Origin of the sequence: Streptomyces sp. NPDC059909 (assembly GCF_042730885.1) — a bacterium.
Lineage (GTDB): Bacteria > Actinomycetota > Actinomycetes > Streptomycetales > Streptomycetaceae > Streptomyces.
The window spans coordinates 57672-114857 of sequence record NZ_JBHWKX010000003.1 but is presented as its reverse complement, the minus strand read 5'-3'; the positions used below and the strand labels follow the sequence as shown (position 1 = coordinate 114857).

The 57186-nt window shown below is 70.9% G+C and carries 50 protein-coding genes and 1 pseudogene (2 of these 51 running past the window's edge); 13 read left to right on the top strand and 38 right to left on the bottom strand.

Going from position 1 to position 57186, the window contains the following annotated elements; translation table 11 throughout:
* The 5 genes and pseudogenes from ACFV9O_RS04185 to ACFV9O_RS04165 all read right to left on the bottom strand — a co-directional run.
* Window positions 1-211, bottom strand: the beginning of a protein-coding gene (locus tag ACFV9O_RS04185; protein ID WP_385412049.1) for a GNAT family N-acetyltransferase. 335 nt of this gene lie to the left of the window's left edge; 211 of the gene's 546 nt are visible here — the first part of the coding sequence; the start codon lies at window positions 209-211; its stop codon lies off the left edge, out of view.
* Between the two features lie 166 nt (window positions 212-377).
* A pseudogene (locus tag ACFV9O_RS04180) lies at window positions 378-596 on the bottom strand (trypsin-like serine protease); the annotation flags it as partial.
* Between the two features lie 39 nt (window positions 597-635).
* Window positions 636-872 (bottom strand): hypothetical protein, encoded by a 237-nt coding sequence (locus ACFV9O_RS04175; RefSeq protein WP_385412046.1) that lies wholly within the window; start codon window positions 870-872, stop codon window positions 636-638.
* A 123-nt stretch (window positions 873-995) separates the two neighbouring features.
* Complete coding sequence (gene pruA, locus ACFV9O_RS04170) at window positions 996-2627, bottom strand: L-glutamate gamma-semialdehyde dehydrogenase (RefSeq protein ID WP_385412043.1); 1632 nt, start codon at window positions 2625-2627, stop codon at window positions 996-998.
* Window positions 2628-2683: 56 nt separating this feature from the next.
* Window positions 2684-3610, bottom strand: a complete 927-nt coding sequence (locus ACFV9O_RS04165; RefSeq protein ID WP_385412041.1) for a proline dehydrogenase family protein — start codon at window positions 3608-3610, stop codon at window positions 2684-2686.
* 201 nt (window positions 3611-3811) lie between these two features.
* On the opposite strand from ACFV9O_RS04165, the gene ACFV9O_RS04160 reads away from it, so the two are divergent.
* Window positions 3812-5047, top strand: coding sequence for a PucR family transcriptional regulator (locus ACFV9O_RS04160; RefSeq protein ID WP_385412038.1), 1236 nt, complete (start codon window positions 3812-3814; stop codon window positions 5045-5047).
* Here the strand turns inward: ACFV9O_RS04160 and ACFV9O_RS04155 are convergent.
* The 8 genes from ACFV9O_RS04155 to ACFV9O_RS04120 form a co-directional block, all read right to left on the bottom strand.
* The gene (locus tag ACFV9O_RS04155; RefSeq protein ID WP_385412036.1) at window positions 5044-5559 is read right to left on the bottom strand and encodes an RDD family protein; all 516 of its coding nucleotides are present in this window, start codon (window positions 5557-5559) and stop codon (window positions 5044-5046) included. The two genes, ACFV9O_RS04160 and ACFV9O_RS04155, sit on opposite strands and share 4 nt — an antisense overlap.
* A 362-nt stretch (window positions 5560-5921) precedes the next feature.
* Window positions 5922-6500, bottom strand: a complete 579-nt coding sequence (locus ACFV9O_RS04150; protein WP_385412033.1) for a TetR/AcrR family transcriptional regulator — start codon at window positions 6498-6500, stop codon at window positions 5922-5924.
* 95 nt (window positions 6501-6595) lie between these two features.
* Window positions 6596-8197 (bottom strand): phosphoglycerate dehydrogenase, encoded by a 1602-nt coding sequence (gene serA / locus ACFV9O_RS04145; RefSeq protein WP_385412031.1) that lies wholly within the window; start codon window positions 8195-8197, stop codon window positions 6596-6598.
* A 233-nt stretch (window positions 8198-8430) separates the two neighbouring features.
* Complete coding sequence (ilvC, locus tag ACFV9O_RS04140) at window positions 8431-9432, bottom strand: ketol-acid reductoisomerase (protein ID WP_385412028.1); 1002 nt, start codon at window positions 9430-9432, stop codon at window positions 8431-8433.
* 94 nt (window positions 9433-9526) lie between these two features.
* Window positions 9527-10051, bottom strand: a complete 525-nt coding sequence (gene ilvN / locus ACFV9O_RS04135; RefSeq protein ID WP_385412025.1) for an acetolactate synthase small subunit — start codon at window positions 10049-10051, stop codon at window positions 9527-9529.
* 25 nt (window positions 10052-10076) lie between these two features.
* Entirely contained in the window at window positions 10077-11963 is a 1887-nt protein-coding gene (locus ACFV9O_RS04130; RefSeq protein WP_385412022.1) for an acetolactate synthase large subunit, read from the bottom strand.
* 238 nt (window positions 11964-12201) lie between these two features.
* Window positions 12202-15069 (bottom strand): putative bifunctional diguanylate cyclase/phosphodiesterase, encoded by a 2868-nt coding sequence (locus tag ACFV9O_RS04125; RefSeq protein ID WP_385412019.1) that lies wholly within the window; start codon window positions 15067-15069, stop codon window positions 12202-12204.
* Window positions 15070-15512: 443 nt separating this feature from the next.
* A complete protein-coding gene (locus ACFV9O_RS04120; RefSeq protein ID WP_385412017.1) occupies window positions 15513-16466 on the bottom strand; it encodes a 2-hydroxyacid dehydrogenase in 954 nt (317 codons plus the stop codon).
* A gap of 75 nt (window positions 16467-16541) precedes the next feature.
* Here ACFV9O_RS04120 and ACFV9O_RS04115 point away from each other — a divergent pair, with 75 nt between their 5' ends.
* From ACFV9O_RS04115 to ACFV9O_RS04105, 3 genes are all read left to right on the top strand, one after another.
* Window positions 16542-17588: an aldo/keto reductase gene (locus tag ACFV9O_RS04115; RefSeq protein ID WP_385412014.1), complete on the top strand. Its 1047-nt coding sequence runs from the start codon at window positions 16542-16544 to the stop codon at window positions 17586-17588.
* Between the two features lie 147 nt (window positions 17589-17735).
* A complete protein-coding gene (locus ACFV9O_RS04110; RefSeq protein WP_385412011.1) occupies window positions 17736-18896 on the top strand; it encodes a PQQ-dependent sugar dehydrogenase in 1161 nt (386 codons plus the stop codon).
* Window positions 18897-18910: 14 nt separating this feature from the next.
* Window positions 18911-19087: a DUF6191 domain-containing protein gene (locus tag ACFV9O_RS04105; RefSeq protein ID WP_385412008.1), complete on the top strand. Its 177-nt coding sequence runs from the start codon at window positions 18911-18913 to the stop codon at window positions 19085-19087.
* A 483-nt stretch (window positions 19088-19570) separates the two neighbouring features.
* On the opposite strand, the gene ACFV9O_RS04100 is transcribed toward ACFV9O_RS04105, so the two are convergent.
* From ACFV9O_RS04100 to ACFV9O_RS04080, 5 genes are all read right to left on the bottom strand, one after another.
* Entirely contained in the window at window positions 19571-22600 is a 3030-nt protein-coding gene (locus ACFV9O_RS04100) for an AAA family ATPase (RefSeq protein ID WP_385412477.1), read from the bottom strand.
* Window positions 22601-22697: 97 nt separating this feature from the next.
* Window positions 22698-22856: a hypothetical protein gene (locus ACFV9O_RS04095; RefSeq protein ID WP_385412007.1), complete on the bottom strand. Its 159-nt coding sequence runs from the start codon at window positions 22854-22856 to the stop codon at window positions 22698-22700.
* A 179-nt stretch (window positions 22857-23035) separates the two neighbouring features.
* Window positions 23036-23602, bottom strand: coding sequence for a GNAT family N-acetyltransferase (locus ACFV9O_RS04090; RefSeq protein ID WP_385412004.1), 567 nt, complete (start codon window positions 23600-23602; stop codon window positions 23036-23038).
* Between the two features lie 87 nt (window positions 23603-23689).
* Entirely contained in the window at window positions 23690-26008 is a 2319-nt protein-coding gene (locus tag ACFV9O_RS04085; RefSeq protein WP_385412002.1) for an MMPL family transporter, read from the bottom strand.
* A 186-nt stretch (window positions 26009-26194) separates the two neighbouring features.
* Window positions 26195-28291: a phosphocholine-specific phospholipase C gene (locus ACFV9O_RS04080; protein WP_385411999.1), complete on the bottom strand. Its 2097-nt coding sequence runs from the start codon at window positions 28289-28291 to the stop codon at window positions 26195-26197.
* A 193-nt stretch (window positions 28292-28484) separates the two neighbouring features.
* Between ACFV9O_RS04080 and ACFV9O_RS04075 the strand changes: the two genes are divergently transcribed.
* Window positions 28485-29393 (top strand): hypothetical protein, encoded by a 909-nt coding sequence (locus ACFV9O_RS04075; RefSeq protein ID WP_385411997.1) that lies wholly within the window; start codon window positions 28485-28487, stop codon window positions 29391-29393.
* 246 nt (window positions 29394-29639) lie between these two features.
* On the opposite strand, the gene gatB is transcribed toward ACFV9O_RS04075, so the two are convergent.
* The 4 genes from gatB to gatC are packed head-to-tail and all read right to left on the bottom strand — an operon-like array spanning window position 29640 to window position 33209.
* Window positions 29640-31154, bottom strand: a complete 1515-nt coding sequence (gatB, locus tag ACFV9O_RS04070) for an Asp-tRNA(Asn)/Glu-tRNA(Gln) amidotransferase subunit GatB (protein WP_385411995.1) — start codon at window positions 31152-31154, stop codon at window positions 29640-29642.
* A gap of 16 nt (window positions 31155-31170) precedes the next feature.
* A complete protein-coding gene (locus tag ACFV9O_RS04065; RefSeq protein WP_385411992.1) occupies window positions 31171-31410 on the bottom strand; it encodes a hypothetical protein in 240 nt (79 codons plus the stop codon).
* A complete protein-coding gene (gatA, locus tag ACFV9O_RS04060) occupies window positions 31407-32906 on the bottom strand; it encodes an Asp-tRNA(Asn)/Glu-tRNA(Gln) amidotransferase subunit GatA (protein ID WP_385411989.1) in 1500 nt (499 codons plus the stop codon). The genes ACFV9O_RS04065 and gatA overlap by 4 nt, the downstream gene beginning before the upstream one ends.
* A gap of 6 nt (window positions 32907-32912) precedes the next feature.
* On the bottom strand, window positions 32913-33209 hold the full coding sequence (gene gatC, locus ACFV9O_RS04055; RefSeq protein WP_385411987.1) for an Asp-tRNA(Asn)/Glu-tRNA(Gln) amidotransferase subunit GatC: 297 nt from the start codon (window positions 33207-33209) through the stop codon (window positions 32913-32915).
* Window positions 33210-33504: 295 nt separating this feature from the next.
* Here gatC and ACFV9O_RS04050 point away from each other — a divergent pair, with 295 nt between their 5' ends.
* From ACFV9O_RS04050 to ACFV9O_RS04040, 3 genes are all read left to right on the top strand, one after another.
* Complete coding sequence (locus ACFV9O_RS04050; protein ID WP_385411984.1) at window positions 33505-34377, top strand: hypothetical protein; 873 nt, start codon at window positions 33505-33507, stop codon at window positions 34375-34377.
* On the top strand, window positions 34359-34745 hold the full coding sequence (locus tag ACFV9O_RS04045) for a hypothetical protein (protein ID WP_385411981.1): 387 nt from the start codon (window positions 34359-34361) through the stop codon (window positions 34743-34745). Before ACFV9O_RS04050 ends, ACFV9O_RS04045 begins: the two co-directional genes overlap by 19 nt.
* A 423-nt stretch (window positions 34746-35168) precedes the next feature.
* Complete coding sequence (locus ACFV9O_RS04040) at window positions 35169-36359, top strand: DUF3103 family protein (RefSeq protein WP_385411979.1); 1191 nt, start codon at window positions 35169-35171, stop codon at window positions 36357-36359.
* Between the two features lie 236 nt (window positions 36360-36595).
* On the opposite strand, the gene ACFV9O_RS04035 is transcribed toward ACFV9O_RS04040, so the two are convergent.
* The 5 genes from ACFV9O_RS04035 to ACFV9O_RS04015 all read right to left on the bottom strand — a co-directional run bounded on the left by ACFV9O_RS04035 (window position 36596) and on the right by ACFV9O_RS04015 (window position 43393).
* Window positions 36596-38716: a putative bifunctional diguanylate cyclase/phosphodiesterase gene (locus tag ACFV9O_RS04035; RefSeq protein WP_385411977.1), complete on the bottom strand. Its 2121-nt coding sequence runs from the start codon at window positions 38714-38716 to the stop codon at window positions 36596-36598.
* A gap of 240 nt (window positions 38717-38956) precedes the next feature.
* The gene (gene ligA / locus ACFV9O_RS04030) at window positions 38957-41140 is read right to left on the bottom strand and encodes an NAD-dependent DNA ligase LigA (protein ID WP_385411976.1); all 2184 of its coding nucleotides are present in this window, start codon (window positions 41138-41140) and stop codon (window positions 38957-38959) included.
* A gap of 12 nt (window positions 41141-41152) precedes the next feature.
* Complete coding sequence (locus ACFV9O_RS04025; RefSeq protein ID WP_385411973.1) at window positions 41153-42151, bottom strand: methionine synthase; 999 nt, start codon at window positions 42149-42151, stop codon at window positions 41153-41155.
* Entirely contained in the window at window positions 42148-42837 is a 690-nt protein-coding gene (locus tag ACFV9O_RS04020; RefSeq protein ID WP_385411971.1) for an SDR family oxidoreductase, read from the bottom strand. The genes ACFV9O_RS04025 and ACFV9O_RS04020 overlap by 4 nt, the downstream gene beginning before the upstream one ends.
* A gap of 16 nt (window positions 42838-42853) precedes the next feature.
* The gene (locus ACFV9O_RS04015) at window positions 42854-43393 is read right to left on the bottom strand and encodes a TIGR00730 family Rossman fold protein (protein ID WP_385412474.1); all 540 of its coding nucleotides are present in this window, start codon (window positions 43391-43393) and stop codon (window positions 42854-42856) included.
* 123 nt (window positions 43394-43516) lie between these two features.
* Here ACFV9O_RS04015 and ACFV9O_RS04010 point away from each other — a divergent pair, with 123 nt between their 5' ends.
* The 3 genes from ACFV9O_RS04010 (at window position 43517) to ACFV9O_RS04000 (ending at window position 45793) form a co-directional block, all read left to right on the top strand.
* A complete protein-coding gene (locus tag ACFV9O_RS04010) occupies window positions 43517-44323 on the top strand; it encodes an alpha/beta fold hydrolase (RefSeq protein ID WP_385412471.1) in 807 nt (268 codons plus the stop codon).
* Window positions 44320-44823, top strand: a complete 504-nt coding sequence (locus ACFV9O_RS04005) for a hypothetical protein (protein ID WP_385411968.1) — start codon at window positions 44320-44322, stop codon at window positions 44821-44823. Before ACFV9O_RS04010 ends, ACFV9O_RS04005 begins: the two co-directional genes overlap by 4 nt.
* 103 nt (window positions 44824-44926) lie before the next feature.
* On the top strand, window positions 44927-45793 hold the full coding sequence (locus ACFV9O_RS04000) for a DUF2637 domain-containing protein (RefSeq protein ID WP_385411965.1): 867 nt from the start codon (window positions 44927-44929) through the stop codon (window positions 45791-45793).
* A gap of 70 nt (window positions 45794-45863) precedes the next feature.
* Here the strand turns inward: ACFV9O_RS04000 and mnmA are convergent, their stop codons facing one another.
* Complete coding sequence (gene mnmA, locus ACFV9O_RS03995) at window positions 45864-47003, bottom strand: tRNA 2-thiouridine(34) synthase MnmA (RefSeq protein ID WP_385411962.1); 1140 nt, start codon at window positions 47001-47003, stop codon at window positions 45864-45866.
* 84 nt (window positions 47004-47087) lie between these two features.
* On the opposite strand from mnmA, the gene ACFV9O_RS03990 reads away from it, so the two are divergent.
* The gene (locus tag ACFV9O_RS03990) at window positions 47088-47774 is read left to right on the top strand and encodes an N-acetylmuramoyl-L-alanine amidase (protein WP_385411959.1); all 687 of its coding nucleotides are present in this window, start codon (window positions 47088-47090) and stop codon (window positions 47772-47774) included.
* Window positions 47775-47833: 59 nt separating this feature from the next.
* Here ACFV9O_RS03990 and ACFV9O_RS03985 read toward each other — a convergent pair whose 3' ends face one another.
* From ACFV9O_RS03985 to ACFV9O_RS03975, 3 genes are all read right to left on the bottom strand, one after another.
* A complete protein-coding gene (locus tag ACFV9O_RS03985; RefSeq protein ID WP_385411956.1) occupies window positions 47834-48997 on the bottom strand; it encodes a cysteine desulfurase family protein in 1164 nt (387 codons plus the stop codon).
* Window positions 48998-49222: 225 nt separating this feature from the next.
* A complete protein-coding gene (locus tag ACFV9O_RS03980) occupies window positions 49223-49498 on the bottom strand; it encodes a DUF4190 domain-containing protein (RefSeq protein ID WP_385411953.1) in 276 nt (91 codons plus the stop codon).
* Between the two features lie 16 nt (window positions 49499-49514).
* A complete protein-coding gene (locus ACFV9O_RS03975; protein ID WP_385412516.1) occupies window positions 49515-49721 on the bottom strand; it encodes a hypothetical protein in 207 nt (68 codons plus the stop codon).
* Window positions 49722-49775: 54 nt separating this feature from the next.
* Here ACFV9O_RS03975 and ACFV9O_RS03970 point away from each other — a divergent pair, with 54 nt between their 5' ends.
* Window positions 49776-50468, top strand: a complete 693-nt coding sequence (locus tag ACFV9O_RS03970) for a TetR family transcriptional regulator (protein WP_385411952.1) — start codon at window positions 49776-49778, stop codon at window positions 50466-50468.
* 84 nt (window positions 50469-50552) lie between these two features.
* Here the strand turns inward: ACFV9O_RS03970 and ACFV9O_RS03965 are convergent, their stop codons facing one another.
* From ACFV9O_RS03965 to ACFV9O_RS03935, 7 genes are all read right to left on the bottom strand, one after another.
* The gene (locus tag ACFV9O_RS03965) at window positions 50553-51047 is read right to left on the bottom strand and encodes a hypothetical protein (RefSeq protein ID WP_385411949.1); all 495 of its coding nucleotides are present in this window, start codon (window positions 51045-51047) and stop codon (window positions 50553-50555) included.
* A gap of 191 nt (window positions 51048-51238) precedes the next feature.
* Window positions 51239-52102 carry a thioesterase family protein gene (locus ACFV9O_RS03960; protein WP_385411948.1) on the bottom strand — a complete coding sequence of 288 codons (864 nt, stop codon included), beginning with the start codon at window positions 52100-52102 and terminating at the stop codon, window positions 51239-51241.
* 66 nt (window positions 52103-52168) lie between these two features.
* The gene (locus ACFV9O_RS03955; RefSeq protein WP_385411945.1) at window positions 52169-52828 is read right to left on the bottom strand and encodes a trimeric intracellular cation channel family protein; all 660 of its coding nucleotides are present in this window, start codon (window positions 52826-52828) and stop codon (window positions 52169-52171) included.
* 148 nt (window positions 52829-52976) lie between these two features.
* Window positions 52977-54152 carry an ABC transporter ATP-binding protein gene (locus ACFV9O_RS03950; RefSeq protein WP_385411942.1) on the bottom strand — a complete coding sequence of 392 codons (1176 nt, stop codon included), beginning with the start codon at window positions 54150-54152 and terminating at the stop codon, window positions 52977-52979.
* Window positions 54153-54166: 14 nt separating this feature from the next.
* Window positions 54167-55276 carry an ABC transporter ATP-binding protein gene (locus tag ACFV9O_RS03945; RefSeq protein WP_385411939.1) on the bottom strand — a complete coding sequence of 370 codons (1110 nt, stop codon included), beginning with the start codon at window positions 55274-55276 and terminating at the stop codon, window positions 54167-54169.
* Complete coding sequence (locus ACFV9O_RS03940; RefSeq protein WP_385411935.1) at window positions 55273-56271, bottom strand: ABC transporter permease; 999 nt, start codon at window positions 56269-56271, stop codon at window positions 55273-55275. The genes ACFV9O_RS03945 and ACFV9O_RS03940 overlap by 4 nt, the downstream gene beginning before the upstream one ends.
* A gap of 116 nt (window positions 56272-56387) precedes the next feature.
* Window positions 56388-57186, bottom strand: the end of a protein-coding gene (locus tag ACFV9O_RS03935) for an ABC transporter substrate-binding protein (protein ID WP_385411932.1). Its footprint extends 968 nt past the window's final position; only the last 799 of its 1767 coding nucleotides appear in the window; its start codon lies off the right edge, out of view — the gene reads right to left on this strand; its stop codon occupies window positions 56388-56390.

Genomic DNA, 57186 nt, shown 5'->3' with positions numbered 1-57186 from the left:
GGCCGGCGTGCAGCACGCGTCGCATGATCACGCTGCCGTGGGCGGCGATTCCGTCCCGGTCGCGGACGAAGGCGTGGATGCCGCCGAGCCCGTGTGTCCAGTCCTCGTCGGTGAAGTCGCCTTCGAAGGCGGCGTCGAGCATGGCCCGCATCTCGTCGAGCGCGGCCTTCGGCAGCTGGTACGTGTGCGCGGTGCTCAGGGACTCGGTCATGGGCGCCACTCTCGCGCATGACGGAACCGGCCCGCGAGGATTGACCTTCGATATCCGGTCGACCGGTTGAACGGCCGGGGCGGAGGCGTTCCGCCCCGGCCTCAGTGATCGACACTCGACGGCTTCCTGACCCCGAGGGCGGGCATGGACGCCGCCGGTCCTCGCGTCAGTACACGTTGACGCCGTACACCGCGAGCGCCTCGCGCACCGGCTGGTGGATCGCGGAGCCGTTCGTCCCCGTGCAGCCGGAGCTGCCGGAATGGACGCCGAGGGCGACCGAGCCGGCGAAGTGGGCGCCGCCGCTGTCACCTCCGGCGGAGCAGGCGGTCGTACGGACCATGCCGTGGACCGGACCGTCGCTGTAGTTGACGGTGACATTGACGGCGGCCGGCCGTTCCGGCCGGGGCACCTCACGCCCACGCCCTCAGGACGTGGCTTTCTCCAGCTCACGGGCGACCCGTCCCACCCAGTCCGTGAACTCGTCCCGATGGTGCGACGCACCCCCGCACAACGCCGCGACCTGCGGATCCGTGATTCTGTTCGGACCGGTCATGGTCAGCAGACGGTGCATCTCCCTCATCACGGAGGCCAGCCGCTGGGCATCGAGATGTTCGATCGCGTCGACCCCGTGGCCGGCGCCGAGAGTCGTGGAACCTGGCATGTCGTTCCTCCTGACCGCCTCGCCGAACCCCCTCCCAGCAGCGTAAGCCCGCCGAATGTGAGCCGCCCCCGGCCGGTCTGGGGGGACCGGCGGGGGGCGGAGTTCACGGGGTGCCGCTAAGGCTCAGCCCATGTGCGGGTAGCCGTAGTCGGTCGGCGGGACCAGGGTCTCCTTGATCGCGCGGGTCAGCGTCCAGCGCATCAGGTTCTGCGGCGCGCCCGCCTTGTCGTTCGTGCCGGACGCGCGGCCGCCGCCGAAGGGCTGCTGGCCGACGACGGCGCCGGTCGACTTGTCGTTGATGTAGAAGTTGCCCGCGGCGTACCGCAGCTTCTCCATCGTGTACGCGGTCGCGGCACGGTCACCGGAGATGACCGAGCCGGTCAGCGCGTACGCCGACACCGACTCCATCTGCTCCAGCATGGCCTCGTACTGGTCGTCCTCGTACACGTGCACCGCGAGGATCGGGCCGAAGTACTCGGTCGTGAATACCTCGTTCTCCGGGTCGTCGCACTCGATGACCGTCGGGCGGACGAAGTAGCCGACCGAGTCGTCGTACGTACCGCCGGCGACGATCGTGCAGCTCGTGTCCTCCTTCGCACGGTCGATCGCGGCCTTGTTCTTGGCGAAGGCACGCTCGTCGATGACGGCGCCGATGAAATTCGTCAGATCGGTGACGTCACCCATCTTGATGCCGTCGACCTCGGCCGCGAACTCCTCCTTGAAGCCCGAGTTCCAGATGGAGGCCGGGACGTACGCGCGGGAGGACGCGGAGCACTTCTGGCCCTGGAACTCGAAGGAGCCGCGCGTCAGGGCGGTCTTCAGGACGGCGCGGTCGGCGCTCGGGTGGGCGACCACGAAGTCCTTGCCGCCCGTCTCTCCGACGATGCGCGGGTAGGAGCGGTACTTCTCGATGTTGTTGCCGACCGTCTTCCACAGGTGCTGGAAGGTCTTGGTCGAGCCGGTGAAGTGGATACCGGCCAGGTCGGGGTGGTTCAGCGCGACCTCGGAGACGGCAATGCCGTCACCCGTGACCAGGTTGATGACGCCCTTGGGCAGCCCGGCCTCCTCCAGCAGCTCCATGAGCAGCACGGCGGCGTGGGTCTGGGTCGGGGACGGCTTCCAGACCACCACGTTGCCCATCAGCGCCGGGGCGGTGGGCAGGTTGCCCGCGATGGCCGTGAAGTTGAACGGCGTGATCGCGTAGACGAAGCCCTCCAGCGGGCGGTGGTCGAGGCGGTTCCACACACCCGGGGAGTTGGCCGGCGGCTGCTCGGCCAGGATCTGACGGGCGTAGGCGACGTTGAAGCGCCAGAAGTCGACGAGCTCGCACGGGGTGTCGATCTCGGCCTGCTGCGCGGTCTTCGACTGGCCCAGCATGGTGGAGGCGGCCAGCGTCTCGCGCCAGGGGCCGGCCAGCAGCTCGGCGGCGCGCAGGATGATCGCGGCGCGGTCGTCGAACGACATCGCGCGCCACGCCGGGGCGGCCGCGAGGGCGGCGTCGATCGCGTCCTGCGCGTCCTGCTGGGTGGCGCCGCGGAAGGTGCCGATGACGGCCTGGTGGTTGTGCGGCTGGACGACCTTGAACTCCTCGCCGCCGCCCAAGCGCTTCTCGCCGCCGATGGTCATCGGGAGGTCGATGGGGTTCTCGGCCAGCTCCTTGAGCTTGGTCTCCAGACGCGCGCGCTCGGCGGTTCCGGGGGCGTAGCCGTGCACGGGCTCGTTGACGGGGGTGGGGACCTGGGTCACAGCGTCCATGAGTTCCGTAACTCCTTTTGAGAGGGGTGGGAGGGCTCAGTCCTGGGGCCCTGGGGTCAGTTCTTGGTGATCATCGACCGGACGAAGAAGAGCAGGTTGGCCGGCTTCTCGGCGAGGCGGCGCATGAAGTAGCCGTACCAGTCGGTGCCGTACGCCGTGTAGACGCGCATCCGGTGGCCCTCGGCCGCCAGCCGGAGGTGCTCGTCGCTGCGGATGCCGTACAGCATCTGGAACTCGTACTCGTCCATTTTGCGCCCGGCGCGGCGCGCGAGCTCCTGTGTGACGGCGATGAGTCGCGGGTCGTGGGACCCGATCATCGGGTAGCCCTCGCCCTCCATCAGGATCTTGAGGATGCGGACGTACGCCTTGTCGATCTCGGCCTTGTCCTGGTATGCGACGGAGGCGGGCTCCTTGTACGCGCCCTTGACGATGCGGACGCGGCTGCCGTTCGCGGCGAGGCGGCGGGCGTCGTCCTCGGTGCGGAACAGGTACGCCTGGATCACGCAGCCGGTCCGGGGGAAGTCCTTACGGAGCTCCTCGTGGATGGCGAACATCGAGTCGAGGGTGGTGTGGTCCTCGGCGTCCAGGGTCACCGTGGTGCCGATCGCGGCGGCGGCCTCGACGACGGGGCGGACGTTCGCGAGCGCCAGCTCGTGGCCGCCCTCCAGGGACTGGCCGAACATCGACAGCTTGACCGACATCTCGGCCTTCGTGCCCAGGCCGAGGTCCTCGAGGCGGTCGATCAGCTCGAGATAGGCGTCCCGTGCGGCGGCAGCCTGCTCGCGGGTGGTGATGTCCTCGCCCACGACGTCCAGGGTGACCTCGAGGCCCTTGGCGGTCAGGTCCGCGACGATCGGGATGACCTGGTCGACGGTCTCACCGGGAATGAAACGGTTGACCACCGGCTTGGTCACGGGGGCGGCCGACACAAGACGGCGCATCTTGTCGCTGCGCGACGCGGCGAGGATCACGGGACCCAGCACGGGGCACCTCCTACGGGGAGACGAACGGGACCGGACCGGGTCGAAGCGGAACAGATCGCTACAGATCAGGTACGGCACGGAGAACCACCGTGAAACCTAAATATCGCTCCGATGCTCGGCCATCGACAGCTGTCACGCATCCGGGCCCAGCTCTTCAGACATCTGTCTGAAGAGGCGCCCGACCGGTGCGAGAATGTCCGGGTGAAGGGCGATTACCAGGAACTGGTGGACGAGATCTCGGGGCTGCTCGGCGCCCCGGCGACCCTCGAGAACCGGGACTTCGAACTGATCTCCTTCGGCGCGCACGACAGCGACGACGACAGCGCCATGGATCCGGTCCGTACACGCTCGATCCTGACCAGGAAGTCCACTCCGGCGGTGCGCGCCTGGTTCGAGGGCTTCGGCATCGCCCGGGCGACCGGTCCCGTGCGGATTCCGGCCGCCCCGGAGGCCGGGGTCTTCCGCGACCGGATCTGCCTGCCGGTCCGCCATCGCGGGATCGTCCTCGGCTATGTCTGGCTCCTCGACGCGGAGCCGGGCCCCACGCACACCCAGCTGGCCGCGGCCATGGAGGTGGCCGAGCGGATCGGCGGGTTCCTCGCGGACGAGGAGCGGGCCGGCACCGACCTGTCGCGGGAGTTCCGCGCCGTGCTCACGGCCGAGCGCGGCTGGCAGTACGACATGGCGGTGGCCGCTCTGCAGTCGGCCCTGGGCCCGACCTCGGAGGGTCTGCACGCGGTGGTGTGCGTCGCTCCGTGGCCGTCGGGGGACGCGCCTTCGGTGCGTACGGTCCCGGGGGCGTCGGCGCTGTGCACGGTCCAGTGGGTGGCCGCGGCTCCTGCCCCGACCGCGGCCGCCGCGGCCTTGACTCCGGGCCCGAACGGGGCCGGAGCGGCCCAGCTGGTTCGCGACAGCGGCCGTCATGCGCTGGCCGCGCTGGTGCGGCTGCGGGCCGCCGGTGCGCTCGCGCCCGCCGTCACCGCCGCGAACCGGCTGAGCGGCACCGCCGGCAGCGACGCCGTCGCGGGCATCGCCCTCCCCCGCCGGGGCATCGGCGACCTCCACACCTCCTGGCGCGAGGCCGCGTCCGCAGCCCGCGCTGCCCTCGCCCAGCCACGCCTCGGCACGGTGGCCGACTGGGCCTCGATCGGCCCGTACCGGCTGCTGACCGCGCTCCCGCAGGCCCCCTCCCCCGACCCCGCGATCGGCCCCCTGCTCGCCCCGGCACACGCCGAACTGGCCCGTACGGCCGAGGTGTTCCTGGACTGCGCGGGCCAGGCGGGCCGCGCGGCCTCGACCCTCGGCATCCATCGGCAGACGCTCTACTACCGCCTCTCGCGCGTCGAGCAGCTGACGGGGCTCGACCTGGACGAGGGCGAGGACCGCCTGCTGCTCCACATGGCCCTCAAGGCGGCGCGGCTCCAGCCGGGCCCCTAAGCCCTGCGGACCACCGCGCTGCGGACCGCCTTGTCCTGGATGCCACCGCCGTTCGGGCTCAGGGTGATCATCGAGACGTTGGCGGCGCAGAGTACGGGAACGCCGGTGACCACGAGGTTGGTGAGGTGGCGGATCACCGCCGCGCCGTACCCGAGGCGTCCTCCGTCACCGAGGCGCACCACCTCCAGGCCCAGCACGCGCTTGCCCACGGTGCCTCCCCAGCGCGAGACGCTCAGCGGGGAGTAGAGGAGGACGAACGCGAGCACCCACAGCCCCGCGGCTGTGCGCCAGATCGTGCGCGCGTCGCCGTCGGGGACGTCGAGGTCGATGAGTATCCGGTCGAGCCCGAGGAGGGGCACGAGGACCACCAGGACGGCGATGGGCAGATCGACGGCCACAGCGGCGCAGCGGCGCATGAGGCTCCCCGGGGAGCCGGGACCGGTCGCCGAGACGTGCCCCACCGAGGGGAGAGGGCCGAGGTCATGGCCGGAGGACAGTGGGCCGAGCGTCATCGTGGCACTTGCTTTCGATCGTGATCGCGCGTGAATTCCGGTGCCTCCGCAGGAAGCCCCCGGACACCAACCGCAGATTGAAGCCTCTTCGGATTCTCTCCGGCATCACTTTGTTGACCCGATTCACAGCAGTACGCCTCGTGACCATGGAACTCATCGCCCCCCGCGATAACCAGCCTCAGCGGCGAAGGCGCACCACAGAAATCCCGCCGTTTCCGGTCCGGTCTGGCCCGCTGGTCAACTGCCGCGCCCTGGCCGTCAATCGGTCCGGGCCGCAGCACCCCTCGCGCTGCCCGCCCAGGCCGATGAGCCCGCACGGTGCGGCGGGCGTGGGCGCGCCGTACGGCCGGCGGCGCCGAGCGTCAGCCCTTCTCCCCCATGATCACCTTGAGGCCCTCGGTGAGGTCCTTCGCGGAGGGCGCCGTCTCCGGGTCGACCAGCCACTGGATCATCACGCCCGCCACCAGCGCCTGGACGAGCAGCCCCGCCGCGCGGGCCTTCTCGGGATCGGCCTCCGGGTCGATCCCGAGGAAGGCCTCCGCCATGCCGAGCCGGCCCTCCCGCTGCGGCTCCTTGATCGCCTCACGCAGCACCTCGTCGTCATCGAGCCGGGTGACGACCTCCAGCTGGAGCTTCCAGACCTTGCGGCTCTCCTCGAAGGCCGCGATGACCTTCTCCCAGACGCCCTCGAAGCGGTCGTACGGGTCGGCCGGCGCACTGCCCGCACCCTCGGTCCTCGCGGGCCCGACCGCCTCGCCCCACTCCTCGGTCAGCGCCAGGAACGCCTGGTGGAGCAGGGCGTCCTTGGAGCCGTAGTGGTAGCCGATGGAGGCGAGATTGGTGCCGGACGCGGCAACGATGTCGCGCGCGGTGGTCCGGCCGTAGCCCTTCTCCAGCAGGCAGCGCTTGGCGCCTTCGAGCAGATCTTCGCGGTGTCCCATGAAAGCAGCGTACCCGGTCGTTAGACGCTTGTGTAAGACGCGCGTCTAACGACCGGGTACGGAGATCAAAGGCCCGGCAGGACCGGGCGGCCGGTTCAGTCGATCAGGTTCACCGAACGGGCCGACGTCGCGCCGATCTCCTCGGCGATCTCGTTCAGCACGGACTGCGGCACGGTGTCGTCGACGGTCAGCACGACCAGCGCCTCGCCGCCCTCCTCCTGCCGCGAGACCTGCATACCCGCGATGTTCAGCCCGGCCTCGCCGAGGATCCGGCCGACCGTGCCGACGACACCCGGACGGTCCTCGTAGCGCGCCACCACCATGTGGTCGGCCAGCGCCAGATCGATGTCGTAGTCACCGACGGCGACGATCTTCTGGAGGTGCTTGGGGCCGGCCAGCGTGCCGGAGACCGCGACCTCCTCACCGTCCGAGAGCGTGCCGCGCACGGTCACCACATTGCGGTGGTCCGGGGACTCCGAGCTGGTGGTGAGGCGGACCTCGACGCCACGCTCCTGCGCGAACAGCGGGGCGTTCACGTACGACACGGTCTCGTCGACCACGTCCTCGAAAACACCCTTCAGCGCGGACAGTTCGAGCACCTTGACGTCGTGCTGCGTGATCTCGCCGTACACCTCGACGTCGAGACGCACCGCGACCTCGCCCGCCAGCGCGGTGAAGATCCGGCCGAGCTTCTCGGCGAGCGGCAGACCCGGGCGGACGTCCTCGGCGATGACACCGCCCTGGACGTTGACCGCGTCCGGCACCAGCTCACCGGCGAGCGCGAGGCGCACCGACTTGGCGACCGAGATGCCGGCCTTCTCCTGCGCCTCGTCCGTGGACGCACCGAGGTGCGGGGTGCAGACGACCTGGTCGAACTGGAACAGCGGGGAGTCCGTGCACGGCTCCGTCGCGTACACATCGAGGCCCGCGCCCGCGACCCGGCCCTCCTTGAGCGCCGAGTACAGCGCCTCCTCGTCGACGATCCCGCCGCGCGCGGCGTTGACGATGCGGACGGTCGGCTTGACCTTGTGCAGCGCCTCGTCGCCGATCAGACCGAGCGTCTCGGGGGTCTTGGGGAGGTGGACCGTGATGAAGTCCGAGACCTCGAGGAGCTCGTCGAGGGTGAGCAGCTTGACGCCCATCTGCGCGGCGCGCGCGGGCTGTACATACGGGTCGTACGCGACGATCTTCATGCCGAAGGCGGACATCCGCTGGGCGACCAGCACACCGATACGGCCGAGACCGACGACGCCGAGCGTCTTCTCGCTGAGCTCCACGCCCGTGTACTTCGAGCGCTTCCACTCGCCGTTCTTCAGGGCCGTGTTGGCCTGCGGGATGTTGCGCGCGGTGGCGACGATCAGACCGCAGGCGAGCTCGGCGGCGGTCACGATGTTGGACGTCGGGGCGTTGACGACCATCACGCCGGCCTTGGTGGCGGCGGAGACGTCCACGTTGTCCAGACCGACACCGGCACGGGCGACGACCTTGAGCCTGCCGGCGGCGGCGACGGCCTCGGCGTCGACCTTGGTCGCGGAGCGGACGAGGATCGCGTCCACGTCGGCGATGGCAGGAATCAGCTCGGCGCGGTCCGCGCCGTTGCAGTGCCGGATCTCGAAGTCCGGACCGAGCGCGTCCACCGTCGCGGGCGACAGCTCTTCGGCAATGAGTACAACGGGTTTACGGGTCGCAGTGCTCACGTGAGTCCTCACTGGTCCAATGCGGACGGCCGTCCCGACGGCCGCTGGCGGTGGAGGGGCTAGCCGCGTGGAAGACGCACGACGCTGTGGGCCTGACCTGACGCGTATGTGTTGACCACTCTAGTGGTGTGGAAAGGCTGGTTTTCCGCCTCGGCGGAAGGATCACCCGTCCGGGGTTGGACTCGTTGTCCAACGGAAAGCGGCGGGCCCCGGAAGGCCCGCCGCACAGAGGCCTAGGCCTCCTCGTTGTCCACCCAGCTCATGAGCTTGCGAAGCTCCTTGCCGGTGGTCTCCAGCAGGTGGTTCTCGTCCTGCTTCTTGTACTCGTCGTACTTCTTCAGACCGCCGTGGTACTCGTCCATCCAGTTCTTGGCGAACGTGCCGTCCTGGATCTCGGCGAGGACCTTCTTCATCTCGGCCTTGGTCTGGTCCGTGATGATGCGCGGGCCCGTGACGTAGTCGCCCCACTCGGCGGTCTCGGAGACCGACCAGCGCATCTTCCCCAGGCCGCCCTCGTACATGAGGTCCACGATCAGCTTCAGCTCGTGGAGGCACTCGAAGTACGCGATCTCCGGCTGGTAGCCGGCCTCGACCAGGGTCTCGAAGCCCGCCTTGACGAGCGCCGAGGCACCGCCGCAGAGCACGGCCTGCTCGCCGAAGAGGTCGGTCTCGGTCTCCTCGGTGAAGGTCGTCTTGATGACACCGGCACGGGTGCCGCCGATGGCCTTGGCGTAGGAGAGGGCCAGGGCGAAGGCGTTGCCGGTCGCGTCCTGCTCGACAGCGGCGATCGCGGGGACGCCGCGGCCCTCCTCGTACTGGCGGCGGACCAGGTGGCCCGGGCCCTTCGGGGCGACCAGGGCGACGTCCACACCGGCCGAAGGCTTGATGAAGCCGAAGCGGATGTTGAAGCCGTGGGCGAAGAACAGCGCGTCGCCGTCCTTCAGGTTGTCCTTGATGGACTCCTCGTACACCTGGGCCTGGATCGGGTCCGGGATGAGGATCATGATGACGTCGGCCTCGGCGGCGGCCTCCGACGGCGTCACCACGCGCAGGCCCTGCTCCTCGGCCTTGGCCTTGGACTTGGACCCCTCGTGCAGACCGACGCGGACGTCCACACCGGAGTCACGGAGCGACAGCGCGTGGGCGTGGCCCTGGCTGCCGTAACCGATGACCGCGACCTTGCGGCCCTGGATGATGGACAGGTCGGCGTCGTCGTCGTAGAACAGCTCGGCCACTGGGTTTCTCCTTGGGTGTACTGGTGTTGCGTCCCACCGTACGGCGGGGAGGGACGAGGGGGATCGAGGGTCTCGGTATCCGGGCGGCGTGCCGCTACGCGCTGCGGTCGAGGGCCCGGAGGCTGCGGTCCGTGATGGACCGCGCGCCACGCCCTATGGCGATCGTGCCGGACTGGACCAGCTCCTTGATGCCGAACTGCTCCAGCATCTTCAGCATGGCGTCGAGCTTGTCAGTCGATCCGGTGGCCTCGATGGTGACGGCCTCGGGCGAGACGTCGACGGTCTTGGCGCGGAAGAGCTGGACGATCTCGACGATCTGGGAGCGGGTCTCGTTGTCGGCGCGGACCTTCACCAGGACGAGCTCGCGCTGGATCGCGGCGCTGGGCTCCAGCTCGACGATCTTCAGCACGTTGACCAGCTTGTTGAGCTGCTTGGTCACCTGCTCGAGCGGCAGGTCCTCGACATTGACCACGATCGTGATGCGGGAGATGTCGGGGTGCTCGGTGACGCCCACGGCGAGCGAGTCGATGTTGAAGCCGCGGCGGGAGAACAGGGCGGCGATCCTGGCCAGGATGCCCGGGGTGTTCTCCACCAGGACGGAGAGCGTGTGCTTGGACATGGTCGTGGTGTCTCTCTCTGCTCGCTCAGTCGTCTTCGTTGTCGCCGAAGTCGGGGCGGACGCCGCGCGCGGCCATGACCTCGTCGTTGGAGGTGCCGGCGGCGACCATCGGCCACACCATGGCGTCCTCGTGGACGATGAAGTCGATCACGACGGGGCGGTCGTTGATCGCGTTGGCCTCGGCGATGACCTTGTCCAGATCGGCCGGGTCCTCACAGCGCAGGGCGACACAGCCCATGGCCTCGGACAGCTTGACGAAGTCCGGGACGCGGGTGCCCTTGCGGGGCGCCCGGCTCGCGCCGACCTGGGAGCCGGCGGTGTGGTGACCGGTGTCGTCGGCGTGCAGGACGGTGCTCGAGTACCGCTCGTTGTAGAACAGGGTCTGCCACTGGCGGACCATGCCCAGCGCCCCGTTGTTGATGATCGCGACCTTGATCGGGATGTCGTTCAGCGCGCAGGTGACCAGTTCCTGGTTGGTCATCTGGAAGCAGCCGTCGCCGTCGATCGCCCAGACGGTGCGGTCCGGCATGCCGGCCTTGGCGCCCATGGCGGCCGGGACGGCGTAGCCCATGGTCCCGGCGCCGCCGGAGTTCAGCCAGGTGGCGGGCTTCTCGTAGTCGATGAAGTGGGCGGCCCACATCTGGTGCTGGCCGACGCCGGCCGCGTAGATCGTGCCCTCCGGGGCGAGCTGGCCGATGCGCTGGATGACCTGCTGCGGGGCGAGGCTGCCGTCCTCCGGCGTCTCGTAGCCGAGCGGGTAGGTCTCGCGCCAGCGGTTGAGATCGTTCCACCAGGCCGTGTAGTCGCCGGTGTTGCCCTCGTTGTGCTCGGCCTGGACGGCCTGGACCAGGTCGGCGATGACCTCGCGGGCGTCACCGACGATCGGGACGTCCGCGGCGCGGTTCTTGCCGATCTCGGCCGGGTCGATGTCGGCGTGGACGATCTTGGCGTACGGGGCGAAGCTGTCCAGCTTTCCGGTGACGCGGTCGTCGAAGCGGGCGCCGAGGGCGACGATCAGGTCGGCCTTCTGCAGCGCGGTGACGGCGGTGACCGCACCGTGCATGCCCGGCATTCCCACGTGCAGCGGGTGGCTGTCGGGGAAGGCGCCCAGCGCCATCAGGGTGGTGGTGACGGGGACGTTGGTGAGCTCCGCGAGGACCTTCAGCTCGGCGGTGGCGCCGGCCTTGAGGACGCCGCCGCCGACGTACAGGACGGGGCGCTTGGCCTGCGTGATCAGCCTTGCCGCCTCGCGGATCTGCTTGGCGTGCGGCTTGGTGACCGGCCGGTAGCCGGGGAGGTCGGTCTGCGGCGGCCAGCTGAACGTGGTCTGCGCCTGCAGGGCGTCCTTGGCGATGTCGACGAGGACCGGTCCCGGACGGCCGGTGGAGGCGATGTGGAAGGCCTCGGCGATCGTCCTCGGGATGTCCTCGGCCTTGGTGACCAGGAAGTTGTGCTTGGTGATCGGCATCGTGATGCCGCAGATGTCCGCCTCCTGGAAGGCGTCCGTGCCGATGGCCCTGCTGGCCACCTGGCCGGTGATCGCGACCAGCGGGACCGAGTCCATGTGGGCGTCGGCGATCGGCGTGACCAGGTTGGTGGCGCCCGGGCCTGAGGTGGCCATGCACACGCCCACCTTGCCGGTGGCCTGCGCGTAGCCGGTGGCGGCGTGGCCCGCGCCCTGCTCGTGGCGGACCAGGATGTGGCGGACCTTGGTCGAGTCCATCAGCGGGTCGTACGCCGGGAGGATGGCACCGCCGGGGATGCCGAACACGGTCTCGGCCCCGACTTCCTCGAGAGAGCGGATGAGGGACTGCGCGCCCGTGACGTGCTCAACGGTGGCGGAGGTCTGTCCGCCGGTGCGGGCCCGCGGCTGCGGATGGTGGGCCCCGGTGGCCTGCTCGGTCATCGGCATTCTCTTCTCGAAGCTGAGGGTTTTTGCGGGTCTCGAAGCTGGGGTTCGTGCGGGGTTTTGCGGGGATTTAGGAAGATCCAGTGCAACAAAAAACCCCTCGTGCCGTGAGGCAAGCGAGGGGAGCGCGCCGGTGCGGTCTGCAGAGCCCGTGCAGGGCCATGCTTCAGCCGACGCGCTTTCCAAGTACGAGAATTCGGGTGCGCATGGCAATGACCCTCCCCCCGGCGCGCTACCACTGTCAAGTGGGTGGGACAGGCGTCTCATTATTTGAGCGCATCGGGGGACGTCCGACGAGCTCGGGGCCGGTGGGCGCGGAACGGCGTGCGGGCAGGGAGCCCCCGGTGAGGACCGGAAGGGCCGCTCCCCCGGGCACCGGATACTCGCCGCGCACCAGGGCGCGACGCAGCCGGTGCTCGTCCAGGGGTCCCGAGAATGCCATTCCCTGACCATGGCTGCACCCCATTGCGCGCAGGGCCAGCACCTGCTCCGGGACGTCCACGCCGTCGGCCACCGACTGCATGCCGAGATCGCAGGCGATCCTCAGCAGCCCCGCGGTGATCTTGTGCAGCCTGGCGGACTCCACGACGCCCTCGACCAGGCCCCGGTCGAGTTTCAGTACGTCGACGGGGAGCCGGCGCAGTGCGTTGATCGCGGCGTAACCGCTGCCGAAGCCGTCCAGGGCGATCCGCACGCCGAGTCGGCGCAGGGCGACGAGGCGCTGCTCCAGGTCGTCGAAGGAGATGCGGGGGTCGCTGTCGGCGAGCTCGATCACCAGGCCGCCGGAGGGCAGCCCGTGGCGGGTGAGCAGGGCCTCGATCGAGCCGAGGGGCATGGACCGGTCCAGCAGCCCGCGGGCGGAGAGCCGGATCGAGACCGGGACCTCGTGGCCGAGGCGGCTGCGCTCGGCGGCCTGCTCGACGGCCTCCTCCAGCAGCCAGCGGCCGAGATCGGCAGTGCGGTCGCTGTCCTCGGCGACGCGGAGGAACTCGGCGGGCGTGAAGAGGATGCCCTGGGCCGATCGCCAGCGGGCCTGGGCCGCGACGGAGGTGATCCGGCCGGTGGCCAGATTCACGACCGGCTGGTGGAGCAGGGCGAACTCACCGTCGTGGAGGGCGGCGCGCAGCCGCGTGGCGAGCTCGGTGCGGCGCACGACCTCGGCCTGCATCTGCGGCGCGTACAGCTCGACGCGGTCCTTGCCGCCCGCCTTGGCCCGGTACATGGCCAGGTCGGCGTTGCGCAGGAGCTCGCCCGCGCTGATGCCGGGCTCGGCGAAGGCGACGCCGATGGACGCGGCGACCCGCACTTCATTGCCCTCCACCCGATACGGCTGGGACAGCATGAGGCGCAGCCGGTCGGCGATCTCGTGCACCTGGTACTCGCGGCCCGACTGGTCCCGGCTGCCGTCGCCGAGGATGAGGGCGGCGAACTCGTCGCCACCCAGCCGGGCCGCGGTATCACCCGCCCGCACGGACTCCTGGAGGCGGCGGGCGGCCAGGATCAGGAGCTCGTCGCCGGCCTGGTGACCGAGGCGGTCGTTCACCCCCTTGAAGCCGTCCAGGTCGATGAAGAGCACGGCCGTGCCGGCGTCACCGGCGCGGCGGCCGCTGAGGGCCTGGCGGACCCGCTCGGTGAACAGCGCACGGTTGGGCAGGTCGGTGAGCGGGTCGTGCTCGGCGTTGTGCTGCAACTGGGCCTGAAGGCGTACGCGTTCGGTGACGTCCCGGCTGTTGAAGATCAGACCGCCCTGGTGGCGGTTGACCGTGGACTCGACATTCAGCCACTGGCCGGTGCCGGACCTGAAGCGGCACTCGATACGGGTCGTGGGCTCCTCCGATGGAGGAGCGGCCAGAAACCGGCGTACTTCGTGGACGACGCGCCCGAGGTCCTCGGGATGGATGAGCGAGGCCAGCTCGGAGCCGATGAGCTCGTCCGCGTCCCGGCCGTACACCCCCGCGGCGGCGGGGCTGACGTAACGCAGTATGCCGGTGGGTGCCGCGATCATGATGACGTCGCTGGAGCCCTGCACGAGGGAGCGGAAGTGGTTCTCCTTCTGTGCCAGTTCATGGGTGAGGGAGATGTTGTCGAGCAGCATGATGCCCTGCCGGACGACCAGGGCGAGCACGACCGTGCAGCCGGTGAAGACCACCACCCGGTCGACCCTGCGGCCCTCGGTCACGTTGTACAGGATCCCGAGCGTGCAGACCGCGGCCGCCAGATACGGGGTGAGAGCGGCGAGCGAGCCTGCGATGGGGCGGCTGAACGTCGTGTGGCTCGCCGGACGCGGGCCGCGCGGAAGCGCCGTGCTCGCCTCCTGCCGGCGGGCCCCCCAGGGCGCGTACGCGAGGAGGAGCGAGCCGGCGAACCAGCCGGCGTCGAGCAGCTGACCCGAGCGGTAGTGCTCCCGCAGCAGCGGCGAGGTGAACAGCGCGTCGCAGAGGACCGTCAGGGCGAGGGCCGCGATGGCGGTGTTGACCGCCGACCGGTTGGCGGTCGACCGCCGGAAGTGCAGTGCGAGCACCATGCTCACGAGCACGATGTCCAGCAGCGGATAGGCGAGCGAGAGCGCCGCTTCGGCCACGCTCTCCCCCTGGAAGTGCGCGGTGTGGGCGAGCGCCAGGCTCCAGGAGAGGGTCAGCAGCGAGCCGCCGATCAGCCACGAGTCGAGCGCCAGGCAGACCCAGCCGGCCCGGGTGACGGGGCGCTTGGCCAGGACGAGCAGCCCGACGATGGCCGGCGGCGCGAAGCAGAGGAAGAACAGATCGGCGAGGGACGGGCTCGGCACCGCACGCCCGAGGACGACCTCGTACCACCCCCAGACCGCGTTTCCGCACGCGGCCATGGCGGAGGAGACCGAGAACAGTATCCAGGCGGGCCGAAACCGGCTGTGCCGCGAGCGGGCGAAGAGGAAGCACGACACCGAGGCGAGGAGGGCGGCGAAGCTGAGCCCGAAGTCACCCATGATCAGTGCCAGTTGTTCGGAACCCCAGCCGACGGCGGCGCCCACGGCATAGCCCCCGCTGGCGACGGCGAGCAGGACCTGGGGCAGCAGGCCCGCGCCACCCTCGGAGACGGGCGGCCGGGCGAGAAGGGCTCCTGGTGCACTCACCGCGCCGCTCCTGACAGCGCTTTCAGCCTGCCCCGGTCTCGGAGGCACTTCGGTGCGCCCTTGAGGGCGCGCTTCGGCGCGCGCGGGACTGGTCGGCGGCACCCTCGCCGCGTCGGATCGTTGGTCCATTGGCCGTGCATCGCCCGTCGCCCCCCTCGAAGTCTGATCGCTCCGCAGCGCCGTCAGTACGCGGCGCAGCCCCCAACTCGGGACGATACACCAGTCTCGTCACTCAGGGACAGGATTTGTCTACTCTCTGTGACGAGCTGGGGACATCGCCGACACCGGGTGCATCCGCACGACTCCACTGAGTGTCCGACGTGTCGGGTGTGGCGTCCACAGGGCGCCGCACACCGGCGGCGGCTGCGGGGCGCACGGACGACGGCTGGGGGACACCGACGACGGCGGCTGCGGCCGCACGAGGCGGCCGGCGCAGTGGACGGCTACTCGGTCGTGAGGACCACGTTACGCAGAGGCTCACCCGCCGCGAACCGAGTGAGTTGTCCGGCCAGAAGGCGCTTGGCCCGTGGCATGAACGCCGAGGTGGGGCCGCCGACATGAGGGGTGATCAGCAAGCCCGGTGCATGCCAGAGGGGGTGCCCGGCGGGCAGCGGCTCCGGGTCGGTGACGTCGAGCGCGGCAGTGATCCGGCCGCTCTCCAACTCCGTGAGCAGTGCCTTGGTGTCGACGACGGGTCCGCGGGCGACGTTCACCAGAAGGGCGCCGTCCTTCATGCGGTCCAGGAAGCCCGCATCCACCAGATGGTGGGTGGACGTGGTGAGCGGCGTGGAGAGGATCACCACGTCCGCCTCGGGGAGCAGCGACGGGAGTTCGGTGAGTGCGCGCACCTCGCCGCGCTCTGTGGTGCGGGCCGAGCGCGCGACGCGCGCCACCCGCGCGCACTCGAAGGGCACGAGCCGGTCCTCGATGGCAGCGCCGATCGACCCGTACCCGACGATGAGCACCGACTTGTCGGCGAGCGCCGGGTGGAAGCCGGCCCGCCACTCCTCGCGCTGCTGGCCCTCCACGAAGTGGGGAATGCCGCGCAGGGACGCCAGGATCAGGGCGAGGGTCAGCTCAGCGGTGCTCGCCTCGTGTACTCCCTTGGCGTTGCAGAGGCGCACGCCCGCGGGCAGCGAGTGGAGGCCGGGCTGCACGTGGTCGATACCGGCCGAGAGTGTCTGGATGACCCGTACGGACGTCATGGCGGCCATCGGGCGCACCGCGACCTCCATGTCCTTCATGTACGGGACGACGTAGAAGACGCAGTCGGCGGGATCGGCGGGATACTCCGGATCGCCGTCCCAGTAACGGTAGTTGAGCCCCGCGTCGGCGGGATCGGGGAGCCCGTCGATCTCGTCGGCCGGGATCGGAAGCCATACGTCCGTTGCAGTCATGGTCAGGAGGCTATGCGAAGCGCGGCGGAAGCCAGAGGTTACTTTTGGGGGCGGCACAAGGAGGGGTACGGGCAGGTGGAGCGCAGGACAATCGGTGCGGCGGCGCTCGAGGTGGGCGCGATCGGCCTGGGTTGTATGCCGATGAGCTGGGCTTACACCGGCTCTCAGCAACGCGGTGACCGCTCGCTGCGCACGGTGCACGCGGCGCTCGACGCCGGTGTGAATCTGCTCGACACGGCAGACATGTACGGCCCGTTCACCAATGAGCTGCTGCTCGGCCGGGCGCTGAAGGAGCGGCGCTCCGACGCTTTCGTGTCGACGAAGGTGGGTCTGCTCGTCGGCGAGCAGCACATCGTGGCGAACGGGCGGCCGGGGTACGTGCGACGGGCGTGCGACGCGTCGCTGCGGCGGCTCGGGACCGACGTGATCGATCTCTATCAACTCCACCGGGCGGACCCAGAGGTTCCGGTGGAGGAGACGTGGGGCGCCATGGCGGAGCTGGTGTCCGCGGGGAAGGTACGGGCGCTCGGGTTCTGCGCGGTGGGGGTGCGGGCGACGCGGCGGCCGGGTGTGGGACCGGCTGGGTCGGCAGGATCGGCGGCCCCGAGGGGTCGTGCGGGAGGGTTGTACGAAGGAACGATCCGCCAGCTTGAGCGGGTGCAGCAGGTCTTCCCGGTCAGCGCGGTGGAGGCGGAGCTTTCGGTGTGGTCGCCCGAGGCGCTGTCGGAGCTGCTGCCGTGGTGCGAGGCTCGCGGGGTGGGCTTCCTCGCAGCGATGCCGCTGGGCAACGGCTTTCTGACGGGAACGCTCACCCCCGGCGAGGGCTTCGAGCCGGACGATCTGCGGGCGCGGCATCCCCGCTTCACCGCGGAAATGATGGCGGCGAACCAGCCGCTGGTGGCAGGGCTCCGGCGGGTCGCGGAGCGGCACGGTCCCGGGACGACTCCGGCGCAGGTGGCGCTGGCGTGGGTGCTGGGTCGGGGACGGCACGTGGTGCCGGTGCCGGGGGCCAAGCGGGAGTGCTGGGCCGTGGAGAACGCGGCGGCCGCCGATCTTGAGCTGACCGTGCGGGATGTCGCCGAGATCGCGGGACTGCCGCCGGCCAGGGGATCCTGGGACTAGGACTCGTCTTCGCGATCGTGGACGGAGATCGGGAACCTCGGGCGGGGCTGCGGTGTATGAACAGTAGACGTGCGGCCCACGGAGATCGCGCAGACCACTCAGGACCGCTCACCCGGCGAAGGGACAAGATCAGTGCAACGTCCAGCTGTGACGGCCGTACTGGCCGCTGCCACCCTGCTGCTCGCCGCCGGGTGCTCGTCCGGCGACGAAGCGGACCAGGCGGGTGGCGGCCAGGGCGCCCCTTCGAGCCCGGCCTCCTCGTCCGCCACAACCGGCAGTACGGCTCCGAAAGCCCCGCCGGCGAAGGGGTCGGTGAAGGTGGCGGCCACGCTGACCGAGGACCTGAAGTCGCCGTGGGGACTCGCGGCCCTGCCCGACGGCGATCTGCTGGTGTCGTCACGCGACGAGGGCACGATCACGCGCATCGATGTCGACAGCGGCAAGAAGACCGAGATCGGATCGGTGCCGGGCGTCGCACCGGCCGGTGAGGGCGGCCTGATGGGGCTGGCCGTCTCCCCGTCATTCGCCTCTGACCATCTGGTGTACGCGTACTTCACGACGGAGTCGGACAACCGCATCGCCCGCATGCTGTACGACGAGAGGAAGTCGGCCGGGCAGCAGCTCGGCGCGCCCGACACGATCCTGCGGGGCATCCCGAAGGGGGTCATCCACAACGGCGGCCGGATCGCGTTCGGCCCTGACAAGATGCTGTACGCGGGCACGGGCGAGACGGGCGACAGGGGTCTGGCACAGGACAAGGGCTCTCTGGGCGGCAAGATCCTCCGGATGACGCCGGACGGACAGCCGGTGCACGGCAATCCGTCGGCGGACTCCGTGGTGTATTCGTACGGGCACAGGAATGTGCAGGGCCTCGCGTGGGACTCCGAGAAGCGGCTGTGGGCAGCCGAGTTCGGGCAGGACACCTGGGACGAGCTGAATCTCATCGAGCCCGGCAAGAACTACGGCTGGCCGGAGGTCGAGGGCAAGGGCGGCGGGTCCGGCTTCGTGGACCCGGTGGCCCAGTGGCGGACGGAGGAAGCGTCGCCGAGCGGCATCGCCTATGCCGCGGGCTCGATATGGATGGCGGGCCTGAGGGGCGAGCGCCTCTGGCGGATCCCGCTTGCCGGTGCGGAACCTTCCGCGGATCCCCAGTCGTTCCTCCGAGGAGAGTACGGCCGACTGCGTACGGTCCTGCCGGTCGGCGGGTCCGGCGGCGGCTCGGCGGTCTGGCTGGTCACCAGTGAGACGGACACCAGGGGCACGCCCGAGGCGGGGGACGACAGGATCCTGCGGCTCGAGGTGAAGTGAGAGGTGGGTGGCTCGTGTTCAACCTGATCGAGGAGCTCTTCGCGCCCGGCCGCAAGCACACCGAGGACGAGCGCAACCGGCTGCAGCTGACGCGGGTGGATGTCGGCGACGGCGATCCGGGCCACGGCGAGATAGACCTGGCCTCCGGGAAGGTCCTCATACGCACGCGGCGCGAGGCACCGCAGGTCTGATCGGCCGGACACCGGAGCGGGTCCGGGCTGAGGGCCGGGTGGCATAGCCCTCCGGCCCCGCGCGCCCTGAGGAGCTTGCCGGTTGTGGAGTTGGGTGCGTTCGCGGCCGGGCTGCCCCTGGCGGCGGCGGCCGCAGGGCCGGCCGGCGCGGGGCGGTATGGGCGGCCGCGGCCTCGGCAGTGGGGCCGGCCCGGAGCGGAGCACCGGCACCGGCCGCGGGCCGGGCGGAATCCGGCCCGGGGGTTGCCCCGGACTCCTCGGGCCCGGATGGGAGCCGCCGGGCACCGGAGCCGGGCGCCGAGCAGGCAGGATTCGGGCACCGCGGCCGAACGGATCCGGGCGCCGCGGCCGGAACGGATCCGGTAGGCGCCAGAGCGAAGCGCCGGATGCGGGCCCGTGAAGGGCCGGCAGCGACTACTACCCCGCATCCGGGCGGCGGCGCCAATGAAATGGCTCGGCGGCTCGGCGCCGCGAGCCGCGGGTTCAGGCGGTCGCGGGGAAGAGGCGTAGCCGGTGGGCGAGCGCGGCTGCTTCGCCTCGGCCGGTCACGCCCAACTTGGCCAGGATGTTGGAGACATGGACGCTCGCGGTCTTGGGTGAGATGTAGAGCTCTTCGGCGATCTGGCGGTTGGTACGACCGGCCGCGACCAGGCGCAGCACGTCCTGTTCCCGCGGGGTCAGTCCGAGCTCCTCGGCCGGGGCGGGGGCAGGGGCCGGGACGGCCTCGGGGCCAGGCCTGGTCAGCTGCAGGCGGGCGCGCTGGGCGAGCTGGGTGGTGGCTTCGGCGAGCGGGCGGGCGCCGAGCCGTTCGGCGGTCTCCTGTGCCTGGCGCAGGAGTTCGGCCGCACGCTCGCGCTCGCCGATGCCCAGGAGCGCCTCGGCGGTGCGGTGGTGCACGCGAGCCACGTCGTAGGGGCGGTCGACCGTGGTGAAGGCGTCAAGCACCTCGGCCCAGGTGTCCGGGGTGTCCTGGCCGTCGGCTCGCAGGAGTTCGGCGCGGAGCCACTGCTCGTATGCGGCCCAGACCGGCGCGCAGGTGGGAAGGGCCTTGGCCGCGCGCCGGATGCGGGCGAGGGCTTCGGCGCGGCCCGGCTCGGCGGCGGGCAGCCCGCGGGCATCGGCCTCGGCGGTGGCGGCGGCGAGCAGGAGCGGCCAGGCGTAGCGCTGGGTGCCGGGCGGGAAGCCGGCGGCCACGGCCCGGTCCAGTTCGGCGCGGGCGTCGAGGATGCGACCCTCGCCCGCCGCGACGCCGACCATGATGCGGGAGAGAGGTAGCGACTGCTGCGGCTGCGGGTCGTGGGTGCCGTAGTGGTCCTGGGCGTCGGCGAGCCGGCGGGCGGCCTCGGCCATGTCGCCCCGGGCGAGCGCCAGATAGGCGAGCCGCCCGGCCCCGGCACCGCGCGGCTTGGCGCTCTGCCCGACGCGCTCGGCCTGCCCGGCGGCCTCCGCCGCCTCGTCCCAGCGTCCGAGGGCGTACAGCGATTCGGACAGATTGCCCCACACCCACGCTTCGACGTCCAGCAGTCCGTACTTCCTGGACAGGACGAGGCCTTCTTCGAGGATGCGGACCGCTTCCCCGGAGCGGCCGACGCCTTCCAGGCTGGAGGGGAGGTTCACATGGCTACGGCCCACCAGGGAGACGAAGCCCAGTTCGGCGACACGGTCCTTGACCTCGTACAGGTCGGCGAGCCCGGCCTCGATGTCTCCCGCGTCGACCATCAGGCCGCCGAGGGTGATCCGCGCGGTCATCTCCATCTCGCGGGCACCGACCATGCGGGCGTACTCGACGGCGCGTTCGGCGGCGGCGAGGGCGTCGGGCCCCGGTTCGTGCAGCATGGACCAGCCGGCGACACTGGCGAGGACCTCGGCGTGCACCTCGGACGGCGGGAGTCCGCGCATCAGCTCCTGCGCGGTGGCGAGTTCCTTCCAGCCGTCGCCGCGGCCCTGGCTCTGTATCAGCCGGGAGCGCTGGACCCAGAACCAGGCGGCGCGCAGCTCGTCGTTGTCGTCCTCCAGGAGCCGCAGCGCCCGCTTGGTGATCTTCAGGGCGCGTTCGCGCTCCCCGCAGAGCCGGCCCGCAACGGCCGCCTCGGCCATGAGATCGAGATAGCGCAGCGGGGTGGTGGCCGGGTCGCAGCCGCACGGCGGGTAGACCTCGGCGTAGTCGGCGGGACGCAGTCCGGCCCGTACTTCTTCGGGCGTGTCGTCCCACAGTTCCATCGCCCGTTCCAGCAGCCCCAGTTGCTCGGAGTAGGCGTGCCGGCGGCGGGCCTCGACGGAGGCGTGGAGGACGGCGGGGAGGGCCTTGGCCGCGTCGTGCGCGTGGTACCAGTAGCTGGCGAGCCGGGCGGCCCGCTGGTCGGCCGGGACGAGCGCCGGGTCGGCTTCCAGTGCCTCTGCGTAGCGGCGGTTGAGCCGGGAGCGTTCCCCGGGGAGCAGATCGTCGCTGACGGCCTCGCGGACGAGCGAGTGGCGGAAGCGGTACCCGTCGCCGTCGGGGGTGGCCAGCAGGATGTTTGCGCCCACGGCCGCGCGCAGTGCCTCGATCAGCTCGTCCTCGCCCAGTCCGACGACGGCGGCCAGCAGCGGGTACTCGACGGTGGAGCCGCCCTCGGCGACGACCCTGGCGACCCGCTGGGCATGCTCGGGCAGCCCTTCGACGCGGACGAGCAGGAGATCGCGCAGGGAGTCGGTCAGTCCGGAGCAGGAGCAGCCGTCGTGGGCGGCGACGGCGAGTTCCTCGACGAAGAAGGCGTTGCCGTCGGAGCGTTCGAAGATGTCGTCCACGAGGGACTGGGCGGGCTCACCGGCGAGGATTCCGGCCATCTGGCGGGCGACCTCGTCGCGGCTGAAGCGGGGCACCTCGAGGCGCTGGACGGTGCGCAGCCGGTCGAGTTCGGCGAGGAGGGGCCGCAGGGGGTGGCGGCGGTGGATGTCGTCGGCGCGGTAAGTGGCGATGACGACGAGCCGGCCGCGGCGGAGGGTGCGGAAGAGGTAGGCGAGGAGATGGCGGGTGGAGGCGTCGGCCCAGTGCAGGTCCTCCAGCACGACCACGACGGTGCGTTCGGCGGCCACGCGCTCCAGGAGGCGGACGGTGAGTTCGAAGAGCCGCGCCATGCTCTCCTCGTCGTGCCTGCCCGGTTGCCGCGACGGATCGCCCACCTCGGGGAGCAGCCTGGCGAGTTCCTCCTCACGCCCGGCGGCCGCGCCGGCGAACTCGTCCGGGAGCTGCCGGCGCAGGCTGCGCAGGGCGGTGGAGAAGGGGGCGAAGGGCAGCCCGTCGGCACCGATCTCGACGCAGCCTCCGATGGCGAAGACGACCTCCCTGCGGCAGGCCCCGTCGCGGAACTCCTCGATGAGTCGCGTCTTGCCCACACCGGCCTCACCGCCCATGAGAAACGCCTGCGGCTCGCCCACGGTGGCGCGGGCGAGCGCATCGGTGAGTGCGGTCAGTTCGCCGGTGCGGCCGACGAAGACGGGGCTGACGGACCTGGTCTCCACGCCGCCGAGCATCGCACACCCGTCCAGTTCGGCGGCACCGGTTATCGGGGCGGCGACGGCACTGGATGCCGGGACGATCGCCGTCGGAATGACCGTCATGGCGCGGGCCTCAGGCGGCGTGTTCGAACCGGCCCCGCGTACTCACCTGCCCCTCGGGGTCGTTCTTGGCGGACCGGCGGGCCCGGCGAACCTGGAGGGCCCGCCGCTCTTCGTCGGCCCGGCGGATCAGCTCGGCCTGGTTCAGCTTGTGGATCTCGTACTCGAACATGGGGTTCTCCTGGTGACGAGGTGTCGGCGGCTCGTACGAGCCTCGCGTTCTGCGATGCCTCAACTCTCGTCTCCCAGCGGGTACGACCACATCGGGAGAGTGCCGCATCTTCGCGGCCCGGGGGCCTTAGACGGCGGGGACCGGTGCAGGGGTCCGCCCTAAGGCGCCCTCCTCGGACCTCAGGGGCGGTCCTTTGCGGCGCGCCGTTCGCGCCATTCGGGGGCGAGGACGGACCAGACCTCCATGTCGTGGCGGATGCCCTGCCAGGGGAAGCTCTCGCGCAGGACTCCGTCGCGGGTGAAGCCGAGCCGCTCGGCAACGCCGATGGAGCGGTGGTTGGCGGAGGAGGCGAGCCATTCGACGCGGTGCATGCCGCGCTCGTCCACGGCCCAGTCGACGAGGTGCCCGACGGCCCGGGTGATCAGTCCGCGGCCGGCCGCGGACGGCTCCAGCCAGACGCCGACCTCGCAGCACTCGGTCGTCGTGTCGAAGATCCGGAAGAGCACACCGCCGACGAGGGTGCCGTCGAGCCGGATCACATAGAGCCGGCCGGTGTCGGCGGCCTGCTTGTCGGCAAAGGTCTGGAGGAGGGAGCGGGCGGATTCGAGGTCGGTGACCGTCGTCATGAACGGCACCCAGGGCCCGGCGTACTCACGTGCCCGCTCGACGTGGGCGAGGAATTCCTCGGTCTGCCAGGGGCCGATGGGCTCCAACTCAGCGCCGTCTCCGAGGGGTATGGAGAACATGCCTCTCCTTCACAGGGGTGTCGGACTCACAGTGGTGCGGGACCTCGTGGTTGGGGACCCGATGGTGTGGGACGCGGTGGTGTCGGCCTACCGCGCGAGCGGGCTGTCCTCGCCCACACGCATTCCGGGGATCTTCGCACGGGTGCGAGTGCGGCTCTCGGGAGTTTCGATGCTGATCCGCGGCAGCCGCCGGTCCAGCCAGCGGGGCAGCCACCAGTTGGCGCGGCCCAGCAGGTGCATCAGCGCGGGCACCAGGAGCGTGCGCAGGACGAAGGCGTCGAGGGCCACGGCCGCGGCGAGGCCGATGCCGAACATGGCGATGACCCGGTCGCCGCTGAGAACGAAGGCCAGGAAGACGGAGATCATGATGACCGCAGCGGAGTTGATCACGCGGCTGGTCTCGGCGAGGCCGACCCGGACGGCCCGCCGGTTGTCCTTGGTCTCGAGCCACTCCTCGTACATCCGGCTGACGAGGAAGACCTGGTAGTCCATGGAAAGCCCGAAGAGGACGGAGACCATGATCACGGGCAGGAAGGGCTCGATCGGCCCGGCGCTGCCCAGGCCGAGCAGTTCGCTCCCCCAGCCCCACTGGAAGACGGCGACGACGACGCCGAAGGCGGAGGCGACGGCGGCCACGTTCATCAGGGCGGCCTTGAGCGGGATGCCGAGGGAGCGGAAGGCGAGGAGCAGAAGCAGACAGCCGAGCGCGACGACGACGCCGACGAAGAGCGGCAGCTTGCCGACGATGACCCCGGCGAAGTCGTCGTAGCTCGCGGTCACCCCGCCGACATGGACGTTCAGGGAGGTGCCGCTCTCGGCTGCGGGCAGGACGTCTGCGCGGAGCCGGTCGACGAGGTCGCTGGTCTCCTGCGACTGCGGCGACGTCTTCGGTACGACGCTGAGGAAGGCCGTGTCCCTGCTGCCGTTGTAGGTGACGGGCCCGACGGACGCGATGCCCTGGGTGTCCCGGAGCGTGCGCGGGAGCCCGTCCAGCGCCAGCCGGCCGTCGGCGCCGTCGAGCTCGGCGACGAGCGTGAGCGGGCCGTTGACACCGGGCCCGAAGCCGTCGGCGATCAGGTCGTACGCCTTGCGGGTGGTGCTGGACGCGGGGTTGTTGCCGTGGTCGGAGGTGCCGAGATGGAGCGAGAACGTGGGCAGTGCCAGCACCAGCATCACCACGGCGGCAACCGTGCCCAGCACCTTCGGATGGTGTTCGACGAAGGCGGACCAGCGGGCGGCGAAGCCGGTCGGAAGCTCGGGCCGGGGGCCGCGTCTGGCGAGCCGTCGGCGCTCGGGACGGCTCAGTGCACGCATCCCGATGTAGGACAGCAGTGCGGGCAGCAGGGTCACGGAGGCGGCGACGGTGAGGAGGACCGTCAGACAGGCGGCGATCGCCACTCCGTTGAGGAAGGAGAGGCGCAGCACCAGCATGCCGAGCAGTGCGATGCAGACGGTCGCGCCGGCGAAGACGACGGCTCGCCCGGTGGTGGCCACGGCGTTCTCCGCGGCGTCGGCGACGGGCAGTCCGCGTCTGAGGCCCTTGCGGTGCCGGGTCACGATGAACAGGGCGTAGTCGATGCCGACGCCCAGGCCGATCAGCAGACCGAGCAACGGCGCGAAGTCGGCGACGTCCATGGCGTGGCCGAGCAGCACGATGCCCGCGTACGCGGTGCCGACGCTGACCAGTGCGGTCGCGATGGGCAGCAGGCTGGCGGCGAGGGAGCCGAAGGCGAGGAAGAGGACGACGGCGGCGACGGCGACCCCGACGATCTCGGCCATGTGTGCGGAGGGAGCTTCCGTCAGCGCGGTGACGCTGCCGCCGAGTTCGACCTGGAGTCCGTCGTTCTCTGCGGCCTTGGCCGTGTTGATGACGGCCCGGGCCTGCTGCAGCGGGATGTCGTCGGCCTGCTTGTCGAACGTGACGGTGGCGTAGGCGGTGCGCCCGTCCTCGCTGATCTGCCCCGCACCGGACGAACGAGTGGCGCGCTGCTGCCCACTCTTATCCGCTTTACTAGTTTTGCTAGCTTTGCCGTTATTGCCCGACTTCTTCGCTTTCCCCTTCTTCGCGGCCCCGGCATCCGCATCGTACGGACCCGTCACCGAGGCGACCCCGTCCAGTCCGGCGATCTCGTCGAGCGCGCCGGACATGCGTTGCTTGACGGCGGCCGTGCGGACGGTGCCCTGCGGCGTGTGCCAGACGATGGTGTCGCTCGCGCCCCCCTGCCCGTGGAAGGCGTCCTCGAGGAGCGCGACGGCCCGGCCCGATTCGGTGCCGGGGACCTCGTAGTCGTTGGAGTACGCGGCGCCCGCGAAGGACGCAGCGGCCGAGACGCCGCCGAGGGTGAGCAGCCAGAGCAGGACGGTAACGAGGCGGTGCCTGATGCACCACCGGGCAATGGCTGCCAACGGACGAGCTCCCTGGTGGTTCGTGGGTCTTTACTGGGAACTGCCCGCAAAGAACGCATGACCTTCGGGGAGTCACTCTCTCAGGCGATAATGATCGTTAGCGATCTTTCGCCCGGTTCGTGGCGATACTCACAGGAGTGCGCGGAAGCGGATGACTTACGTCCTGCTCCCGCGCACCCCGGAGGGTCAGCCGGAGACGCTCGGGCGCCCGTTCTCGATGTGGCCCATCAGGCGCCGGCGGAAGCCGGTGTCGCCGTCCGCGGTCACCTCGATGTCGTACCAGCCGTGCGCGTCGGCGGCCGAATGTACGACGGTGCGGTTGCGGCCGGGCTTCACCGTGAGCTCGCGGGTCCAGTTCCGCAGGTCCTCGTCGTCGACGTAGCCGAGCGGGCGGACGGTGAAGGTGACGGGACGGTCGCCGTCGTTCCGGAGCGTGAGGTGCAGATCGCGGTCGTGGTGGTCGATGCGCGAGGTGACCTCGGCACCCGCTCCCGCGGCACGGCCGGCGAACTCACGGCGGAAGCCGTTCGGCCCGGTGATGGTGAAGCGGTACGTCTCCCCGGCGAGGGGCACGGTCCACTCTGCCGTGCCCCTGACGTCCTGGTGCTGCGGCACGGGGAACTCACCGGCGTACGGGTAGAGCGCGAAGTGCGCGCTCGCGCGCCCCGTGTTGCTGAGCGTCACCGTCACCGTGCCGTCGCCGAGCCGCGCGGAGGCGTCCGGCTGGTACGGCAGCGGGCGCGCGGGCCGGCTGCCGGGCTCCTGCGCGGGCATGTGCTGGACCAGCGGCGGCTGCGGCCGCCAGCGGCCCGTGAACTCGGGGATCGCGCCGGGCTGCTCCACATCGGGCAGCGGCCGGCCGCGCCGGAAGTCGAAGGCCGAGGTGAGATCACCGGTGACGGCACGCCGCCAGGCGGTGATGTTGGGCTCCTCGATGCCCGTCCACTTCTCCAGGAAGCGGATCACCGAGCTGTGGTCGAAGACCTCGGAGCAGACGTAGCCTCCGACGCTCCAGGGCGAGACGACGAGCAGCGGCACGCGGATGCCGAGGCCGGTGGGCTTGCCCTGCCAGCGCTCCTCCGTGCTGTCGGCGGGCGGCACCGGCGGCGGCACGTGGTCGAAGAAGCCGTCGTTCTCGTCGTAGTTGATCAGTACGACGGTGTGCCGCCAGACGTCGGGGTGCGAGCCGAGCGCGTCCAGCACCTTGTAGACGAGGGTGGCGGAGGCGATCGGCGAGGACGAGCCGGGGTGCTCCGAGTCGATCGCGGACGGGACCAGGTAGGAGACCTCGGGCAGTGTGCCCGCCGCCACGTCCGCGCGAAACTGCTCGGCGAGCGATCCGGTCTCACCGCGCCGCAGCCCGCGCTCGAAGAGCGAGCGCTCCTCATCGGTGAGCGTGGCGACGCCCTCCTCCAGGGCCGCGAGCAGCCGGGTCCGCTCGGCGGTGTCGGAGGTGTCGCGGACCATCGCGTAGAAGGCCTCCATGAAGGTGAAGTCGCCGGCCTTGGCGAGGGCCTTCCGCGCGATCTTCTTGAAGGTGGTGAAGAACTCGATGTTGTTGTCGGTGAAGTTCTCCCACTCCTGGTACGTCTTCCAGCTGCGGCCGGCCTTCTCCAGACGCTCGGCGTACGTCGGCCACGCGTAGCCGGGGTGGCTGCCCTCGGCATACGCGGCGTTGGTCACGGCGCGGCTGCCGTCGGCCTCGAAGCCGGTCCAGCCGCTCCACAGGTGGTTGCGGTTGGGGCTCGTCGACGTGTGGATCGAGGAGTGGTAGGCGTCGCAGATGGTGAACGTGTCCGCGAGCTCGTAGTGGAGCGGGATGTCACGGCGGTCGTAGTACGCCATGGTCGCAGCGGTCTTGGCCGAGACCCACCCGTCCATCCAGCCGTCGCGCCAGGCCTTGGCACCGCCGCTCCAGGAGTGGTCGAGGTCCCCTATGTACTGCAGGTCCTTCTGCTGCGCCTCGGCGGCGTCGCGCACCGGGAACGGCAGGACGGTGCGCAGCGGGCCCGGCTGCTCGAAGACCGCCTTGCCCGAGGGCAGTTCGACGGCGTTGCGGTCGCTGAAGCCACGTACCCCGCGCAGGGTGCCGAAGTAATGGTCGAACGAGCGGTTCTCCTGCATCAGGATCACCACGTGCTTGATCGCGCGCAGACCACCGGACGGCGGCTCCGCGGCGAGCGCGGCCTGCAGGGAGGGCGGCAGCAGGGACCCGGCCGCCGCGGCACCGAGGGCGCCTCCGCCGAGTGCGAACAGCCGTCGCCGTGAGATGTCCGTGGCCAAGTGATCCTCCTGAGTCGCGCGTTACCGCCCGGAAGCTAGTGAGGGCAGATGGCGGAGGAAAGACCCGTGGACGACAGCCGCATGAACGTCCAAGAGGCCCTCCGGGCAGTGCTGTCGAGATCACGCCACTGGCCGAGGAATGCAAAGATCCGGAAATGGCAGCGTTGTCAGCGTCACCTGGCAGCATGGACACATGACCAATACGGGGGCATCGAAGACCATCACCGTCAGGACACCCGCGGAAGCGGCCGGGCTCGCGGAGCAGATGCACGACGCACCCGAGGGGCACTTCGGCCGCCCACCGGTCGCGGTCGTGGCCTACGAGACGGGGGCGCCGCCGGTGGAGCGGCGCGAGGCCTTCCGCGAGGTGTACGACGCGGTCGTGGCCCGGATCGGTGAGCCGACGCTCTACGGGGGATCGGCGCAGGGGCCCAGCATCCGCTGGCGCGACGACCGCCGGCTGGTGCTGCTGTCCGGCGACCGCTTCGGCGCCCGGCTCTCGGTCCACCGGCCGGAGGCGCTCGAGGCCGAGGAGTACCGGAGCTTCGATTGGGGCGGCGCCTGGTCGGCTGCCGAGCCGCATGACTTCGATCTCCTGCCGTACTGCTGGCAGTTGTACCGGGGCGGGCCGGGTGAGCGCCCGGTGACCCGCCCCGGTGCCCGGCTCGCGGGGTGCTGGGAGCATCTGGAATCCGCCCTGGAGCTGGTGCTCGCCGCCTGGGTCGAGCAGCTCCCGGTGCAGGTGCCGGGCGACTGGGCGGGATTCACGATCCTGTCCAGCCGGGACTGGGGGCGCCATCTGGTCGTTTCGTACAGCCCGGACGAAGGACTGGGAGTGGCCGTCGACGACCGGGACGCGGATCAGGGACCGGAGCGCGAGCGGCAGATGCGGGAGCGCGGCTGGCAGACGAGCGACCGTGGCTGGTGGCAGTCGGCGTTCCTGGAGGCGGACGAGCGCTCGGCGGGCGCGGCCGCGCGGCTGGCCGTCGCCGAGCTGCGAGCACGGGGTGCGGTCTCGCCGGACGAGCTGGTGGCCCGGGACGTCGGCGTCAACGACCGGGGCGAGCTGTGGCTCCCGGGCCTGGGGATACGGACGCACTGACACCCGTCGCCCAAGCGGTGCGTCCGGCTCGCGAGCCTGGTGCCGCCGCTGCTCGCCGCGATCGGCCGGCCGTGCGGTGTCGCGCTCGACACCGGTGTGCTGACCGTGTTCTCTTCGGTCGGCTGACCGAGGCCGCCAGATCCTGAGCCGGGGATCGGGCCGCGGAAGCCGAGGGGCGGGACACCCCTCGGTGCCCCGCCCCTCGGCCCACACAGCTGCATACAGCTGTACGGGTACGACTGTGGATCAGCCCTCGGTCACGCCGAGCTTCTCCAGGATCAGCTCCTTGACGCGGGCCGCGTCGGCCTGGCCACGGGTGGCCTTCATGACCGCGCCGACCAGCGCGCCCGCCGCCGCGACCTTGCCGCCGCGGATCTTGTCCGCGATGGCGGCGTTGCCGGCGATCGCCTCGTCGACGGCCGCGCCGAGCGCGCCCTCGTCGGAGACGACCTTCAGGCCGCGCTTTTCCACGACGGTGTCGGGGTCGCCCTCGCCCGCGAGGACACCCTCGATGACCTGACGGGCCAGCTTGTCGTTGAGCGAGCCTTCGGCGACCAGGGCGGTCACCCGGGCGACCTGCTCCGGCGTGATGGCCAGCGCGTCGAGCGAGAGGCCCGACTCGTTGGCGTTGCGCGACAGCTCGCCCATCCACCACTTGCGCGCGGACACGGGGTCGGCACCCGCCTCGATCGTGGCGACGATCAGGTCGACCGCGCCCGCGTTGAGGATCGACTGCATGTCGTGCTCGGAGATGCCCCACTCCTCGCGCAGCCGGTTGCGGCGCACGCGCGGCAGCTCGGGAAGCTGGGCGCGCAGTTCCTCGACCCACTCGCGGGTCGGGGCCACCGGGACGAGGTCGGGCTCCGGGAAGTACCGGTAGTCCTCGGCCTCCTCCTTCACGCGGCCGGACGTCGTCGAGCCGTCCTCCTCGTGGAAGTGGCGGGTCTCCTGGACGATCGTGCCGCCCGACGAGAGCACCGCCGCGTGGCGCATGACCTCGAAGCGGACCGCGCGCTCGACCGACCGCAGCGAGTTGACGTTCTTCGTCTCGGAGCGGGTGCCGAACTTCTCGATGCCGTGCGGCCGCAGCGACAGGTTCACGTCGCAGCGCATCTGGCCCATCTCCATGCGGGCCTCGGAGACACCGAGGGCCCGGATGAGCTCGCGCAGCTCGGCGACGTACGCCTTGGCGACCTCGGGGGCGCGCTCACCGGCGCCGACGATCGGCTTGGTGACGATCTCGATGAGCGGGATGCCGGCGCGGTTGTAGTCCAGCAGGGAGTGCAACGCGCCGTGGATACGGCCGGTGGCGCCGCCGACGTGCGTCGACTTGCCGGTGTCCTCCTCCATGTGGGCGCGCTCGATCTCCACACGGAAGACTTCGCCGTCCTCCAGCTGGACGTCCAGATAGCCGTTGAAGGCGATCGGCTCGTCGTACTGCGAGGTCTGGAAGTTCTTCGGCATGTCCGGATAGAAGTAGTTCTTCCGGGCGAAGCGGCACCATTCGGCGATCTCGCAGTTGAGCGCGAGGCCGATCTTGATGGCCGACTCGACGCCGACGGCGTTCATCACCGGCAGCGAGCCGGGCAGGCCGAGGCAGGTGGGGCAGGTCTGCGAGTTGGGCGCGGCGCCCAGCTCGGTCGAGCACCCGCAGAACATCTTGGTCCTGGTGCCGAGTTCGACATGGACCTCGAGACCCATGACGGGGTCGTACGACGCGAGGGCGTCCTCGTACGACACCAGGTCGGTGGTGACAGTCACGGTGAAACTTTCCCTCTCAGCCCAGCAGGACGTCGTCGTCGCCCAGGCGCTTCAGCTCCCGGTAGAGGATCGCCAGTCCGGTGACGATGGCGGCGGCGGACACGGCGGCGTCGATCAGCCGCAGTGTGTCGTGCTCCGTGCGGGCCTTCTTGGCCTGCTTCGCGACGCTGACGGCTCCGAACGCGGTGGTGGCCATGGACAGGTACGTGCCGGTCCTGGACTTCTTGAAGCCCTTGGCCTTCTGCAACGTGCTCACAGTGACGGTGCCTCCTCGAGCAGCGGGTGACCCCACTTTTCCACGAAGGCGGCCTCGACGGCGGCACCCACCTTGTAGAGGCGGTCGTCCTTCATGGCGGGGGCGATGATCTGCAGACCGACCGGGAGGTTGTCCTCCGGAGCCAGACCGCAGGGCAGCGACATCGCCGCGTTGCCGGCCAGGTTGGTCGGGATGGTGCACAGGTCGGCGAGGTACATCGCCATCGGGTCGTCGGCGCGCTCGCCGATCGGGAAGGCGGTGGTCGGGGTCGTCGGGGAGACGATCACGTCGACCTGCTCGAAGGCCTTCTCGAAGTCCTGCTTGATGAGCGTGCGGACCTTCTGGGCGCTGCCGTAGTACGCGTCGTAGTAGCCGGACGACAGGGCGTACGTGCCGAGCATGATGCGGCGCTTGACCTCGTCGCCGAAGCCGGCCTCACGGGTGAGGGCGGTGACGTCCTCGGCGGACCTCGTGCCGTCGTCGCCGACGCGCAGGCCGTAGCGCATGGCGTCGAAGCGCGCGAGGTTCGAGGAGCACTCGGACGGCGCGATCAGGTAGTACGCGGAGAGCGCGAGGTCGAAGGACGGGCAGTCCAGCTCGACGATCTCGGCGCCCAGCTCCCTCAGCAGCTCGACGGACTCGTCGAACCGCTGCACCACGCCGGCCTGGTAGCCCTCGCCGCGGAACTGCTTGACCACGCCGACGCGCATGCCGGCCACGGAGCCGTTGCGCGCGGCGTCGACGACCGGCGGGACCGGCGCGTCGATGGAGGTCGAGTCCAGCGGGTCGTGCCCGGCGATGACCTCGTGGAGCAGGGCCGCGTCCAGGACCGTACGGGCGCAGGGCCCGCCCTGGTCGAGGGACGAGGAGAACGCCACCATGCCGTAGCGGGAGACACCGCCGTAGGTCGGCTTGACGCCGACGGTGCCGGTGACGGCGGCGGGCTGGCGGATGGAGCCGCCGGTGTCCGTGCCGATGGCGAGCGGGGCCTGGTACGAGGCGAGGGCGGCGGATGAGCCACCGCCGGACCCGCCGGGGATGCGGGTCAGGTCCCAGGGGTTGCCGGTCGGGCCGTAGGCGCTGTTCTCGGTCGAGGACCCCATGGCGAACTCGTCCATGTTGGTCTTGCCGAGGATGACGACGTCGGCGTCCTTCAGCTTCTTGGTGAGGGTCGCGTCGTACGGCGGGATCCAGCCCTCGAGGATCTTGGAGCCGACGGTGGTCGGGATGCCCTCGGTGGTGAAGATGTCCTTCAGCGCGAGCGGCACGCCGGCCAGCGGGCCGAGCTTCTCGCCCGCGGCACGCTTGGCGTCCACGGCACGGGCCTGGGCCAGAGCGCCCTCACGGTCGATGTGCAGGAAGGCGTTGACCTTCTCGTCCACGGCGTCGATCCGGGCCAGGTGCGCCTCGGTGACCTCGACGGCGGTGAGCTCGCCGGAGGCGATCTTCGCGGCGATCTCGGCCGCCGTGAGCTTGATGATGGTGCTGTCCGTCATGACTGTTTAGTCCTCCCCCAGGATCTGCGGCACCTTGAAACGCTGCTGCTCCTGTGCAGGGGCGCCGGAGAGCGCCTGCTCGGGGGTGAGCGACGGACGGACCTCGTCCAGGCGCATGACATTGGTCAGCGGCAGCGGGTGGGAGGTCGGGGGTACGTCTTGGTCGGCGACCTCGGAGACGCGGGCGACCGCGCCGATGATGTCGTCCAGCTGTCCGGCGAAGTGGTCGAGCTCTTCGTCCTTCAGCTCCAGACGCGCCAGCCGGGCGAGGTGGGCGACCTCCTCGCGCGTGATGCCAGGCATGCAGCGATCCTCAGGGGTGAGTGTGATGGTTTTGGCCCAATCCTATGGGCCAGGCCCCGGTGCCCGCGAAACGCTTTCCCCTACGCACCGGCGCGGGCCCTCCGCGGCCGCCGCCCGACCGGTGCGGGACCGGCACGGAACGGTGCGGAATCGGCGCGGCGCCCGCGTTCTGCCGCTCTCCGGACGCCGGTCATGTCCCGTTCATGTCCAGGGCGCCGCCACCTGACTGACTGACTCAAGTTGTCCAAACAACTTCTGGCGCCGGGGCCACCCGGGGCGGAGAGGACGGAGTCAGGTGTCCCCACTCGGAACCGCCGCTGCCGACGGCGGGAGCACACTGTCGCTGCTCTCAGCCACCAGCCCGCGCGCGGGCGACCGGCTGATCTTCCGCTGGACCACCGACGCGCCCCACGCCACGAACTGGATCGGGCTCTGCGATGGCGACCGCAGGCCCGGCGTCGGCTCCTCACCGGTCCGGACGTACGTCGCCACCGGCTCCGGCGACGTCACCCTCGACACCACCGGCCTCGGCGAGGGCACGTACACCGCCTGTCTGCTGGCCGAGGACGGCTACGGCATCCTCGCGAGGACCGCCCCCTTCACCCTCGCGGCCGGGCCCCCCGTGACGCCCCCGCACTGCGCCGTCGACTCGTTCACGACCGGCGATGCCCTGCCCGGCTCCCGGGTCTCCGTCGCGCTCGGCCCGCTGTGGATGCGCCCGCGGGGGAACGCGTCCGGCACGCCCTCCTTCCGCCGTCTGTCCGGCGACTCCTGGCTGGACGTGTCGTCCGACGGCAGGGTCAGCGGCACCGCACCCGCCGGGCCGGGCGCGCACCCGGCGCGGGTCACCGTCGCCGTGAAGGACAGCGCGGGCGGCACCGACACCGTGACCGTGCAGGTCCCGGTCCGGGCGGCCGCGGCCAGGGCCCGGCTGAAAGTCGCCTCGCTGAACCTGTGGGAGGCGGGCAGGAACGTCGACGACGCCCACGAGAAGCTGCTGCGGCTCGTCCTCGGACAAGGGCTCGACGCCGTGGCGCTCCAGGAGACCGGTGGCACCGCCGCCGGGCCGCTCGCCGACGCGCTGGGGTGGTACGCCTACGACACTCCCGCCGGGGTGGGACTGATCAGCTCCGGTACCGGCAGGCGGGCGTGCTGCTCGCCGCGATGAGGTGCGACCTCGCCGCCGGTACGACGCCGGTGATCCTCGCGGCCGGGCTCGCCTCGCCTTCGCACCTGGACCGCAGGGGCAGGGGCGGGGTCCGCTGGCCGGTGACCGTCGCCCTCGCCAGGGCCGGGCTGTCCGACGCGTTCCGCGAGGAGCACCCGCGGGCCGCGCGCGAGCCGGGCTTCACCTGGTCGCCCGTACGTCCCGACGAGCCGCAGGACCGGATCGACCAGGTCCAGTACGCCGGGCCGCTGCGGGTCGAGGGGGCGTACACGCTCTGCACCGGCCGGCCGCGGCCGGTCCCGGACGCCGCCGGCAACGGCTGGCCCTCGGACCACGCCGCGCCCGTCGTCGCCTTCTCCCTCCGCTGAGCCGGGTTGCCGCGTCGCGTCCGCCCAGCCGCCGAGCCGCATCGCGCCCGCTGAGCCGCCGCGCCTTCGTCGGAGCGTCCGCCGTCACCGCCGCCGTCGGCCGTTCCGAGGCGGAGGCCCCGGCCGCGCTTCCCGACCCCGGACCGCGCCGACGGCCGGCGGGCCCGGCCGACCCCAACCGTCGGTACCTGCGCCGGGTTCCTGCGTCCCTGCGAGGACGGCACGACCGACCCGTGGACGGACAGCGCCGACTGGAGTGGTTACCGGCAGAAACGCGGCCGCCATGGAGAAGAGGTCCGTTCTTCCTGGCGCAGCAGTGGGGAGTTCGTCCATTACTCGTGGGTCGGGTCGCGAAGACGATGTCGGTGGCGTACGCCGTGCCCCGGGAGACGCCCGGGGCATTCTCTCGTCCCAGGAGGACCGATGAGCACCCGAAGAAGCCGACGGGCCCTGGCGGGCCTGGCCGGTGCCGCCCTCGCGTTAACCGTGCTGCCGGCCACGGCCGTTCAGGCGGCGACAGGTTCACCGGCCGTCCCCGCTCCTCACCTCGCGCCGCACCGCGCGTCTCACTCCGCGCCTCTCTCCGCGACCGAGAGGATCCAGGACGAGCTGGCCCGCGACACCGCGGTCTCGCTCGCCGACTCCCGATGGAGTGCCCAGCTGCGCGCCGCCGCCCTGGGCTCGGCGGCGGTCGACCTGCACGCGCTGAGCGACCGGTCCACCGCGCCCGCGGGCCGGCGCCTCGAGGCGGCCGTCGCGGACGCCGACCAGGAGCTGGCCGAGGCCAAGGGCCTGGACGCCGGCAGTGGTTCACTGCTCCGGCTCCGGCTCGCCGACCCGTCGATGCGTACGGCCCTCGCGAAGGGCGTGAAGCCCCTGGTGGCCGCCGCCGTGTCGGACGACAACCGGAACTCCGTCACGGCCTGGGACGGCGCGGGCCGGGCCCATGTGCTTGCGGCGGACAAGCTCCCCGCCCTGCCCGTGTATCTCATCGACATCGACACGTCCAAGGCGCTCACCGCCGGCCTGGACGTCCTCGACCGTGAACTGGCGAAACTGGGCGTGGGCACGGCGGCCGGCTCGCAGAAGCCCACGGCGCCGACCGGGGCCGCGGCATCCACCGACGGTGTCTGGACCACCAGGATCACGTCCATCGGGCTGGCCGACGACATGGAGCCCTGGATCAAGGGCGGGGCCGAGATCTACGCCCTCGTCACCGGCTGGGGCCAGGACGGCGTGGCGCGGGTCGACACGGTGCAGATGCCGTACCTCGACGACGACGGGCGGACGTACTACCCGAACCAGGTCCTGGTGAACTGGTTCAGCTACAAGTACAACCTCGCCGACGTGGTCCTGATGGAGGACGACGGCGACACGAACTACAAGGAGCTCGCCCGCGCCATCGCGGCCGCCCTGCTGACGCTCACCGACCAGGGCGTCTATGCGCCCCTGGTGGACGCGGTCCTCGCGGCGATCCCGGACTCCTGGTACACGGACGACCCGGACTACGTGGACTCCTGGTACACGCTCTCCCGGCAGGACCAGGGCCGTCGCACGGGTGCCTCCGGCAACGGCTGGATGACCGTCGAGCCGTACTGGGTGGAGCAGTTCTGACGGCTGCATCGAATGTCTCGCCGAGTGCCGCGTGACGGGTGCGGGTGCGGGTGCGGCGACCGTCGCCGCACCCGTCACCAGGGCGTGTCCTGCGGATCAGGCCGGCTGTAGCATCAGCGGCTACCGCCGCGGGGCGAGCGGGGTCCGGTGCATGAGGTCCCCCCGGGCCCGCCGCAGGGCACGGCCGAGGTGAGGTGCCAGGGCACGCGAGCCCGGCAGGGTCCGCAGGACATCCCCTAGTTCACCACGTGGCCCGACGGGCGGTCCGCGTCGGCCGCTGCGGGCGGGAGCTCGCCCACGGGACGGCGCCAGCCGTGCTCGTCGCGGGCGCGGAGCCAGCCCGTGGTCTCCTGCGGCGGCATGGCGGCGGCGACCAGCCAGCCCTGGACCGCGTCGCAGCCCAGGTCGCGCAGCCGCTCCCAGGTCTCGTCGTCCTCGACGCCCTCCGCGACGACGAGGAGGCCGAGCGAGTGGGCGAGGTCGACGGTGCAGCGGACGATCTCGGCGTCCTCCGCGTCGACCGCCAGCCGGGCCACGAACGAGCGGTCGATCTTCAGCTCGCTCACGGGGAGCCGGCGCAGATGGACCAGCGACGAGTACCCCGTACCGAAGTCGTCCAGCGACATCTTCACCCCGTGGCCCGCGAGCCCGGCCAGGGTGTCCGCGGCGCGCTGCGGGTCCTCCAGCAGCACGTGTTCCGTTATCTCCAGCTGGAGCGCCCCCGCCGGGACACCGTGGCGTGCCAGCCGCGCCGCGACCGCGCCCGCGAAGCCCGCGGTGTGGACGTCACGCGGTGACACGTTGACGGCGACCGGCACGAAGAGGCCCTGGGCCCGCCACTTGGCGACCTGGCCGAGCGCCGTCTCCAGCACGTACTCCGTCAGATGGGGCATCAGCCCCGAGGACTCGGCAATGGCGATGAACTCGTCGGGCGGGACCCGGCCGCGATCCGGGTGCACCCAGCGCACCAGCGCCTCGAGGCCCGCCACATGGCCGTCGAAGCCGACCTTGGGCTGGTAGTGGAGCTCCACCTCGCCCGCGTCGAGCGCCCGGCGCAGATCGCCGAGCAGGCCGAGGCGGTCCGGCGTGTTCGAATCCCGCTTGGATTCGTACACCTCGACACCCGTACGGTCCCGCTTCGCCTGGTACATCGCCACATCCGCGCGTCTCAGCAGCCCTTCGGCGTCCAGGGCGTGGTCCGGGAACACGGCGAGGCCGGCGCTCGCCTCCAGCACCAGTGTGAGCCCGTCGAGATCGAGCGGCGAGGAGAGCTGGCCCACCAGATGGCGGGCGACGCGCTGCGCGCTGGTGGTGGAGTCGGCCGTCGGGAGGAGCACGGCGAACTCGTCGCCGCCGAGCCGTGCGGCCTCCGCCCCGCGCGGCAGGGCGAGCCGGAGCCGATCGGCTATCTGGAGCAGCAGCCGGTCGCCCGCCAGATGGCCGAGGGTGTCGTTGACCGATCGGAAACGGTCGAGGTCGATCAGGACGAGCGCGGACCGGGCGCCGATGTCTTCGGCCTCCTCCAGCGCCGCCCAGGTGCGCTCCAGGAGCCACTGACGGTTCGGCAGACCCGTGAGCGGGTCGCGCAGCTGCTCCTCTGCCCGTGCCCGGGCGATCCACAGGGTCGAGTCGAGGGCGATCAGCGGCACGGCGAAGAGCGGCAGCAGGATCGGCAGGGCGGTCGAGACCACGCAGATCAGCGGAGCGATGCCGAGCAGGGCGACGGCGACAAGACCTTGCCGCAGCAGGGCCGTACGGGCGGCGGTGGGCAGTCCGCCGCCCTGCGGTGCCAGCGCGTACCAGAGCAGCAGCCGGGTGGCGGCGAGATAGGCCGCCGCCGCGAGCACCACCTCGGGGATCGCGTCCAGGCCCCATTCCAGGGGCTGCCAGGGCTGTTCGACGGTCGGCGACTCGCCGAACGCGGCCAGGACCAGCGCCGCGGCGGCTATGCCCAGGATGTCCGCGGCTCCGTGCAGCACCCCCTGGCGCCAGCGGTGCCGGCGGGCGATGCCGACCAGCACCACGACGGCCAGGCTGACGAGCCCCGCGGGCACCCAGCCGAACTGCAGCAGCACGGCGAGGGTGAGGGCGGCACCGGAGCCGGTGCCGCCCCACCAGCGGTCGCGGCCGAGCGCGACCAGATGGCCGACGATGATGCCGGTGAGCAGGGCGAGGGACCAGCCCTCGGTGCCGCCCGGGAAGAGCGCGCGCCCCTCCTGGAGGGCGCTGACCAGACCCGTCGTCAGGACGACGGCTGCGAGCCCCGCGACCACGAAGGGCATCCTGGCGATGATGCCCGCAAACCCCGTGAAACGAGGCGGCCGTGAGACCGGGGCGGCACTTTCGGTCGGTTTCATTCCCGTCCCTCTCACAGCCGGCGGTGCCGATGCCACGCGATGGCCCCCTTGTCATGCCACCACGGCTGGAACCTCACCACGCAGCCATGCACGACAGGCGCACACCTCAACATTAGGCCGCAGAAGGCCCTGACGGGCAGCGCTCTACAGGTCTTGCCCGAATGCGACCCAGCCACGCCTATCCATCTGATATGCGCCGAACGGGTGATCTTTGCCGGAAGTTGTGCTCGAGCGTCCGTGCTACTCCTCGGCCGGCATCGCGGCGCCACGGGCCGCCTCCGGCCCCTGTTCGAGCAGCACCACGAAGCCGTCCTCGTCGAGCACCGGTACTTTGAGTTGCATGGCCTTGTCGTACTTCGAACCGGGGTTGTCACCCACGACGACGAATGAGGTCTTCTTGGAAACGGAACCGGTCACTTTCGCGCCGAGGCTCTGGAGCGCGTCCTTGGCGCCGTCCCGGGTGTAGTTCTGCAGGGTTCCGGTGACGACGACGGTGAGGCCGTCCAGGGGGCGTGGTCCCTCGTCCTCGCCCGCGCCCTCCTCCTCCATCCGGACGCCCGCGGCCCGCCACTTGCGCAGGATCTCGCGATGCCACTCCTCCTCGAACCACTGCTTGAGCGAGGCGGCGATGGTCGGGCCGACGCCCTCGACGGCCGCCAGCTCCTCCTCGGTGGCCTGCTCGATCCGGTCGATCGAGCGGAACTCGCGGGCGAGTGCCTCCGCCGCGACCGGACCGACGTGGCGGATGGACAGGCCGGTGATGATGCGGGCGAGCGGGCGCTGCTTGGCCGCCGCGATGTTCTCCAGCATCGCGAGAGTGTTCTTCTTCGGCTCGCCCTGCTGGTTGGCGAAGACCGTGACGATCTTCTCCTCGCCGGTCTTCGGGTCGCGCTTGGGCAGGCCGCTGTCCTGGTCCAGGACGTACGCCTTGATGGGCAGCAGCTGCTCGACGGTGAGATCGAACAGATCGCCCTCGTCCGCCAGCGGCGGCTCGGCGGGCTCCAGGGGCTTGGTGAGCGCCGCGGCCGCCACGTAGCCGAAGTTCTCGATGTCCAGGCACTTGCGCCCGGCGAGGTAGAAGAGCCGTTCGCGCAACTGGGCCGGGCAGGTGCGGGCGTTGGGACAGCGGAGGTCGATGTCGCCCTCCTTCATGGGCCGCAGCGCCGTGCCGCAATCGGGGCACTCGGCCGGCATCACGAACTCCCGCTCGGTGCCGTCCCGCAGGTCCACCACCGGCCCGAGGATCTCCGGGATGACATCGCCGGCCTTGCGCAGCACGACCGTGTCACCGATGAGGACGCCCTTGGCCTTCACCACGTCCTGGTTGTGGAGGGTGGCGAACTCGACCTCGGAGCCCGCGACCTTCACCGGCTCCACCTGCGCGTACGGCGTGACCCGGCCCGTGCGCCCCACGCCCACCTTGATGTCGACGAGCCTGGTGTTCACCTCCTCCGGCGCGTACTTCCACGCGATGGCCCAGCGGGGCGCCCGCGACGTCGAACCAAGGCGGCCCTGGAGCGGGATCTCGTCGAGCTTGACGACGACGCCGTCGATCTCGTGCTCCACGGAGTGGCGGTGCTCGCCGTAGTACGCGATGAACTCCCGGACCTCGTCGAGCGAGTCCACCACCCTGTAGTGCCGGGCGGTCGGCAGGCCCCACGCGTGCAGCAGTTCGTAAGCCTCCGAGAGCCGCTCGATCTCCAGGCCCTCGCGCGTGCCGATTCCGTGCACCACCATGTGCAGCGGCAGGGTCGCGGTGACCTTCGGGTCCTTCTGGCGCAGCGAACCCGATGCGGAGTTACGGGGGTTGGCGTACGGCTGCTCGCCCGCGGCGACCCGTCGGGCGTTGAGCTCCTCGAAGGCCTCCATCGGGAAGTAGACCTCGCCCCGGATCTCGACCAGATCCGGCACACGGTCACCGCGCAGTCGCTCCGGGATGTCGCCGATCGTCCGCACGTTGGGCGTGATGTCCTCGCCGGTGCGGCCGTCGCCGCGGGTCGCGGCGCGGGTCAGCCGGCCCTTCTCGTACGTCAGATTGACCGCGAGGCCGTCGACCTTGAGCTCGCACAGGAAATGGTACGAGGACGTCCCGAGCTCCTTGGCGATGCGGTCCGCCCAGGCCGCCAGCTCCGCCTCGTCGAAGGCGTTGTCGAGCGAGAGCATCCGCTCGCGGTGGTCGACCTTGGCGAGCTCCGTCTCGTACGCCCCCGCGACCTTCTGGGTCGGCGAATCCGGTGTGCGCAGCTCCGGATACTCCTCCTCCAGCGCCTCCAGCGACCGCAGGAGCTTGTCGAACTCGGCGTCGCTGATGACCGGCTGGTCCTTCACGTAGTACCGGAAGCGGTGCTCCTCGACCTGCTCGGCCAGCTGAGCATGCTTCTCGCGCGCCTCGGCGGGCACCGACCCCTGCTGTTCGACAGCCACCTTCGTCCTCCGTCACTCAGGGTTGTCCGCGAGCGATCTCGCCGCTCTGACGCAGTGCGCGAGGGCCGCGCGCGCATACGCGGGCGAAGCGCCCGCGAGCCCGCACGACGGAGTGATCACCACGGACTCGGCGAGAGTCCCCGGATTCAGCCCCAGCCTGCGCCACAGCGTCCTGACACCCATGACGCTACCGGCAGGGTCCGACAATGGACCGTCCGTGGACGCCACGACTCCCGCGAAGAGCTTCGTACCGCCCTCCACGGCCTCGCCGATCACCTCCTCGTCACGCTCGGTGATCAAGCCGAAATCGAACGAGACTCCTGCGGCCCCGGCCCGGCGCAGCAGTGCGAACGGCACGTCCGGCGCGCACGAGTGCACGACCACCGGCCCGTCGGCGGCGCCCATCACGTCCCGCAGCGCGCTCTCGACGATCTGCCGGTCCACCGCGCGGTGCGTGCGGTAGCCGCTGGCTGTCCTGACCTGGCCGCGCAGGACGGCCGTGAGCGACGGCTCATCGAGCTGCAGGAGCACCCGGGCTCCGGGGACGCGCCGGCGCACCTCGGCGAGATGCGCGCGCAGCCCTTCGGCGAGCGAACCCGCGAGGTCGCGGCAGGCGCCCGGGTCGCCCAGGGCGGCCTCCCCGTTCCTGAGCTCCAGGGCCGCCGCGAGTGTCCAGGGCCCGACGGCCTGGACCTTGAGCGGGCCCTGGTACCCCTGAGTGAACTCCTCCAGTGCGTCCAGGTCCTCCCCGAGCCAGGACCTGGCCCGCCGGGTGTCCCGGCCCGGGCGGTCGCTGACGCGCCAGCCGCTGGGCTCGACGTGCCCGTACATCTCGACGAGCAGGCCGATGGTCCGCCCGATCATGTCGGCGCCGGGGCCGCGGGCAGGAAGCTCCGGCAGATACGGGAAGTCCTCGAAGGTTCCTGTGACGGTCCTGGCGGCCTCGCGGGCGTCGCCACCGGGCATCGAGCCGACCCCGGTGGCGGGGCCCCAGAGGGAGTCGTCGCTCATCGTCCGGGCCGCACCGTCAGGTCGTTGATCTCCGCGTCGCGCGGCAGATCGAGCGCGGTGAGGATCGTCGTCGCGACCGATTCCGGGTCGATCCACTGCGCCGCGTCGTACTCCTTGCCCTCCTGCTGGTGCACCTTGGCCTGCATGGGGCCGGCCGTGCGTCCCGGGTAGACGGAGGTGACCCGGACGCCGTTCGGCTTCTCCTCGTGGCGCAGCGAGTCGGCGAGCGCCTTCAGGCCGTGCTTGGAGGCCGCATAGGCGCCCCACTCGGCATGGGCGTTCAGGCCCGCGCCCGAGTTCACGAAGATCACCGTGCCCTGGGCGACCCGGAGTTGGGGCAGCATCAGCCGGGTCAGCTCGGCCGGGGCCACCAGGTTCACATCGAGCTGGGCGTGCCAGGTCTTCGGCGTGAGGTCGCCGATCCGGCCCAGGTCCACGATGCCCGCGATGTGCAGGAGGGAGTCGAGGCGCTCGGGCATCGTCTGGTGCGAGAACGCCCAGGAGAGCCGGTCGGGTGCGGCAAGGTCGCCGACGAGGGTGCGGGAGCCGGGGTAGGACTGGGCGAGCTCCTTGGCGCGCCCGGCGTCCCTGGCCAGCAGCAGGAGCTCGTCGCCACGCTCGTGCAGCCGGCGCGCGACGGCCGCGCCGATGCCGGAGCCTGCCCCGGTGATCAGATGTGTAGCCATGCCTGCAATGCTCGCATCACCGCACCCCCGTGCCCTCCTCGAGGTAGGCGAGCGCGGCCACCGCGTCCTCGGCGAAGAAGACCAGGTCGGTGAGGGGGACGGGCAGGAAGCCCTCGTCCTCCATACGGCGGAACTGCTGCTTCAGCCCGTCGTAGAACCCCGCGGTGTTGAGCAGCACCACCGGCATCGTGGTCCTGCCGTGCTTCTTCAGCTCCAGGATCTCGGTGGCCTCGTCCAGCGTGCCCGTACCCCCCACCATGATCACAACGGCGTCCGCCCTGGCGAGCAGCAGCGCCTTGCGCTCGGCGAGATCCTCGGCGATCACCATCTCGTCGGCGTGCTGCCTCGCCTTCCCCGCCAGGAAGTCCACCGAGACACCTATGAGGCGCCCGCCCGCCTCCTGCACGCCGTCCGCGACCACCTTCATCAGACCGACGTCCGAACCGCCCCACACCAGGGTGTGCCCGCCCTTGCCGAGGAGCCGGGCGAATTCGCGGGCAGGGCGGGTGTAGCGCTCGTCGAGATCGGCGGCGGAGAGGAAGACGCAGATGTTCATGCGGTCCACCGTACGGTCGGGCACCGACAGCCGGCCCACCGCCGTCATCGGGCCCACTCAAGATTTATCGGGAAATCCCCTCCGCTGCCGATGAGTTCGGGGCACGGCACCGGTCACCAGGACATGGACAACCCGCACACGACGCTGAGCAGGATCCGGGGAACGGCGATGTCGGAGGACGGCACCGTCATCGCCTACGAGCGCCAGGGGGACGGTCCTCCCGTCGTGCTGGTCAGCGGCGCGCTGGCCACGGCCGCGAACGAAGCCCCGCTCGCCGCCCTGCTCGCGCACCGGTTCAGTGTGCTGACGTACGACCGGCGCGGCCGTGGGGCCAGCGGGGACACCGCTCCGTACGCCGTGGAGCGCGAGATCGAGGACCTCGCGGCGATCGTCGACGCGGCGGGCGGCAGCGCGTGCGTCCACGGGATGTCGTCCGGCGGGGCGCTGGCTCTGGAGGCGGCGGCGGCCGGCCTGCCCATCGCCCAACTGTCCGTCTATGAGCCGCCGTTCCTGACCGACCCGGCCGGCCGCCGGGAGAGCGCCGCCCGGCGGGCGCGTCTGGACGGCCTGCTCGCCGAGGACCGGCGCGCGGACGCGCTGGAGCTCTTCCTGGCCCGGATGATGCCGCCCTGGACGCTGGACCGGCTCCGTCGCTCCCCCCTCTGGGGGGAGCTCGAGGCGCTCGCGCCCACCCTGGCCTACGACCACGCGGTCATGGGCGACGCCCGGGTGCCCACGCAGCGGCTGCGCGAGATCACCGCGCGCGTGATGGTGGTCGACGGCGGCGCGAGCCCCGGCTGGCAGCGGGAGACGGTCCGTGTGATCTCCGAGACCCTCCCCCGCGGCCGCCACCGCACGCTGACGGGTCAGACGCACGAGGTGGCGCCGCATGTCCTGGCGCCGGTGCTCGAGGACTACTTCGCGGCGTGACGTCCCTGGGCCGTCCGTCTCCCGGATTTTCACGTTTTCACGACCGCACCCGGTCGGCGACCATCAAGAACGCTCCACCAATGGAGCGAAAAGGACACTCTCGCGATATTGCGAAAACCCGATCAGGATTCCTCTACTTATCACCTGCATACGGCGATTACGTCACCCGATTGCCGGGCGCCACGACCGAGGTCGAGGTCGTTGTTTGGAATATGACGAAAGCACAGCATGCAGGCCCAATTGCCTCCTGGAACATGGTCGGCTCCCCTGCGCTCGGGCAGGGAGAATGGATCTTCACACCGGCCTCTGTCGAGTGCGCGCCGACGCTCCACTGCGCCGATCGGCAGATCGAACTGAGGTACTCCTCCTCGGTGCTTGGGGATTTTCTGACAGCGATCGGCCAGATCCAGGCCAATTTCCACCGACTCTGGAACGCAGCACACCACCCATCGCCCGCCGGACACGGTGACGAGGGGACGGGGCGAAGCGCCCATGTATGACGAGCACGGCTCGTACGGTTCTGCGGCCGCCCATCCCGACAGTGGAGGCTTCCCTCCCTGGATGGACCCGTATGCCAACCCACCCCAGGAACCCCACCCGTCGTTGGGCGGCCAGCAGCAGCTTGCTCCCCTCGGCCTGGAGGCACTTGACGCGCCCTGGGACCCCGCTGAAGAACTGGCGGAGCTCCTGCAGACCGCGGACGGGAGCGATTCCGGAACATTTCCTTACGGCTATGGAGAAGCCGTTGGGCCGAATCCCTACGGCTATGGAGAAGCCGCCGGGCCGGAGGACGACGGTGCATTCGCCTTGATGACCGAGAGCACCGCCGAACTCCCCCGTCAGCGCCCCGCACACGGCCACCGCCGACGGGTCCCTGTGCGAAAGCCCGAGCGTACGCCGCTGCAGACCGTCAGCCTGTACATGGCCGCGCTGGCCGCCGTGATCGTCTCCATGGTCAGCGTTCTCGGGGGCGTGATCGCCTTTGAGCCACTGCGGCGCGTCGCCGAGCCAGGGACCTCTCCCGGCATGGTCGGGTGGTGGCCGTTCCTGGTCTACGGGCCCTGGATGGTCGCCTCCCTGTCCATCCTGCGCGCCTGCATCCACCGGCGCCGAGCTCTGCACTCCTGGATCGTCGTGGTCTGCTTCAGCACGATCGCCACAGCGCTGTGCGTGGCTCAAGCACCGAAGAACCTTGCCGACATGGCCTCGGTCGCGCTGCCCCCCATCGCGGCTCTGGCCTGCTTCCAACAGCTCGTCCGCCAGATCACCATGGATCGGCCTCCCCGCCAGGCCACTGCGCGCCACCGCACCACGGCCCCGTCGCCGATCCCTTGGCGCCCCACTGTCAGGCAGGCGGGCACGAGGTTGCGCAGCACACCGATCGCGGCCAACAGGACGGTCGGCGAGAAACGAGCCTCCAGGGGCTCGTTTCCCCAGCCGCCGACCCGTCGCAGCGGTTTCCTTCAGTGATACCTCCGGCGGCGCCTCGCCGCCGGACGGATCAGCACTCGGGCGGACGGCGCCCGGACGCGGTCGTCGCTCAGCCCCGGCCCGCGACGACCGTGTCCGCCGCGCGCCGCGTCGTCGTCGCGATCGTCGCCGAGCCGACGACGCGCGTGCCGTCGTACAGCACGATCGCCTGGCCGGGGGCGACGCCGCGGACCGGCTCGGTGAAGACCACCCGCAGCTCGTCGCCCACCAGCTCGGCCGAGACCTCGGTCTCGCCGCCGTGGGCGCGCAGCTGTGCGGTGTACGTGCCGGGGCCGGCGGGGGCCGTGCCGCACCAGCGGGGCTTGATCGCGGTGAGGGCGGTGACCTCGAGGGCCTCGGCGGGGCCCACCGTCACGGTGTTGTTGACGGGCGAGATGTCCAGGACGTAGCGCGGCTTGCCGTCGGGGGCGGGGTGACCGATGCGCAGGCCCTTGCGCTGGCCGATGGTGAAGCCGTACGCGCCGTCGTGGGTGCCGAGCTTCGTGCCTGACTCGTCGACGATGTCGCCCTCCGCCTTGCCGAGGCGCTTCGCCAGGAATCCCTGGGTGTCACCGTCGGCGATGAAGCAGATGTCGTGGCTGTCGGGCTTCTTCGCCACGGCCAGACCCCGGCGCTCGGCCTCCGCACGGATCTCGTCCTTGGTGGTGAGCGTGTCACCGAGCGGGAACATCGCGTGGGCGAGCTGCCTCTCGTCGAGCACACCGAGGACGTACGACTGGTCCTTGGCCATGTCGCTCGCCCGGTGCAGCTCACGGGTGCCGTCCTCGCGGACGACCACCGAGGCGTAGTGGCCCGTGCACACGGCGTCGAAGCCGAGGGCCAGGGCCTTGTCCAGCAGCGCGGCGAACTTGATCTTCTCGTTGCAGCGCAGACACGGGTTCGGGGTGCGGCCCGCCTCGTACTCCGCGACGAAGTCCTCGACGACGTCCTCGCGGAAGCGCTCGGCGAGGTCCCAGACGTAGAAGGGAATGCCGATGACGTCGGCGGCGCGGCGGGCGTCGCGCGAGTCCTCGATCGTGCAGCAGCCGCGCGCTCCGGTGCGGAACGACTGCGGGTTCGCGGAGAGCGCGAGGTGCACCCCGGTCACGTCGTGGCCCGCTTCGGCGGCGCGGGCGGCGGCGACGGCGGAGTCCACACCGCCGGACATGGCGGCGAGGACACGGAGGGGGCGCTGGCGAGTCTCAGTCATAGCCCTACCAGGGTACGGGGCCCCGGGAACCGAAAGCTCGCGAGTAAGCGTTCGGGAAAGTGATCGGGAGTGGAGAGGGGTGGCATGGGCAGCAGAGGCAAGGCGGCCGCGCCGCGCGGCGTCGGCCGGCGGGCCGTGCTGATCGGCGGCGGCGCGGCGCTCGTCGGTGCGGGAGTGGCCGCCAGGGACGAGCTGAGGCGTGCCTGGTGGCGGCTGCCCGGCATGGAGAAGAAGCGGGTCGAGGGCGAACTCGACCACGCGGGCGCGGCGTGGACGGCGGCGGCTCGCGCGAACTGGCGGCGGGCCGACCGGCCCGACGACTACACGATCGACCGTGTCGTGATCCATGTCGTCCAGGGCAGCTATCCGACCGCCCTCAGGGTCTTCAAGGACCCGGGTCACGGCGCGGCCGCGCACTATGTGGTGGGCAAGGACGGGCGGATCGCCCAGATGATCCGCGAGCTCGACGTCGCGTTCCACGCGGGCAACCGTGACATGAACGAGCGGAGCATCGGGATCGAGCACGAGGGCTTCGTGGACCGGCCCAAGGCCTTCACGGACGCGATGTACGCGGCGTCGGCGCGGCTCACGGCCGACATATGCAGGCGGTACGGGTTCCCGGCGGACCGGAAGCACATCATCGGCCACGTCGAGGTGCCGGGGACGGACCACACCGATCCCGGACCGCACTGGGACTGGGACCGGTACATACGGCTGGTGCGGGAGGCCATGGCCGCCCCGCCGGAGCCGTCGACGACGACCGCCGGCTGAGCCCTGGCGTCCGCCGAGTCCTGCGTCGGCCGAGTCCTGTCGTCAGCTGAGCCCTGCGGTCAGCTGAGCCCTGCCGTCCGCGCGCGCTCGACCGCTGGGCCGATGACCTTCGCGACGGCCTCGATGTCCGCATCCGTGGAGGTGTGGCCGAGGCTGAAGCGGAGTGTGCCGCGGGCCAGGTCCGGGTCGGTGCCGGCGGCGAGCAGGACGTGACTGGGCTGGGCGACGCCGGCCGTGCAGGCGGAGCCGGTGGAGCACTCGATGCCCTGGGCGTCGAGGAGCAGCAGCAGCGAGTCGCCCTCGCAGCCGGGGAACATGAAGTGGGCGTTGGCCGGGAGCCGGTCCTCGGGGTCGCCGCCGAGGATCGCGTCCGGTACGGCGCTCCGTACGGTCTCGATCAGCTTGTCGCGCAGGCCACCGATCTCGCGGGCGAAGTCGGCGCGGCGCTCGGCGGCGAGCTGCCCGGCGACGGCGAAGGCGGCGACGGCGGGCACGTCGAGGGTCCCGGAGCGTACGTGGCGCTCCTGACCGCCGCCGTGCAGGACGGGCACCGGGCTGTACTCGCGGCCGAGCAGCAGCGCGCCGATTCCGTAGGGGCCGCCGATCTTGTGGCCGCTCACCGTCATCGCCGCGAGGCCGGAAGCACCGAAGTCGACGTCGAGCTGCCCGACGGCCTGCACGGCGTCGGAGTGCAGCGGAATGCCGAACTCCGCGGCAGTTTCGGCGAGTTCACGGATCGGCATGACGGTGCCGATCTCGTTGTTGGCCCACATGACGGTGGCGCAGGCGACATCGTCCGGGTCGCGCTCGATCGCCTCGCGCAGCGCCTCGGGGTGCACGCGTCCGTACGGGTCGACGGGCAGGTACTCGACGTTCGCGCCCTCGTGCTCGCCGAGCCAGTGCACGGCGTCCAGGACGGCGTGGTGCTCGACGGGGGCGGCCAGGACTCTGGTGCGGCGTGGGTCGGCGTCCCGGCGGGCCCAGTAGAGGCCCTTCACGGCGAGGTTGTCGGCCTCGGTGCCGCCAGAGGTGAGGACGACCTCGCTGGGTCGTGCCCCGAGCGCCTCGGCGAGCGTCTCACGGGCCTCCTCGACGGTACGGCGGGCCCGCCGGCCCGCGGCGTGCAACGACGAGGCGTTGCCGGTGACGGCGAGCTGGGCGGTCATCGCCTCGATCGCCTCCGGAAGCATCGGAGTGGTCGCGGCGTGGTCGAGGTAAGCCATGGTGCCCATGATTCTACGAGCCGACGGGTGCCGGCTTGCGCCGCCGGGGCACCGGGGCGGCCGTCCGACCGGTCGACCGACCGGTCGGCGTGGGCGGTGCCGGGGCGGAGTACCCCGCGGGCGCTCCGCTCGGCGGCATGGACCGAGCGCGCCGAGCCGCACGGACAGGGACCCGGGCAAGGACCGGCCGGGCCGCGTCGTAGCGGGCCCGCACAAGACCTGGGATCAGCCGCCGAAGTTCCAGGCGACCGTCCCGTTGCCGCTCAGGAGCACGACGAGGACGACGAGATCGGCAACGCCGAGGCCCAGACCGAGCAGGGCACGGCCACGGCGTGCGGTCCCGCGCCACAGGGCGAGTCCGGCGAGCACGATCGCGGCGGGGCCGAGGATGACGTTCATCACCAGCAGGCCGACCAGGCCGAGCACGAACGCGGCGACGGCCATGCCGTCGGCGTCCCGCGTCGTCCCGGTGAACCGGCGGGCGGAGGGGGCGAGTTCCATGGTCCGGCTCCCGGGGTCAGTGGGCGCGGCGGCGCGCGAGCCGCTCACGTACGGCGAAGACGAGCAGCCAGGCGCCGATGACGGCGGCGGCGACGGCGGACGCGGGGAGCGGAATCTGAGCCACGGCACCCAGGAGGACTCCCAGCAGTAGGAGTACGGCGACGAGGGCGACCATCATCAGCCTTTCGCGGAACGAGATCGATTGGGGAGTACAACTGTTCACTGACTTCTCAGTCTAGTCTTCCCAGAACCGGAGTACGGTTGTTTACTGAATGGCATGAGTCACACCGTGGGCATCCGCCAGGCCCAGAAGTTGAAGACCCGTCAGGCACTCCTGGACGCGGCCCTGCGGCTGCTGGAGCACCAGAGCCTGAGCAGCCTCGGACTGCGCGAGGTGACCCGGGCCATCGGGGTGGCGCCGACCGCGTTCTACCGGCACTTCGCGGATCTCGCCGAGCTCGGCGTGGCCCTGGTCGAGGAGACCCTCGGCAGCCTGCACGGCCTCATCGGCGAGATCCTCGCCGAGACGGGCGACGCCGGGCTGCGGATCGAGCGCACCGTGGATCTCATCGCCCGTCATGTACGGGAGCAGCCCGCCCACTTCCGCTTCATCGCGCGCGAGCGGCACGGAGGCGTCGGCCGGGTCCGCGCGGCCATCGCGGACCAACTGCAACGCTTCACCGAGGAGGTGGCCGAAGCGCTCGCCCGGGAGCCGGTGTCGGAGGGCTGGAGCGAGGCGGACCTGCGGATGCTGGCGGGGATGTATGTCGACCACATGGTGATGACCGCGTCGGCGTTCCTGGAAGCCCTGGAGGCCGAAGGGGCCGAAGGGGCCGAAGGGGCTGGGCATGCAGGAGAGACCGGCGGCCCGGACACGGTCCCGGACGCACACGAAGTCGCCCGCATCGCACGCGACCGGCTGCGCCTGGTCACGCTGGGACGCCGCCACTGGCTGAAAAACCGCGACTAGCCCTGGCCCCTCCACCGGTCGGGGCCCGTCCGCCGGCCCGTATCCCGTCCACCGGTCCGGGCCCGACCGCGCGCGCCGGGCGCCTCAGTCCGTCTCGGCAGGGCGGCCCTCGCCCGCCATGAACCTCCACACGAGCCCGTGGCCCAGCACGACCAGCAGGATCAGCAGCACCGCCTCGGCCTGGATCGGCTGCAGGCCGACCACATCGGCGAGCTCGGGGGCCGCGCCCACCACGGCGATCAAGGCGTAGAACAGAGCCGCGACGGCCTGCGCCAGGGTCAGCAGCACCGAGGAGCCGTCCCGGCGGCTGCGTCCGGTCAGCCGCAGCGTCGACACACAGCCGATCACGGCGAGCACGACGAAGCTGAACCGCCAGACCGCCGGGGTCTCGGTGCCGCCGACCTGCGCGAACAGTCCCATGAGCGCGGGCAGCAGGAAGGAGAGGTAGATACCCCCGACGGTCCTGCGCAACGTCGGATCGCGCAGCCACTCCGGATGACCCTGCACCACGTTCCACCAGAGGCCGACCAGCGTGAAACAGGTGGCTGCGAAGAGTGCGTAGAACGTGCTGACATCCACCGGGCCTCCCGCATCGGAGGCGCACACCGTGTCCCGTGCGCCGCCGTGCGGCGAGCGTGCCATGCGGGTGCCGCCGGCGCCGTGGACCGACACCCGTCACACACTCGGCCGGGTGCCGCTCACCTGAGGCCGGGCGGCACCCCACGGTCGACCGGGCAGCACCCGGCGGTCAACCGGGCAGTACCCGACTGTCAGCCGGTCGTCAGCGGGGCCTTCGCCAGCTGACGCGACTGGGCGACCAGACGGTCCGCGCTGTCCCAGACCTCGGCGTCCTCCTCGAGGAAGCCGCCCGCGAGGTTGCGGGTGGTGATGGAGACCCGCAGCGGGCCGGGGGCAGGGCGGCACCGTACGTGGGTGGTGAGTTCGACCGTCGGGGTCCAGCCCTTGAGGCCGAGCTCGAACGAAGTCGGCGGCAGTGCGTCGACCGTGAGCAGGAGCGAGAGCGGGTCGGCGTCGCGGCCGTCGGCGAGCCCGAACCAGCCGCGCATCTCGCCCTTGCCCGAGGGCGCGCCGACGGCCCAGCCGACGGTGGCGGGGTCGAGCTTGATGTTCAGCCGCTCGGTGATCGCCGAGGAGCCGGGAATGGCGGGCGCGGGACCGTCGGCCGGGCCGAGGCAGTGTTCGTACGGCGGGATGGCCGGCGGCTTCGCGGTCGTACGGACGTTGTCCGGGAGAGCGTCGAGGTCGCCGTAGGTGGCGAGGACGCGGATGCGCTCGACCTCGCTCCCGTCCTCCGCGTACTGGAAGAGGGAGGCCTGGCCGGTGGAGAGGGTGCGCCCGGTGCGGATGGTCTCGGTGCGGATCACGGCCGGGCCGGGTGCGGACGGGCTGAGGTAGTGCGCCGAGACGCTGAAGGGGTCCGAGTGCGGCAGGGCGTCGCCGAGGGCACGGCCGAGCAGCGCCAGCAGATAGCCGCCGTTGACGGCGTGGATGATCGTCCAGCCGGCGGAGAGCTCCACGTCGTACACGCCCGGGACGTCCGGGTCTCGCAGGGCGACAGCGGTGTCGCGGTCGAACTCGCTGTCCCCGATGGTTGCCTGTGCCACCTGTGCCATGCCTGAACCGTACAACAGATAACTACTAAGCGGTAGCTTTCCTCGGCGGCCCACGCTCGCCTCCCCTCAGGCCTCCTCGGCGGCAGTGGACCGTCGGTTCCAGGCGCGCGGCGCCCGCCAGTGGTAGCGCATGGCGAGGAGGCGCAGGAGGAAGCTCGTCACGACGGCGAGTCCGCTGGTGACGGCGGTGAGCGCGTCGAAGCGGATGCAGAGAACCACCATCGTGGCGCCGACGATGGCCGGGACGGCGTAGAGGTCCCGGTCCCAGCGGAGCAGCGACGGCACCTCGTTGGCGAGCACGTCGCGCAGGACGCCGCCACCGACGGCGGTCGCGAGGCCGAGGACCGCGGACGAGGTGAGGCCGAGGCCGTACTCGTACGCCTTGGTCGTGCCGGTGACGCAGAAGAGGCCGAGCCCCGCCGCGTCGAACACGTTGACCGCGCCCTGGATGCGCTCGACCTCGGGGTGCAGGAAGAAGACGAGCACGGCGGCGACGAGCGGCATGAGGAAGTAGCCGAGATCCGTGAACGCGGCGGGCGGCACGGCACCGATGATCAGGTCCCGGAACAGCCCGCCGCCCAGGGCCGTGACCTCGGCGAGCACGGCGATGCCGAAGACGTCGAAGTTCTTGCGTACGGCGAGAAGGGCGCCGGAGATCGCGAAGACGAAGATCCCGGCGAGGTCGAGCACATGCTGGACGGAGGGCGTGAACAGTTCGTGGAGCACCGGCCAATTGTGCCGCCTCGCTTGTGCGCCCTGGCCCCACCCGGTCCCAGGGCGCCCTGGGACCGGCGTTGCCGCCCGGGTGCGTGCCGGCGGCGGGCACACCCCCGGGGGCGGTCCTTGCGGAACCGCTCGCCCCGGGGCCCGGCGACTACTTCTCGGGGGACTCGTCCGACTCCGGAGCCTCGGCCTCCGGCTCGGCGGCCGTCGGCTCCTCCGACTCCTCCGAAGCCTCGGGCTTCGTGATCGTCACGACCTCGATCGCCTCGCGGGCCGACGGGAGCACCGGCTCGTCCGGGGCCAGGTCCGCCGCGCCCTCCGGGTGATGACAGGCGACCTGCTGGCCCGGGCGGAGCTCCAGCAGCGGTGGCTCCTGCGTCTTGCAGATCTCCGTCGCCTTCCAGCACCGGGTGTGGAAGCGGCATCCGCTCGGCGGGGAGATCGGCGACGGGACGTCGCCCTTCAGCAGGATCCGCTCGCTCTTCGCGCCCCGGCGCCGCGGGTCCGGCACCGGCACCGCCGACATCAGGGCCTTGGTGTACGGGTGCATCGGCGACTCGTACAGCGACTTGCGGTCCGCCAGCTCCACGATCTTGCCGAGGTACATCACCGCGATCCGGTCCGACACGTGCCGGATGACCGACAGGTCGTGCGCGATGATGACGTACGTCAGGCCGAGCTCCTCCTGGAGGTCGTCCAGGAGGTTCACCACCTGCGCCTGGATCGACACGTCCAGCGCGGAGACCGGCTCGTCCGCGACGACCAGCTTCGGCTTCAGGGCCAGCGCCCGCGCGATGCCGATGCGCTGCCGCTGACCGCCGGAGAACTCGTGCGGATAGCGGTTGTAGTGCTCGGGGTTGAGGCCCACCAGGCCGAGCAGCCGCTGGACCTCCTTCTTGATCCCGCCCTCGGGCTCGACGCCCTGGAGCCGGAACGGCGCCGAGACGATCGAGCCGACCGTGTGCCTCGGGTTCAGCGAGCCGTACGGGTCCTGGAAGATCATCTGGACGTCCCGCCGCAGCGGGCGCATCTTGGCCACACCCAGGTGCGAGATGTCGGTCCCCTGGAACTCGACCGTGCCGCCCGTCGGTTCGAGGAGACGGGTGATCAGTCGGCCCATCGTCGACTTGCCGCAGCCGGACTCACCGACCACGCCCAGGGTCTCCCCCGGACGGACGTCGAAGGAGATCCCGTCGACCGCCTTCACGGCACCGACCTGACGCTGCAGCAGCCCCTTCTTGATGGGGAAGTGCTTGACCAGGCCGTCCACCCGGAGCAGCGGCTCGGGCGCGGAGGGCGAGGCGGCGGCCTGCGCCGGAATCGTCACGTCACTCTTCTCGCTCACAGCTTCGGCGCAATCTCTTCGGTCCAGATCCGGGTCCGCTCCTCCTGCGGCAGGTGGCACGCGGACCAATGACGGCCGCCGCCCCCGTCCGTCGCCAGCTTCAGCTCGGGACGAACGGTGCGGGTGATGCCGTCCTTGGGCATGTCCGCGTACGGGCAGCGCGGGTGGAAGGCGCAGCCGCTGGGGACGTTGATGAGGCTGGGCGGCGATCCCTTGACCGGGATGAGCCGGTCGGTCTGCTCCCGGTCGATGCGCGGCATCGAGCCGAGCAGGCCCCAGGTGTAGGGGTGCTGCGGCTCGTAGAACACCGACTCGGCCGGCCCGCGCTCCACGCAGCGCCCGCCGTACATCACCAGGATGTCGTCGGCGAGCTCGGCGACCACGCCCAGGTCGTGGGTGATGATGATGACCGCGGAGCCGAACTCCTTCTGCAGATCCCGGATCAGGTCGAGGATCTGCGCCTGGACGGTCACGTCCAGTGCGGTCGTCGGCTCGTCCGCGATGAGCAGCTCGGGGTTGTTGACCAGCGCCATCGCGATCATCGCGCGCTGGCGCATACCGCCGGAGAACTCGTGCGGGTAGTTGTCGACGCGCTTGCCCGGCTCGGGGATGCCGACCCGGTCGAGCAGCTCGACCGCGCGCTTGCGGGCGGTCTTCTTGTCCACGTTGTTGTGGACTCGGTAGGCCTCCACGATCTGGTGGCCGACCGTGTAGTACGGGTGCATCGCCGACAGCGGATCCTGGAAGATCATCGCCATCTCGCGTCCGCGCAGCCGGCGCACGGAGTCGGGGTCGGCGGAGAGCAGTTCCTGGCCGTTGAGCCAGATCTCGCCGGAGATCCGCGCCTTCTGCCGCCCGTACTGCCCGACGGTGTGCAGACCCATGATGCCGAGCGACGTCACCGACTTGCCGGAGCCGGACTCGCCCACGATGCCGAGGGTCTTGCCCTTCTCCAGCTGGAAGGTGAGGCCGTCGACGGACTTGACGAGGCCGTCGTCCGTCGGAAAGTGGATCTTCAGGTCGCGTACGTCCAGAAACGCGTCGGACGGTGCGGACGCGACGGGCTCGCCCACGGCGGCTCCGGTCTTCGACAGCTTGTCCGTCATGCGAGCCTCACTCGGGGGTCGATCACCGCGTACAGAAGGTCCACCACGAGGTTCGCGATGACGACACAGGCCGCGGTGATGAGCGTCACCGCCAGGATCAGCGGCAGGTCGCGGTCGCTCACCGCCTTGTAGGCCGCGTAGCCGAGGCCGTGCAGATCGAACGCGGTCTCGGTCAGGACCGCGCCACCGACGAGGGCGCCGAGGTCCATGCCGAAGATGGTCAGGATGGGGGTCATGGTGGAGCGCATGGCGTGCTTGCCGAGCACGACCGGCTCCGGCAGGCCCTTGGCCCGTGCCGTGCGGATGTAGTCCTCGCCGAGCACTTCCAGCATGGTGGCGCGGGTGAGCCGCGCGTACATCGCCGCGTAGAGGAAGGCGAGGGTGACCCAGGGCAGTAGCAGGCCGCCGAACCATCCGCCGAGCGACTCGCTGATCGGCACGTACTCGGCGTTGAGCCAGCCCAGCTGGGTTCGGAAGACCAGCATCGCCAGCATGGCGGTGAAGTAGATCGGGAGCGAGACACCGGCGAGCGCGGTGATCATCGCGATCCGGTCGACGACCGTGCCGCGCTTGAGCGCGGAGAGCACACCGGCGGTGACACCCAGGATCAGCCAGAGCACCGCGGCACCGAGGACCATGGAGATCGTCACCGGGAGGCCGTCGAGGAGCATGTCCCAGACCTCCTGCTCGGTACGGAAGGAGTAGCCGAAGCAGGGCGCCGCACAGTGGATGGTCTCGCCGCCGCCGACGTAGTCGCGGCCGACGAAGATTCCGGATACGAAGTGCCAGAACTGCACCAGGATCGGCTCGTCCAGGCCCAGCTTCTGACGGATGCCCTCAATGGCAGCCGGATCCGCCTGCTTGCCGACGAACATCGCGGCAGGGTCGCTGCCGGTCATCTTGGGGATGAGGAAGAAGATGCCGAACGTCACCAGGGTGACGACGAGCAGCATCACTGCGACGGCGAACAGCCGTCGGACGATATATGCAAGCATGCGGTCGGCCGGGCGGCGGCCGGGAAATCCGATCGGATTCCCCGGCCGCCGCGCACGGCCATCACCTGCCCTTCGGACCTAGCGGCGGGTGGTGCGCCGTTGGAGCGGGTGGAGGGTTACTTGACGACGCCGAGCGACGCGTAGTCGTAGCGGCCGTTGTAGGCGTCGGCCGTGTAGACGTTGGTCAGTCGCGAGCTGCGCCAGATGATGTTCTTCTCGTGGGTGAAGGGCAGGTAGACCGCGGCCTCCGAGACCTTCGTGTTGATCTGCTTGTAGAACTCGCCGGCCTTGTCCGGGTCGGTCTCCTTGAGTGCCTGGTCGAACAGCCCGTTGATCGCCGGGTCGTTCAGCTCCGAGAAGTTGTTGTTACCGCTCTGGAGGATGAAGCGGCCGTCCACCAGCGGCTGCATGAAGCCCTGACCGGTCGGGAAGTCGGCGCCCCAGCCCATGATGATGATGCCGTAGCCCTTCTCCTTGACCACCTTCGGCGAACCGATGATGCCGGAGGTCTGGGCGCCGTCGAACTGGTCGATCTGGGCGTCGATGCCGACGGCCTTCAGCGACTGCTGGAGGGACTCGGCGGTCGCGATCTCGACCTTCTTGTTGTTGCGGACCGCAATGGTGGTCTTGAAGCCGTTCGGCTTACCGCACTTCTTCAGCGCTTCCTTCGCCTTGGCGACGTCCGGCTTACCGCCGAGCTTGCCGTACGGGTCGGCCTTCGGGTCGGCACCCTTGATCGCCGGCGGCAGCATGTTGGTGGCGATGTCGCCACCGGCCTGCGGGCCGCCACGGGCGGTCTGCAGGGACTTGGAGTCGGCGGCGTAGATGATCGCCTTGCGGCACTCGACGTTGTCGATGACCGTCTGCGGGAAGACCGCGTAGCGGATGAAGCCGGTCTGCGGGTTGTCCGCGTTC

Excerpts from the sequence above, each read along its gene's own strand:
- ACFV9O_RS04175 (WP_385412046.1), bottom strand. The coding sequence starts at position 872 with ATGCCAGGTTCCACGACTCTCGGCGCCGGCCACGGGGTCGACGCGATC.
- pruA (WP_385412043.1), bottom strand. The coding sequence starts at position 2,627 with ATGGACGCTGTGACCCAGGTCCCCACCCCCGTCAACGAGCCCGTGCAC.
- ACFV9O_RS04155 (WP_385412036.1), bottom strand. The coding sequence starts at position 5,559 with ATGACGCTCGGCCCACTGTCCTCCGGCCATGACCTCGGCCCTCTCCCC.
- ACFV9O_RS04150 (WP_385412033.1), bottom strand. The coding sequence starts at position 6,500 with ATGGGACACCGCGAAGATCTGCTCGAAGGCGCCAAGCGCTGCCTGCTG.
- ilvN (WP_385412025.1), bottom strand. The coding sequence starts at position 10,051 with ATGTCCAAGCACACGCTCTCCGTCCTGGTGGAGAACACCCCGGGCATC.
- ACFV9O_RS04130 (WP_385412022.1), bottom strand. The coding sequence starts at position 11,963 with ATGCCGATGACCGAGCAGGCCACCGGGGCCCACCATCCGCAGCCGCGG.
- ACFV9O_RS04120 (WP_385412017.1), bottom strand. The coding sequence starts at position 16,466 with ATGACTGCAACGGACGTATGGCTTCCGATCCCGGCCGACGAGATCGAC.
- ACFV9O_RS04100 (WP_385412477.1), bottom strand. The coding sequence starts at position 22,600 with ATGCTCGGCGGCGTGGAGACCAGGTCCGTCAGCCCCGTCTTCGTCGGC.
- ACFV9O_RS04095 (WP_385412007.1), bottom strand. The coding sequence starts at position 22,856 with ATGTTCGAGTACGAGATCCACAAGCTGAACCAGGCCGAGCTGATCCGC.
- ACFV9O_RS04090 (WP_385412004.1), bottom strand. The coding sequence starts at position 23,602 with ATGTTCTCCATACCCCTCGGAGACGGCGCTGAGTTGGAGCCCATCGGC.
- ACFV9O_RS04075 (WP_385411997.1), top strand. The coding sequence starts at position 28,485 with ATGACCAATACGGGGGCATCGAAGACCATCACCGTCAGGACACCCGCG.
- gatA (WP_385411989.1), bottom strand. The coding sequence starts at position 32,906 with ATGACGGACAGCACCATCATCAAGCTCACGGCGGCCGAGATCGCCGCG.
- gatC (WP_385411987.1), bottom strand. The coding sequence starts at position 33,209 with ATGCCTGGCATCACGCGCGAGGAGGTCGCCCACCTCGCCCGGCTGGCG.
- ACFV9O_RS04040 (WP_385411979.1), top strand. The coding sequence starts at position 35,169 with ATGAGCACCCGAAGAAGCCGACGGGCCCTGGCGGGCCTGGCCGGTGCC.
- ACFV9O_RS04035 (WP_385411977.1), bottom strand. The coding sequence starts at position 38,716 with ATGAAACCGACCGAAAGTGCCGCCCCGGTCTCACGGCCGCCTCGTTTC.
- ACFV9O_RS04025 (WP_385411973.1), bottom strand. The coding sequence starts at position 42,151 with ATGAGCGACGACTCCCTCTGGGGCCCCGCCACCGGGGTCGGCTCGATG.
- ACFV9O_RS04020 (WP_385411971.1), bottom strand. The coding sequence starts at position 42,837 with ATGGCTACACATCTGATCACCGGGGCAGGCTCCGGCATCGGCGCGGCC.
- ACFV9O_RS04015 (WP_385412474.1), bottom strand. The coding sequence starts at position 43,393 with ATGAACATCTGCGTCTTCCTCTCCGCCGCCGATCTCGACGAGCGCTAC.
- ACFV9O_RS04010 (WP_385412471.1), top strand. The coding sequence starts at position 43,517 with ATGGACAACCCGCACACGACGCTGAGCAGGATCCGGGGAACGGCGATG.
- mnmA (WP_385411962.1), bottom strand. The coding sequence starts at position 47,003 with ATGACTGAGACTCGCCAGCGCCCCCTCCGTGTCCTCGCCGCCATGTCC.
- ACFV9O_RS03990 (WP_385411959.1), top strand. The coding sequence starts at position 47,088 with ATGGGCAGCAGAGGCAAGGCGGCCGCGCCGCGCGGCGTCGGCCGGCGG.
- ACFV9O_RS03985 (WP_385411956.1), bottom strand. The coding sequence starts at position 48,997 with ATGGCTTACCTCGACCACGCCGCGACCACTCCGATGCTTCCGGAGGCG.
- ACFV9O_RS03980 (WP_385411953.1), bottom strand. The coding sequence starts at position 49,498 with ATGGAACTCGCCCCCTCCGCCCGCCGGTTCACCGGGACGACGCGGGAC.
- ACFV9O_RS03970 (WP_385411952.1), top strand. The coding sequence starts at position 49,776 with ATGAGTCACACCGTGGGCATCCGCCAGGCCCAGAAGTTGAAGACCCGT.
- ACFV9O_RS03960 (WP_385411948.1), bottom strand. The coding sequence starts at position 52,102 with ATGGCACAGGTGGCACAGGCAACCATCGGGGACAGCGAGTTCGACCGC.
- ACFV9O_RS03945 (WP_385411939.1), bottom strand. The coding sequence starts at position 55,276 with ATGACGGACAAGCTGTCGAAGACCGGAGCCGCCGTGGGCGAGCCCGTC.
- ACFV9O_RS03940 (WP_385411935.1), bottom strand. The coding sequence starts at position 56,271 with ATGCTTGCATATATCGTCCGACGGCTGTTCGCCGTCGCAGTGATGCTG.